The sequence below is a fragment of the Kitasatospora sp. NPDC058046 genome, assembly GCF_042885595.1.
Classification (GTDB): domain Bacteria; phylum Actinomycetota; class Actinomycetes; order Streptomycetales; family Streptomycetaceae; genus Kitasatospora.
The window spans coordinates 1-54,059 of sequence record NZ_JBHVRS010000018.1; the positions used below are offsets into that span (position 1 = coordinate 1).

Sequence of the window (54,059 nt, forward strand, 5' to 3'; positions counted from 1 at the left end):
AGCTACCTCGCAGGCCTCCACCTCCGCGCCTCAATGATCTGGATAGACGACCTCGTGCGACCACCCAACTGATCACAACATCACACAGGCCCTAGGTCTCCGGCCCGTTACGCCGTCCGTGGCGTCCCGCCTATGGTCCTTGCCGTGGATACGACGGACACGACGGATACGACCGGCATTCTGGACGAGGCGCTCCAACGACTGCACGCCTCCGGGCCCGAACGGCTCGGACGGCTCACCAACCACGCGCCGATGGCCGTCGAGGCCCTCGCCGCCCACGGACAGGCACGGTCCGTGCACCGCTGGCTCGACCTGTACGCGCGCAAGCTGGAGGACTTCCCGCGGCGCGTCGAGCCGGTCACGGACGCCAACTGGCCTGCGGCGCTCGGCGATCCGAGCCGCGCGGCCGACTGGATCGACCACTTCGAGCGCCAACTCGCCGACCACCCCTGGCGCGAGGTGCTCGCCCGCTGGTGGCCCCGGCTGCTGCCCGGCCTGTACGGCGGCTCCACGCACCCGGTGATCCGGGTGGGGCACGCCGTGCGCACCCTGCTGTCCGGCGGCGAGGCCACCGGGCCCCGGCTGGCCGAACTCGCCCACGGCCTCGGCTACTGGGCCGCCCGCCACCGGCCCGTCGCCGCCCTCGCCACGCTGCCCGGCGTGCTGTCCGGCGCGGCCGCCGCCCTCGACGCGGTGCCGCCCATCGCCCTCCAGGACGGCGGCTTCCCCGCCCGGCTCGACCGCGTCACCGCCCTGCCGGCGTGGGCGGCCGGGGTCACGCGGCCGCAGGAGGCGGCCGACCGCCTCGCGGAACTGGTACGGGCGGCCACCCACCGCTACGCCGCCTACGGGCACGGCGAGGAGACCATGCTCGTCCACGCCGCCACCGCCCCCAACGCCGTGCTGCGCGCCCTGCCCGCGCTCCCGCCGGACCTGTGGCCGGCCGGCCTGCGGGCGGCCTGGACGGCGTCGGCGGCCGTCACCGCGATGTACGCGCCGACCGAGCCGGCGGCCTGCACCCCGCCGGGCACCCTCACCCCCGAGGAGGTCTTCGAACAGGCCCTGGCGCACGGCGACGAGCACGTGATCAAGCTGGCGGACACCGCCCTCGACGTCGGCGACGCCCCCGCCCTGGCGGCGGCGCTGCGCGCCGTGGAGCTGAGCGCCCCGCTGGGGTGAGGCGGGCGCGGGGCCGGACGCGGAAAGGAAATCGGTACCGGGGCGCGTCGTCGGATCCGGCGGCTTGAACGTGTACACCGGGGCGGCAACTCCCCGATGGCGCATGCCCTCCGACCCTCTGGCCCCGTCGACCCCCTCCGACCCCGACGGCTCCGACGGCCCCGCCCCGGGGTGTCCGGCACCCCACCGCAGTCCCGCAGGACGGCATGCCCTCCGAAGAACGGCGCCGCCACCGGGTGCTCCGCAACCGCGCACCCCACCACCTTCACCGCGAAGGAGTCCTGACCATGCGGAAGCTCATCGTCGACCTGGTCGAGCGCACCGTCGCCACGTACGCCGTGGCGTTCCTCGGCCTGCTGCTGGCCGACAAGTTCGACCTCACATCGATCGGCTCGCTCAAGGCGGCGGCGGTCGCGGCGCTGCCCGCGGCCCTGACCGTGCTCAAGGGCGCGGTGGCCACCCGCATCGGCGACCCGGACTCGGCCGCCCTGCTGGGCCGCAGCAACCGCGAGTAGCCGGCCCGGCACAGCAGGGGGCGGGGCGCTATCGGGCGCCCCGCCCCCTGTCGTTGATGTCCGGTCAGCCCTCGGCCGGGAACTCGTCCCTCCGAATCGCGGTGATGAAGGAGTCCCAGGCGGCGGCCGGGAAGAGGAGGGCCGGGCCGTGGGGGTCCTTGGAGTCACGCACAGGGACGAGACCGGGAAATCCGGGGGCCACCTCGATGCACTCGCCCGCGTTGTCCCCGCTGTAGCTGCTCTTGCACCACTGCGCCCCGCTCAGCTCGGCGTTCCGCATACCGGTATTCCTCCGTTACTTCGGTCATGAAGGCATGGGAGTCGTCGACCGAGAGTACAGACCCGCGGACAAGGTCGAAGTCCCGGCGGGCCTCCTGCACGATCGAAGGGGCGTCGCTGAAGTGCCCTCGGTACAGGCTCTCCGAGTAGACCCACTCCTTCCCGTCGGGCAGCTCCAGCAGCACCACCGATGTGGTCGGCAGCTTCCGCGTCCTGCAGGAGAACGGCGCTACCTGGATCAGAATGTTGGACCGTTCCCCGACGGAGAGGAGGTGCTCCATCTGCCTTCTCATGGTGCCCGGTCCACCGATGACGCTCCGGATCGCGCTCTCATGGAGGACGACGATCATTGACGGCCCGTTGTCGACCAGGTAGCGGTCCTGCCGACTCAGCCGAGCCTCCACCCGCTCGGCCAGCCACTCCGGGTTGTTCCGGGCATCGCCGAGGCGAAACATCTCGTAGGCGTACTCCTCGCACTGAAGCAGCCCGTTGATCCGCATGTACTGGAGCACCCGGGCGGCCACGGCCTCCGCTTCCAGCTCGACGTACTTCTGGAACCAGTCGGGGTGCTCGATGTCCGCATGCCAGTCCACCCGCTCCCAGAGCCGCACCAGCAGGCCCCTCATGCCGAGCAGCTCGTCGGCTCGTTCGACGGTGTCCCTCGGCATCGAGCGCTTGCCGCTCTCGTACCGGGTGATCACTGTTCGGTGGCAGTGCAGGAGTTTGCCCAGTCCTTCCTGCGTGTAGCCCGCCAAATCGCGCGCGAAGCGGAGTGCTTCGCCGAACATCACCGCCGGGCTCGACGTGAGACCGTTCTCCAGACGCCGATGTGGCATCCCAAATCCCCTCAGGTACTGCGGGTTCCGCACTCCGGTGTGATCGTCACCGTAGTCCCGGCATCCTCCGGGTTGTTACCGGAATGCGGTCTTTTGCTTGCACAGCGTCATGGCGCGCGCCCCCGGCGTGCGCCCTTGCCGCCGACCGCTGTTCGGACGGGACAGGCCCGGTTCCCGACAGGCGTGTGCGGGAAGCCGGCCGGGCCGGCTTCCCGCACCGAGGGTGCTCGCGTTCCTCACCTGTGCCGTGGGGCGGTCACTGGTTCCAGTCGACCGTGGAGATGCCCCCGAGGTCCTGCGCGATCCTGGAGAGCGGCTGGATGTAGGTGTAGGGCCTCATCGAGTTGCCGGTTGAACCACCGGTCACCGTGCCGACAGCCTTGCTGCCGTAGAGGGCGGCCCCTCCGCTGTCACCGCCTTCGGACTGCATGCCGAGGACCTTGACCTGGTTGTACGAGGTGTACGTCTCCTCCCGCCCGTCCGGCAGCCTCCTCACCGTGGTGTAGGTGGAGATGCCGTCCAGGAACGTGCCGCACCGCCAGCCGCTTGTCACGCCCGAGGCGCAGATCTGCCCGCCGTCGGGTATCTCGTTGTCCGCGTTGCGGATGTAGCCGTCGTAGAGGTTGTAGCCGTCGGAAGTCTTGACTGCGCGCCCGCCGGGGGTCCAGCCCTTCGGGTTGTCCATCGCGATCAGCGCGTAGTCCGAGGCGGGGAACTGCCGGTCGGTGATGCGACCGATCCGGGTGTTGCGCGCGCTGTCCTGCGAGCTGTCGTCGCGCCGGATCGCCGGGTTCGACTGCTCCGGCCAGCAGTGGCCGGCGGTCACCAGGTAGGTCACACCGGCCTGCTTGATCATGATTCCGGCCGAGCAGGTGCCGGTGTTGTTCTCGTCCCGCAGGCCGTCGCCCCCGACCAGGCCGGTCCGAGCGTAGGCGGTCCCCTGGTGGGTGGTGACGCTGACCTTCGCACGGTCGGCGTCGGTGATGCCGGCCGTCCGCAGCATCGCCTCGGCGTCCGTGCCGGCCGGCACGTCCAGCACGACACGGTCGGTCCGGTTGTCCAGGGACCAGGAGCTGTCGCCCGGCGTCAGCTTCTTCTCCGCGGCCGCGTTGAGCCGCTCGTGCACCTCCCGGAGTTCGGCGGTGGTGTAGGCGGCGCGCTGCGGGATGACGCCGGCGGCCCGGGCCGCGCGCTCCCCCTCGTCGTCCAGCACGTTGGCGTGGACCTCGCCGTTCATCACGTCGAGCCACACGCCCGCGGCCTTGTCGCCCTGGCTGTCGCGGAACGCCCGGGCGGTCTTCGACAGCCCGCCCTCCGCGGCGAGGCGCTGCGCCACCTGCTGCTCGGGGAGCCCGAGTTGCTGCGCCAGCGCGTGGGCGGCGCCGCCCGGGGCGGCCGGGGGCGTCAAGGCGACGGTTCCGGTGGCCGAGGCCACGGCCGGGCTCTGGGCCGCGGCCGGTGCCAGGGTCACCCCGGCGAGCAGGAGCGCGGCTCCGGCCCTGGCGAGGGTCTTCCTGGAGACCTTCATGGTCATCTCCTTCGTGCGGATCGAACGTGTTGAGGTGAGAGGGGAGCGAGCGGGCGCCGGGCCACCGCTCAGGCGAGGATGTTCATCTGCGAGGACATCAGCCGGTACTGGCCGGAGGCGTAGTCGTAGGAGACGTAGCCGGTCCAGTACGCGCCGACCAGCGAGTCGGTGAGCTCCCGGGTGAAGGTGTACGAGGTGCCGTACGAGGCCCACTGCCAGGCGCCCGAGACGTAGGAGTTCACGCCGCACTTGTCCGGGTCGCAGTTGTACAGCCCGACCCAGTCGTACTTCCCGACCGGGTTGCCGTTGTAGTTCCAGCCGATCGTGACGACCTGGGTCTCCTTCACGTGGACGGCGGCGGCCCAGGTGCCCGGCGCGGACTGGGCCGCCGCGGCGCCCTGGGCGGGCAGCGCGCCCAGCAGGGCGAGGGCCAGCGCCGCCGCCTTCGTCGACAGGGCCACCGGCTCAGTCGATGTGGGAGCGGTGGGACTCGATGATGCGGTACTGGCTGGAGGCGTAGTCGTAGGAGATGTAGGCCGTCCAGTAGTCGCCGCTGACCGCCGGGACGCTGGTCAGGTACGAGGTGCCGTGGTTGTAGGCCCACTGCCAGGTCTCGTAGTTGTCGATGCCGATGGCGTTCGGGTCGCGCTTGTAGAGGCCGATCCAGTCGTACTTGCCGACGTTGTTCGGCGGGGTCCAGTTGATCTGGACGTAGCCGCCGTTCTTCTCGGCCCAGGTCGTGGGCGCGTCCGCCGCCAGCGTCGAGTTCGGCGCGCCCTGGACGCTCCGGACACCGGCGGGCACCGCCGCCGAGGCGGTGGCCGTACCCGCGAGGGGCAGCGCGACGGCCGTCACCAGGGCCGCGACGGCGGCGGCACGGGTGCGATGGGGAATGCGGGACATGCGAGTCCTCCTGGGTCGTCTGCCGGCGGTGCCACCTGGCGGCCGCCGAGTCCGTGACCGGACCAGGAACACGCTCGTGGACTCCCGCAGACAAGCGGTCAACGTCCTGTCGACACCCTGGTCACCACGGCCGCGGACACCCCGCCCGGCGCCCCGGGTAGACAACCGATGAACGGCGAAACGGTGAACTCCCGTACCACGCCCATGATTTCAGGAGGACAGGCCTCCGCAACGGGAAGGCCGCCGCAGGCGGCGGGGAATGCGGGGGATGCGGGGAGGGGCGGTGGCGGGGCCCGTCACAAGTGGAGCCCGCGCCACCGCCGGAGTGCAGAGAGACCGCCTCGGGCCACCGGGGCCGGGCGGTCTCTGCTGTTCGGGCGGGCCCATGCGCCAACACGGCCCGCTGCCGATGTTCCCGAGATGTTGGAGTGAACAGCGCCCCCCGGGTTCCGGACCCGCAGGTCCGGGTGACGCCGCTGTCAATCGTCACACCCGGCCAGGACGGCTTACAAGGGCGCGCTGCACAAAGGCGCATCAAAATCCGGTTTCGATTCGTTGAACTGCGGCTTTCTGGTACGACGTTCGCAAGATTTCAGGTAGGGGCCGGGACTGTCGCGCATCAATCCGCGCGATGTTCGCGGAACCGATTGGGATTCACCCATATGCCTGACAGAGTGTCATCCAACGGGCACCCCGTGCGACGCCAACCGCACAAGTGCCCACCCGTTGGAGTGGACAGTGATATAGGAGGGTTCCCTCGATGACGAGGAAGCGGAACAAGCGCGTCCCCATCCCCTGCGCGGACGGCGTCCCGAGGCCCGCGCGCCGCCCGGCCCTGCCCTGGCCGTTCGTGGCCGGACAGTCGTCCGTGACGGCCGTGACCGCCGGCCAGGTGGCCGTGGTGATCGTCGTGGTCGTCCTGACGGTCGCGCTCACCGCCGCCCTGGTGGCGACCGGCATGTCCGCCGGAGTGGCGCTCGAACTGACCACCGGGGGCTGGCTGTTGGCCTCCAGGCTGCAAAGGGGACGGGCCTAGGGGAGAGCGCCTGCCTGCGATGGGACGCCGAGAGAACCCGATCGAGACGACCGAGCCGGCGCTGAGCCGACTGGCCGCCTGGCTGCGGGAGCAGCGCGAGCAGGCCGGGTTGACGTACAGTCAGCTCGCCGTTCGGACCAACTACCACGCCACCACCCTGCAACGGGCCGCCAGCGGGCGCTCCCTGCCGAGCTGGAAGGTCGTCGAGGCCGTCACCGGCGAATGCGGCGGCGACCTCAAGACGGCCCGGCGCAAGTGGGTCCACGCCAACTACTGGGCCCACGTGCCCCGCCCCTCGGGGAGCCGGCGGCTGCGCGCACCGAGGCGGGTCGACCCCCAACAGGTCGACTCCTTCGCCGACTTGCGCCGGGCGATGCACGAGATGCGCCGCAAGGCCGACTGGCCCTCCCTGCGGGAACTGGACCGCCGGGCCCGCGACCGGGGAGGGCGCCTGCCCTCCAGCACGCTGGCCCTGGTCCTCAAGGGCGAGGCCCCGCTGCGCAAACCCGTCTTCCTCGCCTACATGGAGGTCTGCGGGGTCCGGGAGGCCCGCCGCGCGCTGTGGGCGGCGGCCTGGGACCGGACGAACAACGCCCGCACCCCGTTCCCGGTCAACTCGCGCACGTACCAGAGCGAGTTCACCCGGGCCATGCAGTCCTCCAGCGCCGGGACGTCGACGGACATCCTGTTCCGGCTCTGGATGACCCTGCGCACCAACCTGGCCGCCGACCGCGACGACGGCCCCGGCCACTCCGGCGCGGCGGGCCGCGGAGGCACCGACGACAACCCGCCGGTGCTCGTGTGACCCGGTCCGCGGCCGGGACGCGCCACCCGCGTCCCGGCCGCGGGCCCCAGCCGCCCACGGACGGGCACCCGCCCGCGTCCCCGTCGCGGGCCGGCATCCGCCCGCGGGCCGGCGCCCGCCCGCACCACCTGCGGGAAACCTCGGGACACCTCGGGAAACTCGGGACACCACCATGCCGACACCACCACGCCGCCCGGCCGCCCCCGGGCCCGCCCTGGGCCTGTGGGCGCTGCACGACCTCCACCTGCGCCACTACCTGGACTACGCCGCGCTGCTCCTGTCGCCCGCCGACGCGCCCCTGGCCGTCCGCGCCGCCTTCGAGGAGCTCGGCGGCCACTGGCTCGACGCCCTGGCCACCGCCAGCCCGGCCGCCTGCGCCTGGCAGGCGGTGCGCCGCCGCGTCTGCGCCCTGGCCGGCCCCCGGCCGCTCGGCCCGGTCGCCCACCTCACCGCCGCCCAGCAGGACGTCCTGCTGCTGCACCTGGTCCTCGACCTGTCCGCCGCCGAGATCGCCGCCCTCACCGGCACCGAGCCCGCCGCCGTCCACGTCCAGCTCCGCTCCCTGGCGGCCGCCCGCCGCTGAGCGGCCCCGCCCGGGGGTGCCCCCGCCGCGCGGCGCCCGGGGCCGGGCCGGCGGGCCGGCCCGTACGGCCGGCGGCGCACCCGGAGGTCACCGGTGCGCCGAAGAAGAGCGCCGCGAGAATTCCCGTTTCGGCCCGAGGCCTGTTACGGTCGTAGGAGTTGCAGTTTTGGTTCCCATGAACTCTGTGTGCGCCTGCTGATTCCCATCGCAGGCGTATTTTTTTTCTGAGATCCCGGCGGGTCATCAGTGCGGCGACGAGTAGCCCGCGCAGTGCGGTCTACAGCGCCTTAGAAGGAGAATTTCCCATGGCTTTCGGCACCGTGAAGTGGTTCAACGGGGAAAAGGGCTTCGGCTTCATCCAGCAGGAAGACGGCGGCCCGGACGTGTTCGCCCACTACTCGAACATCAACGCCTCGGGCTTCCGTGAGCTGCTCGAGGGCCAGAAGGTCGAGTACGACGTCACGCAGGGCCAGAAGGGCCTCCAGGCGGAGAACATCCGCCCCGTCGCTCTCTGACATTTCCCGCCGCACGATTCTCGAATCGTAGAGGGAACCGGGGCCCGTACCGCACAGGCGGTACGGGCCCCGGCCCATGTCCGCCCGCCGTCGCCGACCGTTTTCCTTATTCGCGGACTTCGCGAACCGGAATAAAACGGGCATGAGGGAATCCGCCCACCCGCCGGACCCGCCGGACCCGCCGGACCCGCCGGACCCGCCGGACCCGCCGGACCCGCCGTACGAGCCGGACCAGGCGACGCGAACCGGTCCACGCCCTCCCGCCCGCCGCCGACCGTCCCGTGCAGAAGCCGGCGGTCGCGCCCGCCCCGGGGTGAGCCCGACGGCGGACCGGGACCGTAGACGTGGACGGGGCGCCCGCTGCCGGAGCGGGCGCCGCGGCGCGAGGAGGCAGGCGTGCTCAGGTTCCACGGCGCATGGCGGATCACCGTGGTCGGCACGAGCGCCGACTTCGACCAGCGGGCGGTCGTGCGCGGTGCGTACGGACTGCGGGTGCTGCCGGGGCGGGTCGGCGCCACGATCGCGGTCGACGAGGAGAGCTGGACGCTGTCCCTGGAACACCACCCGTGGGGCCGCACTTGGCAGCCCAACCTGCGCACCACCCCCGGTCCGGTCACCGAACACGACGGCCTGCGCAGCCAGTTGCTCACCAGCAACGACCGCCACTGGCCGGGCAAGCCGCTCGGCTACGTCAACTTCGTGCTGCGCCTGGAGCAGAGCGTCGCCCCGACCGGCGTCCCCCCGCTGCCGTCGCCGTCGCCGGGGGAGTACGGGCGGGCCACCCGGTAGCCCGACGGCGGGTCCGGGGGCTACCCCCAGGCCGGAGCGGCCCGCTGGCCGGGTGTTGCGGCGGGCGGGCGCCGAGTTGACTGGTCGTATCCGCACCAGCCGACCGACCGAAAGGCCGTCACCCGTGTCGTTCCGCACGACCGTCCGCACCGCCCCCCGTACCACCGCCGCCCGTACGACCGCCGGCGAGCCCGCCTCCCGCCGCCGCGGTGCCCGGATCGCCGCCGTCGCCGCCCTGGCCGCCGCGCTGGGCGCCACCGCCATGAGCGGCAGCGCCTCCGCGATCGTCAACGGCCGTGACTCCACCGAGCGTTACCCCTTCATGGCCACCCTCCCGCTGAGCGCGAAGCAACTCGCCGACGGCGCCTGCGGCGGCACCCTGATCGACCGCCAGTGGGTGCTGACCGCCGCCCACTGCGTGGTGGGCACCGAGGACACCGGTGTCACCCTCAAGGGCACCGTGCGCATCGGCAGCGCCCACCGCGACAGCGGCGGCAGCGTACGGAACGTCGAGCGCGTCGTCGTCCACCCCGGCTTCGGCTTCGGCGACGGCGCCACCCGCCCCAACCACGACGACCTCGCCCTCGTCCGCCTGGACCGCCCCGCCGCCGGGCAGCCCATCCGCATCGCCGACCACCCCGGCACCCCCGGCACCCCCACCCGGCTGCTCGGCTTCGGCACCGTCGTCGACACCCAGGACTACCAGCAGATGGTCTTCCCCGACCGCCTCCAGGAACTGCCCAGCCGCATCGGCGCACCGGCCGACTGCGCCCCCGGCTACGCCGACCCCACCCGCCTGTGCACGCTCAGCCGCGTCCCGCAGGCCATGGCCTGCTTCGGCGACTCCGGCGGCCCCCAGATCCAGCGCGGCCGCGGCGGCCGCTGGGAACTGGTCGGCGCCACCTCCGGCCCCGGCGCCCCCGGCGTGCCCTGCGCGGGCGGCCCCGGCCTGTACACCGACGTGCCCGCCTACGCCCCCTGGATCCGCGCCACCATCGCCGCCGGCTGACGGCCCGGCACCACCACGCGGCTAAAGTCCCAGGTGAGAACCGTCGCGCCCGAGGAGAACCCGCCATGCCGACCGACCCCGCCGCCACCGCAACCCCCGCCCCCGCCGCGCGCCCGCACCCCGCGCGCCTCGGCCTGGGCACGGCGGCCGTCGGCCGGCCCGGCTACATCAACCTCGGGCGCGACACCGACCTGCCCGCCGACCGCACCGTCGACGCCCTGCGCGCCCGCACCCACACCCTGCTCGACGCCGCGTACGCCGCCGGCGTCCGCTACCTCGACACCGCCCGCTCCTACGGCCGCGCCGAGGAGTTCCTCGGCCAGTGGCTCGCCGAACACCCCCGGGCCGCCGCCGAGGTGACGGTCGGCAGCAAGTGGGGCTACACCTACACCGCCGACTGGCGGACCAGCGGAGTCGCCGCACACGAGGTCAAGGAGCACTCGACGGCCGTCTACGACCGCCAGATCCACGAGACCCGCGCCCTGCTCGGCGACCACCTGGACGTCTACCTCGTCCACTCCGTCACCCCCGACAGCCCCGCCCTCACCGACCCCGCCCTGCACCGGCGCCTCGCCGCCCTCGCCGCCGACGGCGTGCGGGTCGGCCTGTCCACCAGCGGCCCCGCCCAGGCCGACACCATCCGCCGGGCCCTCGCCGTCACCGCCGACGGCCGACCGCTGTTCACCGCCGTCCAGGCCACCTGGAACCTGCTGGAGACCTCCGCCGCCCCCGCCCTCGCCGAGGCCCACGCGGCCGGCTGGCTCGTCGTGGTCAAGGAGGCCATGGCCAACGGCCGCCTGGCCGGCCGCAACGCCACCGGCCCCGACACCGCCGCCCTGCGCACCCTCGCACAGCACACCGGCGCGACCGCCGACGCCCTCGCCCTGGCCGCGGCCGCCGCCCAGCCCTGGGCCGACACCGTCCTCTCCGGCGCCGCCACCCCCGAGCAGCTCACCTCCAACCTCGCCGCCACCCACCTGCGCCCCACCCCCGAGGGCCTCGCCGCCCTCGCGCCCATGGCCGAGCCCGCCGAGGCCTACTGGCGCACGCGGGCCGCACTGCCCTGGTCCTGACGGGGCGCCCGCCGCCGGGCGCTGTCGGTGCCCGCCCCTACGGTGGGCCGCATGATCGAGCACCCGGACCTCGCCGCCGCCCTCGCCGCCCTGCCCGTCGACCTGCCGCCCGGCCGGCTGGTCACCGAGGAGGACGGGCGGGAGCCGCTGCTGTGGATCAGCGACGACCCCGCGCCCGCCGGGCTGTGGCGGCAGCTGCACCGCGCCCACGCGCAGACCGGCCTGTGGCCGCTGCTGCTCAGCCCGCTGGACCGCACCGACGACGACTACCGGCCCTGGCTGTCCGGCGAGCTGTACCCGGCCGAGGCCTCCGAGCCCTCCCGCTACGACCCGCAGGCGCTGCTGCGCGGCTGGTGGAGGCAGGTCGACGAGGACGAGGACGGGGACGGGGACGTGAGCGAGGACGCCGGGATCCTGGACGAGGCCCTGGCCCCCTACGGCCGCGTCTGGCCCGGCCCCGCCCCCGCCGCCACCGTGCCCGACGGCGCCGCCGGCACCGAGGCCCGGGAACTGGCCGAGGTGCTGGGCTCCGTCAAGGACGTCCGCCTCGGCCTGGTGCGGGCCGGCAGCGGCGCCGAGGCGCTGACGGTCTGCGGCTGGGGCGGCCCGGCGAACCACGCCGGCACCGGCAGGATCGCCGCCGTGCTCGCCGACTGGGAACGCCGCTTCGGCACCCAGGTGGTCGAAGTCGGCTTCGCCACCCTGGAGTTGAGCGTCCCCGTGCCGCCCGCCACGCTCGCCGAGGCGCTCCCGCTGGCCGCCGAGCACACCGCCTTCTGCCCCGACCTCGTCTTCCAGGGCACCGGCACCCTCACCGCCTACGCCGAGCAGCTGGTGGACGCCCACCAGTGGTCCTTCTGGTGGGACTGACCTGACCCCGGGGGGGTACGGGGCCGGGGGCCCATGCCCCCCGGCCCCCCGGACCCGCCCGGCGGCCGAGCGCCGCCGGTGTGGCATGCTGCGCCGGGCCGCGAACCGAGCGCGAGCACCGACCGCACCACACCCCCCCCGAGGAGCACGCCCTGAACACCGCCTGCGCCGAAGCCCTGTCCGCAGGACTCCTGGTGCTCGTCCTGGTCTGCGCCGTCGCCCGCCCCTGGGGCTGGCCGGAGGCCGTCGTCGCCGTGCCGGCCGCCGCCCTGCTGGTGGCGACCGGCGCCGTCCCGCTGGAGCACGCCACCGCCGAAGCCGCCCGCCTCGGACCGGTGATCGGCTTCCTGGCCGCCGTCCTGGTCCTGGCCAAGCTCTGCGACGACGAGGGACTGTTCCGCGCCTGCGGGGCCTGGATGGCGCGCAGCGCCGCCGGACGCCCGCGCCGCCTGCTGGTCCAGGTGTTCACCGTCGCCTCGGTCGTCACCGCCGTGCTCAGCCTGGACGCCACCGTCGTCCTGCTCACCCCCGTCGTCCTCGCCACCGCCGCCCGCCTCGGCGCCCGGCCCGCACCGCACCTGTACGCCTGTGCCCACCTGTCGAACACGGCATCGCTGCTGCTGCCCGTCTCCAACCTGACCAACCTGCTCGCCTTCACCGCCAGCGGCCTGAGCTTCGGCCGCTTCGCCGCCCTCATGACGCTGCCGTGGCTGGCGGCGGTCGGCGTCGAGTACCTGGTGCTGCGCCGCTGCTTCGCCGCCGACCTGGACGCCGCCCCGGCCGAGACCCCCGAGACCGGACCGGCCCCCGCCATGCCGGTCTTCGCCCTGGCCACCGTCGGCTGCACGCTCGCCGGGTTCGTCCTCACCTCCGCGCTGGACGTCAACCCGGCCTGGGCGGCGGCCGCCGGCGCCACCGTCCTGGCCGCCCGCGCCCTGGCCCGCGGCCACGCCACCCCCGCGACGGTGGTGTGCTCGGCCGCCCTGCCGTTCCTGGCGTTCGTCCTCGCCCTGGGCATCGTGGTGCGCGCGGTCGTCGACAACGGCCTGGCCGCCGGCCTCGCCCACCTCGTCCCGTCCGGCACCGCGCTGCCCGCCCTGCTCGCCACCGCCGCCCTGGCCGCCGTCCTCGCCAACGTCATCAACAACCTGCCCGCCACCCTCGCCCTGGTGCCGCTGGCCGCCCCCGTCGGGCCCGGCGCCGTCCTCGCGGTCCTGCTCGGGGTGAACATCGGCCCCAACCTCAGCTACGCCGGCTCGCTGGCCACCCTGCTGTGGCGCGGCATCGTCCGCGACCGCGGCGTACCGGTGGACCTGCGCGAGTTCACCCGCCTCGGCCTGCTCGCCGTCCCCGCCACCCTCACCGCCGCGGTCCTGGCCCTGTGGGCCTCGCTGCGCCTGATCGGGGTCTGACCGGGGCCTCGACGGGCGCCGGGGTGCCGGGGCCGCGCCGGGCCTACGCGGGGCGCAGGACGGGATCGATCCCCGCCAGGACTTCGTGCAGCCGGCGAGCCCCCGAGGCACCATGGTCGTCGGTGCCCATGGCAAGCCTCGCGTCGCCGTGTCGTGGCGGAGCAGGAAGTCGGCGGGTCCGACGTCCCGCGTCGGGGAGTGGCCGGCGGGCCCGGGCCGGTCAGTACTCGGAGCTGGGGGCCGGTGTGACCGGGCCGAGGTCCGGTGCGTCGCGCAACTCCACAGCCGTGCCGTGGCGTTCGAGTTCCAGGACGACCAGTTCGTTGGCGCCGGCCTGCCACAGCGGGGCGGGGGCGTAGAGGGTGCGCTGGGGGCCGGCGGCGCAGTGGCGGCCGAGCAGGAAGCCGTTGAGCCAGAGCAGTCCGCGGCCCCAGTGGGGCAGGGCGATGAACGCGTCGGCGGGGGAGGGGAGTTCGGCGGTGAAGCGGTGGAAGGCCGGTTCCCCGTCGCGTACTCCGGTTTCGTCGGTGAAGCGCAGCGCGGACAGGTCGGTCAGCGGCAGGGGGCGGATCTGCCATTCGAAGAGCCGCTGGTGGCCGTGCGAGACGCCGCGGGTGATGCCCTTGCGGTCGTCCATCTGCGGGCCGTAGTTCACCCGGCCCAGTGCCTCGACCAGGATGTCCAGCACGACGCCGTCGGGCCCGGTGGCCAGCGGCAGGGTCGCGCCGGGGGAGTTGCGCTCCAGCGTCCCGAGCGGGCGGCCGTCCGCGAAGACCTGCGCCCGGTCGGCCAACCCGTCGATGCGCAGCGGCAGTTCGGGGCGCGGCCCGGGCACGCGGGTGCGGTAGTGGATCAGGCCGCGGTCCTGCCCGACCTGCTCCATCGGCAGCGGTGCGGCGTGCCGTCGCGGCCGCGACAGCGCGTCCAGGGCCTCGGCCAGGGGCGCCCGCCCGTGCGCGCGCTCCAGCCGCTGCGGCGCCACCCGGGGTACGGGGGCGGGCAGTTCGCCGTCCGGCAGGGGCAGGTAGCGGCCGATGACCTCGCGCAGGGCGTGGAACTTCTCGGTCAGCTCGCCGGCCTCGCCGATCGGCGCGTCGTAGTCGTAGCTGGTGACGGTCGGCTCGTAGCCGGCGTCCAGCGGGTGGGCGCCGGAGTGGTTGGCGCCGGACCACAGGCCGAAGCTGGTGCCGCCGTGCGCCATGTAGAGGCTCACGGAGGCGCCGGTGGCGAGGAGTTCGTCGAGCGAGGCGGCGGTCTCCTCGGGGTCGCGGACGTGGTGCGGCAGGCCCCACTGGTCGAACCAGCCGATCCAGAACTCCATGGCGGTCAGCGGGCCTTCGCCCTGGTGGCGGCGGAGCACCGCGAGGCGCTCGGGCGCGCGGGAGCCGAAGGTGGCGGTGGCGAGGTGACCGGGGATGGCGCCGCCCTGCTGCATGGTGTCGTGGGCGCCGTCGGCGGTGAACAGCAGGCAGTCCACGCCGCGCCGCACCAGGCCGTCGCGCAGGTGGGCGAGGTAGGCGGCGTCGTCGCCGTAGCTGCCGTACTCGTTCTCCACCTGCACCGCCACCACCGGCCCGCCCCGGCTCGCCAGCAGCGGCAGCAGCTCGGGCACCAGCGCGTCGAACCAGCCGTCCACCTCGGCCAGGTACGCCGGGTCCGCGCAGCGCAGCCGCAGCCCGTCCACCGCGAGCAGCCGGGCGGGCAGCCCGCCGAACTCCCACTCCGCGCAGATGTACGGGCCGGGGCGCAGGATCACGTCCAGGCCCAGGCCGCCGGCCAGCCGCACGAACCGGGCCACGTCCCGCCAGCCGGTGAAGTCCACCGTCCCGTCGGGCAGTTCGTGGAAGTTCCACGGGACGTAGGTGTCCACCGTGTTCACGCCCAGCGCCCGCACCCGCCGCAGCCGGTCCTCCCACAGCCGCGGGTGCACCCGGAAGTAGTGCACCGCCCCGGCCACCACCCGGTGCGGCACCCCGTCCCGCACGAACCCGTCCGCGTCGTACCCGAGCATGCGCACACCCCGCCTTCCCGCAGGACACCCCCGCGGGCCCCGGAGGCCCCGGAGACCCGGCACAGCCGAGCCTAGCGAGGAACGGGCCGTGGGGGCCGCTCGTGCTCAGGTGTCGTAGCAGCCGTTCCAGGGGGCGGAGAAGGCCAGGCCGTCCGGGTGGAGCTCCATCCAGACGCCGTCCTCCTCGTCCTCCTCTTCCTCGTCCACCTCCAGGACCAGGCCGAACAGGGCGCCCTCGAAGCGGACGTCGAAGGGCGCGATGGCGATGTCCTGGTAGTGCCGCCCCGGCAGGGCGTCCAGCCACTGCTCCAGCAGCCGCCGGGCCGCGGCGATCGCCTGCTGCTCGCCGTCTGCCGTCGTGCCGGTGAACTCGATGCGCGAGCCCAGGTGGCGGCCGGCCTCGTCGAAGCGGTGGAGGACGGCGTGCCAGCGCTTCTGCGGCTGCCAGTCGTCGCCGCTCCAGCCCTCGCGGTAGGCCGCGACGACGGTCGCGTAGAACTGGCCGCCCTCGCACCGCCCGATGGTGCGGGTGCGGTAGTCGGGCTGGTAGCCGATCGGGATGACCTTGGGAACGTTCACGGGCCGAACCCTAGCTCCCACCTGCGACAACGCGCGCCGACGGGGGCCGGGACGCCGGTGGCCTCGGGGTCAGCCGGTCGGCCGCACCACGGGAGGGAGCGTGATGACCGGGCCGATCGGCCGGCAGCCGTCGTATGTCATCGCCTGAAAGGGCGGGCAGTGGGCGTTCGTCGGCCCCGGCGCGGGTGGCGCGGGCAGCTCCGGCCTCGGCGGGACGGTCCAGTCGGGGGACGGCTTGGCGGCCGGTGCGGCCGGGGCCTTCGACCGGGCGGCCGGTGCGGCGGGCGGGGCCGGCGTGGTGGGCGCGGCCGGGGGCCGGGGGCGGGAGGTGGCCGGCTGGGCGGGCGGCTCCGTCCCGGCGTCCTGCGTCGCGGCGACCGGGACCACCGTCTCGGCGGGGTCGGGGTCGGTGCTCGCCGGGGCCGGAGCCTCCGCCGGAACCGGAGCAGAGCTCTCCGCCGGGGCGCCGGGCGAGGGAGCGGTCGAGGCGCTCGCCGAAGGACTGGCCGAGGCGGCAGGGCTCGCCTGGCCGCCCGGCCCGGCCGAGGCGCCGCCCGGGGACGCGGCCAGCAGTGCCACGCCGATCCCGGCCGCCCCGAGGACGCACACCCCCGCCGCGATGCCCAGTGACCGCCGCCGACGGCGCGTCACCTCGCCGTCCGCTGCCACTGTCGAGCCGTCCCGCATCTGGACCCCTCCCTGTTCTTCCTATGATCATGCCGCCGAACCGCGCGGATGCTAGCAGGCGCCGCGACGCGCAGCCGTAGCCGGGGGCGCGGGAGACCACGAGAGGGAACGACGGTGCACACAACCGACATCAGCGGGCTTCTGGAGCTCATGCCCCCGCCCGAGGGGGCCGGTGAATCCGGTGACTGGGCGGTGGTCGAGTCGGCGTGGGGTCTGCGGTTCCCGCGCGACTACGTCGAGTTCGTCGCGCAGTACGGGGCGGGGGAGATCGACCGGTCCCTCGCGGTGTTCGCCCCCGACGAGCTGATGCCGCCGGACGCCCCGCAGCCGGGCATGCGCGGCATGACGGAGGAGGCGCGCCTGCTCTTCGAGGAGGAGGGCGAGCCCACCGGCGAGGTGCGCTCCGCTGGACAGATCGTCGCCTGGGGAGCGTCCTGCACCGCCGACACGCTGGCCTGGCTGACGGTCGGCGACGACCCCGACGCGTGGCCGGTCCTGGTCCTGGACCGCGACGGGGGCGCGCCCCGGGTCTTCGGCCCGGGCATGGTCGGGTTCCTCCACGGGGTGGTCTCCGGGGCGGTCGGCCCGAGCCCCGTCGGCGCCGTCGTCGCCTGGGGCGAGGAGCCGCCCCGCTTCGTCCACTGGCGGGCGGGGTAGCGGCCGGCCCGGAGCGGAGCCGCGTGCGCCCGCTACCGGGGCGGCAGGCCGAGGGTGGGGAGGTGGTCGGCCATCAGGAGGGCGACGAGTTCGCGGCGGGAGCGGACGCCGGTCTTGTGGAGGATGGCGGTGACGTGCTGCTGGACGGTGGGCACGGTCAGGTGGAGCAGCGCGGCGATGTCCTTCGTGCTGGCGCCGCGCACCGCGTGCAGGGCGACCTGCTGTTCGCGCGGGGACAGGCCGTGGGCGAGGATCGCCAGCGGCAGGCGCTGGACGGGGGAGGCCGGGGAGGCGACGACGGCGACGCCGCCGCGCCGGCCGTCCAGCGGGGAGGCGTGCAGGGACAGCCACTGGCCGTCGGGGGTGCACACCCGCACCTCGGCGGGGCCGCCGCGGCGGGCGGCCTGGCGGGCGACGGTGAGGAAGCCGCTGGGCACGCCGCCGGTGTGGGCGGTGGGTTCGGCCATCCGTCCGATCAGTTCGCGGGCCGCCGCGTCCGCCGAGCGCAGCCGCCCGTACCGGTCCAGGATGGCGACGGCCGGGGCGGGGGCGGGCGGCAGGGGGCGGGCGCCGCGCAGGGCGGCGAGGTGGGTGTCGCGCAGGGCGGCGCCGATCGGGGCGGCGACGCGTTCGGCCAGGCGCAGGTCGGGCAGGTCGTAGCGGCCGCGGGCGCGTTCGCGCATGAACGCCGCGGAGCCCCAGCGGCCGCCGCCCACATCGAAGTTGATCCGCAGCTCGTCGCCGTATCCGCAGGGGTTGAGCAACTCCCGGTAGCGGACGCTGCGTTCGGGGCGGCCGTCGGTGGCCCGGTCGACGGTCTGCGCCCGGTGGCCGGCGGTGCGGATCGCGGTGAAGGTGGTGGAGTCCTCGCCCTGGAGCTCCAGGTGCACGGCCTGCTCGAACTGGGCGGGATCCAGGCCGTCGGCGACGGTGGAGGTGGGGAACCCGGTGACCGGGTCGTTGCCGTGCCAGCAGCCGCCGTCGTAGCCGAGCGGTTCCAGCAGCAGGGTGTGCAGCTCGCGGAACAGCGCGGCCGCGGGTAACCCGGAGGACGCCAACTCGCCTATGGAACCCAGGACTTCCCGCTCAACCTCACGTCGTTTGGCCACGGACGGAATCCTACGGACGCAGGGTCTCCGTGTCCGGTGAACGGACGAGGAAGGACGGGTACGGAGCGATGCGGGGGAGGCGCCCGCCCCCGCCGGTGACCGGCGTTCCCGTCCGTCACCGGCCGTCGCGCTCGCGCCACCAGGCGACCGTGGCCCGCAGCTGCTCCTCCAGCGGCGTGGCGCGCACCGTGAACGCGGCCTCGTACGCGGAGCAGTCCACCGTGAACGGCCGGTCGAACTGGTAGCGCGTCTCCCGCAGTTCGCGCAGCAGCGGGGAGAACAGCCCCGCCACGGCCAGCGCCGCCGCGGGCAGGCGGCGCACCGGGACCGGGCCGCCGCCGGCCTCGGCGGCCAGCCGCTCGACCATCGCGCGCACCGACAGGGGAGGGGCGGTGGGCACGTGCCAGGCCCGGCCCCAGGCCCGCTCCTCGCCCGCGAGTTCGGCCATCGCCCGGGCCACGTCCGGCAGGTAGGTCCAGCTGTGCGGGGCGTCCGGGTCGCCGAGCGTCGCGACCGGGCGGCCCCTGAGCAGGTTGGGCATCACCCGCGCGGCCAGGTGGCCGCCGTCGGTGACGCCGGGGCCGAAGAAGTCCGAGGCCCGTACCTCCACCGCCCGGATCCGCCCGGCCTCGTGCAGCGCCCGCGCCCGCTCCCAGGCCGCCGCCCGCACCCGCCCCTTGGGGCCGGTCGCGGCGAGCGGCAGGTCCTCGGTCAGCGGCCCCGCCACCGGCCCGTAGCCGTACAGGTTGCCGAGCATGACCAGCACCGCGCCGCTCTCCTCGGCCGCCGCGCACAGCGAGGCGCTCAGCGCCGGCCAGAGCCGCGCCCACTGCGGCAGCGGCGGCGCGGCGCAGCCGTGGACGGCGACGGCACCGCGGGCGGCCCGCGCCAGCGCCGCGGGGTCGCTCGCGTCCAGGGCGAGGTGCTCGACGCCGGCGGCGGCCGGCCCGGCGGGGCGTCCGGTACGGGTGGCGACCCGGACCTCGTGGCCCTGTTCGGTCAGCAGGCGGGCGGTGGCGGCCCCGGCGGGCCCGTGTCCGACGACCAGGTGGAAGCTCATCCGCCACACCCTAGTGGTGGCCCCGGACGGGCGGTGCGCGGTGCGATTTGTAGCCGGGTGGGGGGAATGGGAGATTCGGCAAATAATTGGTATGGCAGTCGTAAAAGTAGATCTATGCTGTTGGCGTTTCATGATCCTTCGTACAAAGCAGGTCTTGCTCAAGATGAAGCTGCCCCGGGTGTCCGCCGTCGTCGCGGCCGCCGTTCTGGCCCCCGCCGTCCTCTTCCCCACCACGGCCTCGGCCACCGACACCCCCAAGCCGACCGGCGTCTCCGGCCCCGACACCGGCTCCGACTCCGCCAAGGACACCGAGCCCCAGGCCGACGGCCAGGAGCAGCGCGACCGCGCCGAGGTCAAGCGCATCCTCGCCGACCCGAAGAGCGGCGTCGGCGTGCGCGAGGCGGCCGAGAAGGCCCTCAAGGGCGGCGCCGCCGAGCTGCGCCACTTCCTGACCGTCGAGTTCGACGAGCAGACCAGGATCGACAACCAGGTCCGGGTCTCCCAGATCTACGCCGTCGGTGGCCCGGCCGTGAAGGCTGCCGCCAAGGCCGCCCTCCGCGGCACCGACGAGGACATCACCGCGTTCCTGACCACCGGCCAGTACGCCGCCCGCGCCGAGGACGAGGACCGCGCCAAGGTCGCGGCCATCCTCGCCGACCCGCTCACCGGCCCCAAGGTCCGCGAGGCCGCCGAGAAGGCCCTCAAGGGCGGCGCCGCCGAGCTGCGCCACTTCCTCGAGGTCGAACTCGCCGAGAAGCAGCAGCCCGACAACCTGCTGCGCCTCACCCGGATCGCCGACGGCGCCGAAGGGGCCGGCCCCGCGCTGCGCCTCGCCGCCGCCGTGGCGCTGAACGGCAGCTACCAGGACGTCCTCGACTTCCTGGCGACCGGCCAGTACGCCGCCCGCGCCGAGGACGAGGACCGCGCCAAGGTCGAGGCCCTGGTGGCCGACCCCAAGACCGGACGCGGCGTGCGCGAGGGCGCCGAGCAGGCCCTCAAGGGCGGCGCGGCCGACCTGCGGACCTTCCTGACGACCAAGCTGCCCAGGCTGCGCAGCGACGACAACCGGGTCAAGCTCAGCCAGCTCATGGAGCAGGGCGGCCCGGGCGTGCGCGAGGCGGCCGGCAAGGCGCTGGACGCCGGCACCGACGCGGCCGTCGAGGCCTTCCTCAACGAGGGCTTCGCCAAGGCCCAGTTCGAGGACGACCGGGTCGAGGTGCTGCGCGTCATCGCCGACAAGGAGACCGGCCCGCACACCGCCGCGGCCGCCCAGAAGGCCATGGACGGCAACGCCGAGGACGTGCGGCGCTTCCTGACCGTCGAGCTGCCGAACCTGCGCTTCAGCGACAACCGGCTGAAGGTCTCCCAGATCATCGAGACCGGCGGCCCCGCGGTGAAGAAGGCCGCCATGGCCGCCTACGAGGGCAGCTACGCGGACCTCCTGGCCTTCCTCAAGGACGGCTGGGCCAAGGCCCAGGCCGAGGACCAGGCCGCGGCGGCCAAGCAGGGCAACGGCGCAGGCAGCGGTACGGGGACGGGCGCGGGCACCGGTGGCACCGGGCAGCAGCCGCAGACCGTGCAGCCGGCCGGCCTCACCACCGGCACCACCACCGGGACCGGCACCACCACCGGCACCCGTACGGGCGGCGGCACCACCGGCACCACCGGCACCACCGGTTCCGGCGTGCTCGCCGCCACCGGCACCGACGGGCTCGGCTGGGAGGCCGGCGGCGCCGCCGCGGCCCTCGCCGCGGGCGCGGCGCTGGTCGCGGCCGCCCGCCGCCGCTCCACCGAGAGCTGACACCCGGGAGCAGAACCCGGGGGCTGACACCCCCTCGCGTCCCCGTCCGCCGCCCACCCGGGCGGCGGACGGGGACACGCTCGCGCTCAGGGGCCCGGGCCGTCCGACCGCCCCGCGAAGGCGCGCCGTGTCGCCCTGTCAAACCCGCAGACACCCTGGCACCCCGCCCCCGGCCGGCGTGGCGGCCGGTGCCGCCTCGAAGACGGCCCGGCGCCGGTCCCGCCCGGAGGACGACGGCTCAGCTGCCGTCCCCGCCACCGTCCCCGCCGTTGTCCCCGCCGTTGAAGCCCACCTGGCGGCGCCGGCGGCGCTGTGCGCCGCGCAGCGCCTTCCCGGCGCCGAGGGTGAGGGCGGCGGCCGCCCGGGTCCAGCGCGGCCCGCCGCGGTCGGCCCACACCACGCAGCCGCACCCCGCGACCACCAGGACCAGAATCCCCACCAGAACCGCACCGACCATCACGGCCACCCGCCTTTCCCTCGACGCCCTACTGCCTGGTAGGACGTGCGGACCGTCCCACCCGGTTCGGCCACGAGGCCGGACGCTGTGCCAGGATGCGGGTGCCGAACGGCCCAGGTCACCGTACCGGTCGTACGGGAACCGTACCGACCAGCACCACCCGCCACCCACCCGCCAGCCGTACCCCGAGGAGTCACCGTGGCCACTGCCCGGTTCGCCACCCTGCACACCACGGCGGGCCCGATCCGCCTGGAGCTGTTCCCGTTCCACGCGCCGAAGACGGTCCGCAACTTCGCCGAACTCGCCGAGGGCACCCGGGAGTACGCCGACCCGCGCACCGGCGAGCCGGGCCAGGGCCCGTACTACGACGGCACGCTGTTCCACCGGGTGATCAAGGGCTTCATGATCCAGGGCGGCGACCCGACCGGCACCGGCACCGGCGGCCCGGGCTACGCCTTCGCGGACGAGTTCCACCCGGAGCTGTTCTTCACCAAGCCGTACCTGCTCGCGATGGCCAACGCCGGCCCGGGCACCAACGGCTCGCAGTTCTTCATCACGGTGGGCACCCCCGCCCACCTCAACCGCAAGCACACCATCTTCGGCCAGGTCGCCGACGCCGCCTCCAAGGCCGTGGTCGACGCGATCGCCGCCGCCCCGACCGAGGACGAGCGCCCGGTCGAGGACGTGGTGATCACCTCCGTGGAGATCGAGCAGTCCTGACCCGCCGCCCACCCGGCCCTCCCGTCCGGCCGGCGGAAACGCGAAGCCGCCGCCCGGCGCGGTGCGCGGGCGGCGGCCGTGGAGCGGGCGCGGTGTCAGGAGCAGCTGTTGAACGTCGCGCTGGTGTTGGCGATGTAGAGGGTGGCGCCGCCGTTGGGGTCGGAGGTGACCGGGATGGTGATGGTGTCGTCGGCGGTCCACGGGAAGCCCTGGGCGTCGAAGGTCCAGGTGCCGGTGACCTTGCGGGCGAGCTCGGCGAGCGTCACCCAGCCGTACTGCTGCTGCGGGACGGTGACGGTGACGGAGTTGTTGACGCTGCGCGAGCCGCTCCAGACGTTCTGGAAGCTGATGCCGGTCTTGACCGAGGCCTTGAACACTCCTTCGGCGCCGCCGCCGATGTCGCTGCCCAGCTCGGTGCCGATGGTGTTGGACCAGCCGCTGGTGTCGGTGACCGCGAAGGACTGCTGGACGGTGCTGCTGGTGTTGTTGAACCAGATCGCGGAGGCGCACACCCGCGGCAGCGGTGCGGCGGGGGCCTCGCTCTTCGTGGCCCAGGAGCAGGCGGAGATGTTCTTCTGGCACTGCTTGGCGGCGTGGTCGACGGCCAGGTTGCGGGCGGCCTGCGCGAAGCCGGTGGCCCACTGCTGGTTGGCGGTGCCGTTGCAGGCGTACTGGTCGGTCCAGGCGTCGTCGTAGTTGCCGCCGAGCAGCAGGTCCAGGCAGGTGTTGTCGCCGGCGTGGCGGATCATGAACGCGTCGCCGCCGCCGGGCGCGGGCTGGAGGAACCAGCGCTGGCTGGCCTGTCCGGCGCAGGTCTGCTGGCGCAGGGCCGGGGTGAGGAAGGCCAGGTCGATGCACTTGCCGGTGTCGTTGTTGACGATGGTGAAGGTGTAGTCCGAGGGGTCGACGTTCAGCCGCCAGGACTGGTGGTAGCCGGGGGCGGAGTTGGTGACGATGTAGGCGCCGTCGCCCATGTTGCCGTTCTGGACGTCGAGTTGGCGCCCGTTGCTGAGCGACTTGATGGTCAGGCACTGCTGCGGCGAGGCGCAGGCGGCGAGCGCGGCGGACGGCGCGGGCGCGGCGGCGCGGGCGGGGGCGGCGGCCAGGCCCAGGGCGGCGCAACAGGTCACCAGGAGGGCCGCGAGCAGGCGCAGCCAGGGCGCGGTGCGTCCGAGGGGCAGGGTGGGCAAGGGGTGTCCTTTCGTCGGGGGAGAGGGTGGGGAGAGGAGGCCAGAGGTCAGGAGGCGGCGGCGAAGGCCGCCTCCAGGCGCGGGACGTAGTCCACGAGGTCCTGCGCCCAGCAGCCCGCGGTGTGGCCGCCGTGGCAGTCGGCGCCCCAGCCGGTGCCGTCGCCGTAGTCGGTGAAGCGGTACGGCAGGCCGAGCGCGTCCAGGCGCTGCTTGAGGCGCTTGGCGGTGCCCTCGGCCCAGAACTCCATGTCGCCGGGGCTGTTGTTGCCGTTGCCGGTGTAGATGGCGATGCCGGTGTGGTCGAGCACGGCGGCGCGTGCGACGGGGTCGGCGGCGTTCCAGCGCCAGTCGGCGTTGAACACCGGGTACGGGCTGCCGAAGATCGCGTCGCTGGAGACGGTGGGGCCGAAGTCCAGGCCGCAGGGGTGGCCGTCGCTGGGGCCGCAGAGCACGGTGCCGGCGTTGACCAGGGTGGCGACCACGGCACCGCGGATGATCATCTCGTCGGTGGACAGGTCGTTGGCGCCGGACATGGTGAGGACCTGGCCGAACAGGTCGGGGCGGTCCTGGGCGTAGTGCAGGGCGCCGAAGCCGCCCATGGACAGCCCGCCGACGGCCCGGTGGGCGCGGTCGGTGCGGGTGCGCAGGTTGGCGTCGACGAACGGGAGGACCTGGGTGAGGTGGAAGGTCTCCCAGTTCTGCGCGCCGGCGGCGGTGCCCTGGTCGAGCCAGTCGGCGTACCAGCCGCGCAGGCCGCCGTCCGGGATGACGGTGATCATCGACTGGGCGGCGGTCAGCGCGGGGTAGGCCAGCGCCGGGTCGCTCGGGTTGTCCGAGGCGCCGTGCAGGAAGTACAGCACCGGGTAGCGCTTGTCCGGCCGGGACGCGTAGTCGGCGGGCAGCAGGATGCGGATGGTGTGCGGCCCGGCGACCTGCGGGGTGGTGACGGTGATGACGAAGTTGGTGGCGCTGCCGGTGGGGGTGCCGACCTGGGTGAGGCCGAAGCCGTCGGTCAGCGGTGGCGGCGCGTCGGCCCCTGCCCCGGCCCGTACGGAGGCGGTTGCCGAGGCGGACGCGGGTGCGGCGGGTGCGGCGAGCGGGAGCAGGCAGGCGGCCAGGGCGGCGAGAGCCGCGCGGGCGCGCCGGAGCCGGGCAGGGGGCATGGGCGTCCTCGGCCTTCCGTCGTGTCTTCCGTCGTATGACTGATCGCCGTCAACTCTTGCCAGGGGCCCCGCCCGGACGCCAGAGCCCCCGGTGGCGCACCTGGGCCACCGGCGCATGTGCGCCGCCGCTGCGGGTAGGCTCCCCCGGCTCCGCCCGGGGCGGGTACGGGGGGCGGAGCGCACCGTGACATTGGGGGGTGTCGTGCACGACGTACTGGAACCGGACTCCGAACGCGGCCGCGTCTACCACTGCCTGGTCGGCCGGCCGCGCGCCCGCGTACCCGAACTGGCACGGGAGGCGGGCCTGGACGAGGAGGCCGTCCTCGCCGTGCTCCGCGACCTCGCCGACGAGGGCGTCGCGGTGGCCTTCGACACCACCGACAGCGCCGACGACCGCGACCACGCCTGGGAGGCCCTGCCGCCCGCCCGGGTGGTCGAGGCCGTGCTGCAGCACGACGCGCTGCGCCAGGCCGCCGCCCGCCGGGCCGGCGCCGAACTGGAACGGCTCTACCGCTTCGCCCGCCGCGACACCGGCAGCTACGGCGCGCTGGAGGTCGTCGACGACCCGGCCGAGGTGCTGGCCGCCAGCCACCGCCTCCAACTCGCCGCCCGTCACCAGGTGCGGGTCATCGACGTGCCCCCGTACTCCGGCAGCCGCGCCCACTACCTCGACCAGGAGGTGCTGCAACGCCGCCGGATGGCCGCGGGCGTCGTCTACCGGGCCATCTACCAGGGGTGCGCGTTCCAGGACCCGGTGGCCGGGCCCAACATGGCCCGGATGATCGAGGCGGGCGAGCAGGCGCGGACACTGGACGAGCCGCCGCTCAAACTCGCCATCGGGGACGACGACCTGGCCATCGTCACGCTGCGCGCCGACGACGGGCCGGGCGTCGTCTCGCTGCTGATCCGGCCGTCCGGGCTGCTGAACGCGCTGAGCGCGGTCTTCGAGACGCTGTGGCGCCTGGCCGTGCCCGCCTCCATGGCCGGCGTCGACCCGCGCATCGACGAACGCGACCGGCGGATCCTGACGTTGATGGCCGGCGGCGCGACGGACGACGCGATCGCCCGCCGGCTGGGGCTGGGGCGGCGCACGGTGGTGCGGCGGGTCTCCACCCTGCTGGCGCACCTCGGGGCCACCACCCGTTTTCAGGCGGGGGTGCAGGCCGCGCGGAGGGGGTGGCTGTAGGCGGGGCGCCGGCCTGACGTCTGACGCGGTGCGTCGGCGCGGAGGGGCGCGAGAAGTCGGATCGGCCGACTTCTCGCGGCGGGCGGCGACGCGGCCGTCGTCGAAGTGGAGCGGGGAGTGGACGGGCCGGTGCTGAGGCGGCGGTCCGGGCTGGGGGCCGGCCGGGTCTCAGCGACGGATGTGGTCGATCACGTGGGCTGCTGGGCGGGGTTGGCCCAGCTGATGCGGATCTCGCGGTCGCCGGCGGGGATGACGAGGACGGGTTCGTCGGCGAGGTCGCGGATGAGGTCGCGCCGGGCGCAGGGGCCGGTGAGGCGGCGCTCCAGGGCGTAGTGCTGGAAGCGGGACATCGGGCGGTAGCGGACCGAGTCCCAGAGCTGGCGGAGGAGGTCGTCGCTGAGGGTGTGGACGGCGGGCGGCTGGTGGTCCGGGATCTCCACGAGGACGTCGTGATCGGCCCTCACGCGGCCACCTCCGACCAGACGATCTTGCCGGTGTGCTCGCGCGGGGAGCAACCCGTGCGGGTGGAGAGGGACTTGACGAGGTGAAGGCCGCGTCCGGCCTCGCCGTCGAGGGTGAGGGCGCGCAGGACCGGTTCGCGGTTCCGCCGGGCGTCGTGCACCTCGATGCGGAGGCGGGCGGGGTCGAGGTCGAGGGAGAGGTAGATGCGGTGGCCGGGCGGCGTGCCGTGGACGAGGGCGTTGGTGACGAGCTCCGAGACGATCAGGAGCCCGGAGTCGCGGAACGGCTCACCGGCGGGGGTGGAGGCGAGGAGCGAGGCGAGGAGGGAGCGCCCCTCGCTGGGGGAGCGGCGGCTGCGCGGCAGCCAGGTGGTGGAGGAGTGGCAGGACATGGCGAATCCACCTTCCAGGTGCGGAGTTTGAAGCCATGTGGAGGCATAGGGATGCCCGGCAGCAGGTCAGGATCAGTCACTCAAGAGACCCGAAGGACTACTCCCTGTAGCATGCTCTGCAATGGCTTCACTGTGCAAGCGCGCCATCACGCAATTGCGCGGAGTCGCAAGATTCTTGTGACCGCCAAGGGAGGTGGCAGACTGTGACCCGACGTCAACCAAGAGGGAGCGACGAGCGTGGACAGTCCAACCGTGCTGCGCCGTAGGCTCGGCTCTGAGCTGCGACGATTGCGCGAACGGACCGGGCGTCAGGCCAAGTCCGTTGCGGACGAACTCGGCTTCAGTGCAACCAAGGTGTCGCGGATCGAGTCGGGTCAGACGACCCTGAAGGAATCAGACATTCGCGCGATGCTCGAACTGTACGGCGTCAGCGACGAGGCCGAGTTGCGGCAGTTCATCTTGCTGACCCGCCGCAGCACGCAGCGCGGCTGGTGGCACGACTACGCGGACAGCCTGCCGGACTGGTTCCAGACCTACGTGGGCCTTGAGGCCGACGCCGCGCGGATTCGCTCCTATGAGTCCGAGTTGATTCCTGGGCTGTTTCAGACCGCCGACTACGCACGCGAGGTATTTCGGGCCTTCCGGTCGGAGCGGAACGGTGACCAAGCCATCGAACGGCGGGTGAAGCTCAGGCTGCAACGCCAAGAGCTCGTCCGGAGTCCAGAACCACTAGCCGTTCACGCTGTGCTCTCCGAGGCCGTCCTTCGACGCGTGGTCGGGGGCGCTCACGTCATGACGGAGCAGGTCGGCCACCTGGTTACGACTTCGCAATTGCCCAACATCACCATCCAGGTGCTTCCGTTCAGCGTGGGTGCTCACGCGGCGATGGGGACGAATTTCCGCATACTTTCCTTCTCGGACGTGCCGGGCGAGGTCGTCTACTGCGAGTCGGTCAGCAGCAGCCTCTACATCGAGAAGGAGGCCGACATCCTTCGGCATGAGACTGTCTTCAACCAGCTAACGTCGTTGGCGATGACTCCGGAGGACTCCGTCTCCTGGATGCAGAAGCTGATGACAGAAGGGTACAGAGTATGAACTGGCACAAGAGCAGCTACAGCAATCCCTCTGGCGGCGACTGCGTCGAGGTGGCCGATGGCGTCACCGGCGTGGTTCCGGTGCGGGACAGCAAGGATCCTCACGGGCCGGCTCTCGCTTTCACTGCTGAGGCGTGGCAGTCCTTCGTTGCGGGCGTTCAGGCGGGCGACTTTCCGGCCGGTTCCTGATGCGTTTCTTGCCGGGCGGCCCTGCGGAGCACGCAGGGCCGCCCGGTCTGCTTGATGCGCTGGGCCAGCGTGAGGGCCCTCGGAGCGCCTCGACCTCGCAGCGGGGGGCGGGCGGAAAACCTGAAGCCTCCACGCCTCCTCGTGACTATTGTGCTGCCGGGTAGGCCGCCCCGACCGCTGGAGGCTGATTCGTGCTGACCAATTCGCACCCGCCGTAGGTACCTCTGGAGAGCCCGGAGGGCCCTACGGAGGCCCCTGATGTCCCGAACCGTCCGCACGACTCCCCGACAACTCCGCGTCCAAGAAGGCGCATCGCACTCCATGTCCTTGTACGACCTGCGCTACACCCGCGCCGAACTGGCCCGGGCCGCCCGCGAAGGCCGCCGCCCCGCCCCCAAGAAGACGCGCCGCCGGATCACCTCCTGGCAGTGGCAGGTGCTCGACTGCAGGACGGGGTACTTCTCCACCGAGATCGCCACGGCCGAAGGCCGGGCCCGCCTCCGGGGTCGGCTCGACGCCCAGCGGATCCGTGGACTGCACCGCGCCGGCCACGACCTCGCCGGCGCGGACATCCCCCCGGTCCACCACCGCCACGACGCACTCTGGCACGCCTGGTAGACGCGCGAAGTCCCCCTGCCTCCTTGCAGGGTGGCCCTGCGGAGCGCGCAGGGCCACCCGACCGGCCTGATGTGCTGGGCTCCGTCCAGCTCGTTCAAGCTCCTTCTGGCCGGGGACGTACGGCACATGAGAGATCGAGTCCAGCGGGCCGTCTGGCGCAAGAGCACCCACAGCAACGGGCAAGGGAATTGCATAGAGGTGGCCGATGGCATCGTGGGCGTTGTTCCGGTCCGGGACAGCAAGGACCCCCACGGCCCGGCTCTCGTCTTCGCTCCCGAGGCGTGGCGGTCCTTCGTCGCCGGTGTCCGGGCGGGTGACTTCCCGACCAGCTCCTGAAGCGTTCTTTCCGGGCGGCCCTGCGGAGTGCGCAGGGCCGCCCGGTGTGCTGGGGTGTGCAGTCGTGGGCCGGCCGTCGCTCCCGTCACCGGGCGGTGTGCGGGGAGCGAGGTGTCATCGGTATCTCGGTTGGGGGTCAACTCGTCCGGGTTGACGCTGACTTGACGTTGCCGCGCCTACCATCGAGCCGTGCTGAAGCGATGGGGGAGCCAGGTGCGCCGGCGTCCGGTGCTGGGGGCGGTCGGGGTTGCGGTCGTCTGGCAGGCGGTGATCGTGGTGGTGGCGAAGGTGCTGCCGCCGTTGGAGCCTGGGTGGTTCCCGCAGTTGGGGCCGACCGTGGTCAATCTGGCGGGCGCGGCGGTGGTGCTGGTGCTGCTCCGGGCCTGGGGGCTGCTGGCGATCGGCGGGGTGACGGGCCTCGGGGTGATGGCGCGCTGGCCGGTGCTGCTGCCACTGGTGGTGGTGGCGGGGCTGGCGGCGCTGCCCGGGATCGAGGGCGGCACGGCGACCCTGGTGGGCGGGGTGGTGCTGATGCTCGCCATCGGGGTCAGCGAGGAACTGAGCAGCCGGGCACTGGTGTTGGAGGTCGCGCGGCCGCTCGGCCCGGTGCGCGCGGTGGTGCTGACGGCGGTGCTGTTCGGGGTCGGGCACCTCGGCAACTGGCTGTTCTTCGGCGCGCCCCTGGGCAACACGCTGTGGCAGGTCCTGGAGGCCGGCGCGTTCGGCTTCTGCCTGTGCGGGGCGCGCCTGTACATCGGGAGCGTCTGGCCGCTGGTGCTGGTGCACGCGCTGTCCGACTACCTGGAGATCTACTCGCCGGGGAAGACGGCCGACTGGCTGCAGGCACTGGGCCTGGCCGTCGACCTGGGGCTCGGGATCGGGCTGCTCCTGCTGCTCCGGGCCCGTACGGCTCCCGCTCCGGCCGCTTCCTGAAGCGCTCATCCGCCCCCGGGGACGCGAGCGATTCGTTCAAGACGCGGCCCCAACCGCCCGACCACACTGGCCGGATGACACCGACCGACGCCTTCACCCCCGCCGCCGGGCGCCTCGCCCTCGGGCTCTACGACCCGATCGTCTCGCTCACCCGCGAACGCCTGTGGCGCAGCCTGCTCGCCATGCACGCCGCCCCGCGCCCCGGTGACGTCATCGTCGACGTCGGCTGCGGCACCGGGTCCTTCGCCGTCCTGCTGGGCCGCGCCGAACCGCAGGCCACCGTCGTCGGCGTCGACCCCGACCCCGCCGTGCTGCGCCTGGCCCGCCGCAAGGCCGCCGCGGCCGGGATCGAACCCGACTTCCGCACCGGCATGGGCGACACGGTGGACGAGGTCGTCGGCGCCGGGACCGCCGACACCGTCGTCTCCAGCCTCGTCCTGCACCAGTGCCCCGTCCCGATGAAGCAGGCCGTCCTCGCCGCCATGCACCGCACGCTGCGCCCCGGCGGGAAGCTGGTGATCGCCGACTACGGGCGGCAGCGCACGGCGGCCATGCGGCTGGCCTTCCGGATCGTCCAGTTCGCCGACGGCAAGGAGGACACCCAGCCGAACGCCGACGGCATCCTGCCCCGGCTGATCGCGGAGGCCGGCTTCGAGGGGGTGCGCGAGGTGGACACCGTCGCGACGGTGACCGGCTCGATGTCCTTCTACACCGCGCGCCGTCCGGCCTGAACCGCCGTTCCGCGCAGGGCGGGCAGCACCTGCGAGGGTGTCAGACCCGTCAACTCCCGCATCCACCGGGTGAGATGGGCCTGGTCGGCGAACCCGCCCGCGAGCGCCGCCTGTGCCAGCGAGCACCCATCGCCGAGGGCCAGTGCCGCACGGGACAGCCGCTGCCAGCTGCGCCAGCGCGCCAGCGGCACCCCCAACTGCCGTCGGGCCAGGGCCCGCAGGCGCTGCGGGGACAGTCCGACGCGCGCGGCCAGGCCCTCCAGCGGCTCCCGGCCGTCGGCGGCCAGTGCCGCCATCGCCGCGCGCAGCCGAGGGTCCAGCCCGGTGGCGGGCAGCCCGCCACCGGGCCGGACGTCCCGCTCGGTCAGGCCCCGCCACTGCGGGGCGACGGCGACCCCCGGTGCGCAGCCCGCGCGCAGCCGGTCGGCGAAGGCGCAGTGCGGGTCGACGTAGAAGGTCAGCACCTCCCGGGTCGGGGCCATCCGGTGGCGCACCATCGGTGCCACCACGAGCGCGGGCCCGCGGTGGCGCCGCCCGGTGTCGTCGTCGATGGCCACCGTGCGGGCGGCGGCCGCGACGGCGACCTGGAAGGTGGCGTGCCGGTGGAAGGCGCTGTCCGCCAACGGCCCCTGGTAGAGGGCGTATCCGGGGCCGACGGCGAATCGCGGGGCCCCGGCCCCGGCGGCCCCGGCCGCCGGCCCGCCTCCCGCGCCGGGCCGGGCCGGGTCGGCGCGGGCCGGGTCAGGCTGATCGGACGGCGCCCCGCGGCCGTCCGGGTCCGATCCGTCGACCGGGTACTCCTCGCCGCACACCTGTCCGTCCACGGTCCAACGGTAGGCGCAGCCGTCCGCCCTCGGGCCCGGACCGCCGCCCGGTCCGGTCCGTGCGGCCACGGGGACGTCAGGAAGCGAGGTGCTCCAGGGTGAACACGGCCACCCGGTCGGAGTACTGGGCGATGGCCGAGCCGGCGCTGCCGGACGGGTCGCCGAGGGCCGCGTAGAAGCCGCTGTGCCCGAGTTTGAGGATCACCTTGCTGGTGTTGCCGGGGTCGGGGTACAGGAAGTGGAAGATCTGGTTGCCGTAGATCCAGCCCTGGCAGTCGAAGAGGTTGAGATTGGCGCCCTCGCCGCCGGTGGCGCCGTCGTTCGGGTTCTGCTTCCACACGCCGAGGCAGTCGCCCTCGTTCTGCCGGCTGCGGAAGATGAACGACTGGTTGTCGGAGTTGTAGTGGCAGAGCTTCCACTGCTGGTTGTAGGCGCCGGTGTCGGGGTTCTGGATGGCCTGTCCCCAGGCGCTGTACTGGTTGCGCTCGACGAGTTGGTTGAAGGGCGTCCTGATCCGGTAGTAGCCGTCGTCGCAGACGTAGCCGTGCCACTCGCTGGAGGCCAGGCCCTGGGTGGCGGCCGAGGCGGGGGCGGCGAGCAGGGTCAGGCCGGACAGCGAGGCGAGGGCGGTGGCGCCGAGGGCGCGCAGCGCGGCGCCCCGGCGGGTGGTGGTGCGGTGCGGGTTTGTCACGGGATCTCCAAGGGCTGTCGGGTCGGCGGGGCGGTCAGCAGCTGCTGATGAGGAGTTGGGCGGCGCGGCGTACGGTGCCGGCGGCCTCGGCGGGCGCGCAGCGGACCGAGCCGATCTCCGGGGACTCGTAGGTGGTGAAGGTCCCGGGGGACGGCGAGGTGGTGACCCAGATGCCGGTGTTGGGGCCGCCGGTCTGGGCGCAGATGCGGTTGACGTACTGGCCGGTGACGACCCGGGTGCCGCGGTAGAGGCCGTAGCGGCCGGGATCGACGAGGTCCCAGGTGTCGCTGACGGTGGTGCTGGTGGTGCTGGAGGTGGTCTTCTGTACCGAGAAGCCGACCTTCACCTCGACCTTGAGGAACAGCGCGCTCGCGGTGGCGGTGATCTCGGTCTTGTTGTCGACGGTGGTGGTCGCCGAGTTGACCCGGGTCAGGATGTCGCTGTGGTGCCCGGTGCTCCCCGGGGCGACGTTGTAGATCAGGAAGTCGGTGACGAGCGGGGTGACCTGTACGTTGACGGGCTCGGCCGTGGTGCGGTCCACGGCCGGGTTGCAGAGGGTCGGGAGGGTGTCGGCGTGGGCGGCCGGCGCCGCGCCGAGGCTCAGCAGCCCGACGGCGAGGGCGGTGGTGGCGGAGGCGGCGAGGGTGCGGCGCCGGCGGGTCCTGCGGGCGATGGTCATCCGTGCTCCTGGAGCGGTCGTGGAAGGTGAGGGGGGAGGGTGTGCACGCGGCGAAGCCCGGGCGCGCACCCCGTGGAGAGACGGTGGAGAGTCTCGCGGGCGCGCGCCGGTCGCCAGTAGTGGCTGATGCCATGAACCGGCCGGGCGGTGTCACGGTCGGTTTATGACAACTGTCATGATCTATTGGCTGGTTCGGCTACAGACAGGGCCCGGCGACGGCCTCTACGCTGGCCGGACATGAGCACCTCATTCGCGGTGGCCGGTGTGGTCGATCCGGGTCGGCTGGGCCTCCTCACCCGCCGGACGTTGCTCGCCCTGGGGCCCCTGTGGCTGCTGCTGGCCGCGAACGACGTCGTCTTCAACCTGGACCCGGTGCGTACGGCGCTGACGGCCCCGGTGATCGTCGCCGTCCTGGTCCAGCACACCCGGCTCGTCCGCCGGGCGGTGCCGCCTCGCGCCATGGGTCGGGAGCCCGGTGCCGGCCCGTCGGAGGGACAGGGGTACGGCCCCCGCCGCCCCTCCGCGGCCGAGTGGCGGTGGAGCCTCGCGCTGCTGGCCGTGGCGGTCGCCACCTGGGGCGAGATGGCGGACCGTCCGTACACCGCGCTCGACTGGGCGATGGTGCCAGGGGCCATGACGGCGGCCCTGGCCCTGTCCCTGTCGGCCCGGGCGCGGCGACGGCTGCTGACGGCGGTCGCGCTGGTCTGCGCGGTGCTGGGCGAGGCGGTGGCGCAGTGGCGCCACGAGACCCCCGGCCTCCTGCCCGGGGTGCCGGCGGCGACCGGCGCCGGGATGCTGCTGTTCGTCGCCGCGGTGGAGCTGGTCCTGCTCCGGCTGTGGCGGGCGGTGCTGGAGGCCGAGCAGGTCCGCGAAGCCACGGCCGGCCTGGCCGTGGCGGAGGAGCGGATGCGCTTCGCCGCGGACCTGCACGACCTCCAGGGCCACCGGCTCCAGGCCATCACGCTCAAGGGGGAGTTGGCCGAGCGGCTGGTCGGCCGCAGCGACCACGAGGCGCGCGCCCAGCTCCGGGAGATCACCGAACTGGCGCGCGCCGCCCTGGAGGAGTCCCGGGCCGTGGTCCACGGCTACCGGAGCGCCAGCCTGGGCACCGAACTGGCCAACGCCGTGGGGCTCCTGGAGGCCGCCGGGATCCGCACCGCCGTCGACGGCGACGCCGAACGCGTCCCGCACCAGCTCCAGCCGGCCTTCGCCGCCCTGGTCCGCGAGGGCGTCACCAACATCCTGCGCCACAGCCGCGCCCGGCACTGCCGGATCACCGTCACCGCGGACGCGGGCCGGGTCCGCGTCCTGCTGTGCAACGACGGCGCCCCGGCGCACCCCGCCACCGACCGCGGCGGCAGCGGCAGTGGTAACGGCAGCGGCCTGGCCGGGCTGCGGGAACGCTTCCACGCCATCGGCGGGCACGTCGGCACCACCACCCACCCCGACGGCCGCTTCGAACTGGCCGGCCACACCGACCGGAAGGCCCCCGCGTGATCCGCATCCTGCTCGCCGAGGACGAGGACCTCACCCGCGGCGCCCTCGCGGCGCTCCTCGACCTCGAACCCGACCTGACCGTCACCGCCCAGGCCTGCGACGGCCCCGCGGCCGTCCGGGCCGCCGCCGACCACCCGGTCGACATCGCCCTGCTGGACCTGGAGATGCCCCACCTGGACGGCGTCGGCGCCGCCCAGGCCATCCGCCGCCGCCACCCCGTCCCCGTCGTCCTCGTCACCCGCCACGCCCGGCCCGGCGTACTGCGCCGGGCACTGGCGGCGGGCATCCAGGGCTTCGTGCCCAAGACCACCCCCGCCACCCGGCTGGCCGACATCCTGCGCGACGTCCACGGCGGCGGCCGCTACATCGACCACCGGCTCGCCACCCACGCCCTCACCGAGACGCCCTGCCCGCTGACCCCGCGCGAACTGGACGTGCTGCGCGCCGTCCACCGGGGCCAGCCGATCAGCGCGCTGGCCGAGCAGCACCACCTCGCACCCGGCACCGTCCGCAACTACCTCTCGGGGGCCATCACCAAGCTCGCCGTGCGCACCCGCCACGAGGCGGCGCGGCGGGCCTGGGAGGAAGGGTGGATCTGACGGCACCGGTCCGGCCCCCTGAACCGGCGGGGCGGAAGTAGGCCGTGTTCGAATCGATGTGTCGACACAGCGTCATCACCGCAGGACAGCGCCCATTGCGGTTCGATCACGGTGTGTCCGATTCGTCGAACATTGGGGGAAAGTGTGGCGGTTGATTGTTTTGGCAGTGGTGTCGGCGGCCTTTCATAATTCCTGCCGACACGCGTGACGGAATGCCCGGAGAACCCGCTGGGGGAGTGGTTCCCGTGAGGAGCCCGCGCGTGGGATTCCGCATTCTTCACTGGGGGGATTTCCTTGCCTGAGCCCGAGAACGAGGGCGCCGCCGCCGGACCTCCGGCACCGGCCGAGCCGGCCGCCGCGCCCGGGGCCGCCGCTCCCGAGATCGCCGCGCCCGCCGCTGCCGCACCCGACGCCCAGGCCGAGGCCGCCGTACCGCCCGTACCGGAGCAGGCCCCGCGCCGGCTGCCGCGCGCCGTCGGCGTCGCGCTGGCCACCGCCGGACTGCTCGCCGTCACCGCGGCCAGCGCCGCCGTGACCGTCGCCGTCGGCAAGCCCGACACCCGCCCGGTCGCCGCGGCCGCCCCGGCCCCGTCGAAGGCGAGCGCGGGCGCGAGTGCCGCCGCGAGTGCGACGCCCTCGGCCGCGCCCGTCCCGGTGCCCACCGCCGTCCCGGCCGAGCCCGCCCCCGTCAGCACCGTCAAGGGCACCGTCAGCGGCGGCAAGCACGAGGGCGACCTGCGCTACTTCCTGCTCCCCATCCCGGCCGGCGGCGAGTCCTACGGGCCCGTGGACGGGATGGCCATGAGCGACGACGACGTCGCCGACCTCTTCGGCAAGCAGGACGGCATCATGGACATCCTCAAGTCCTACGGCTACAAGGGCGGCGCGAACCGGATGTACCGGACCGCCGACGGCAAGGCCGAAGTCACCGTCACCCTGCTGAAGTTCGGCTCCACCGCGATGGCGTCCGACTTCGCCAAGAACTACAAGATCAAGTCGCTGGACCCGTTCGACATCGACGGCGACTCCGGCGGCCGCGGCTACCTGAAGGCCCCCAAGCAGCAGGCCTACACCGGCTCGATGAGCGGCATCTCCAGCCAGGGCGACGTCCAGTACACGATCGACGTCGACGTGAAGGGGACGCCCGACAAGGCGCTGCTGAACGAGCTGATGAAGCGCCAGCGCGAGTGGCTCACCACCGGCGGCTGAGCCCGGCTCCGCCCTTTCCCCGTCCTTCTCCTCCTCCTCTGGAGCCACTTCCGTGACCACCGAACCCGCGGAGCCGGTGCCCGCCGCGCCCGCCGTTCCGCCGCCGCCCGCCGCACCGCCCGTCGCGCCCGAACCCGCCGTACCCGCCGCGCCGTTCGCACCCGAGGCCGGCGCCCCGAAGGCCCCGCGCGGCCCGCGCCGCCCCCGCCCCGTGCTGCTGACCGCCTGCGCCCTGGTGCTGGGCACCCTGGCCGGCGGCGGCGTCGGCTACGCCGTGCAGGCCCAGCGCCCGCCCACGCCGCTGCCGCCGCTCCAGGCCGCCCGCCCGGCCTACCCGGCCGAGCGGGTCGACCCGGCCGCCCTCGCCGCCGAGCAGCCCGCGCCGATCGGCATCGACGGCGACCTGACCAAGCTGCTGATCGGCGCCCCCGAGGGCAGCGCCCCCTGGGACGACCACCCGGACAAGCCGAGCTGGATCTCGATCGGCGAACTCGCCGAGGAGAAGGGCGGGGCGGCCGACACGTTCAAGGACCTCGCCTCGCGGGGCTTCCGGCGGGCGGCCGAGGTGAACTGGAAGAAGGACGGCGTCTTCTACCGCGTCCAGCTGGTCCAGTTCACCGAGGACCGCGCAGACGAGGCGAAGACCGGCTACTGGCCGCTGCCGTTCGCCGAGAGCGCCAACGGCGGCTACAAGGTGGACATCCTGCCCCGTTACTGGTCCGAGAGTACCGAGCAGTTCTACTACGGCGGGGCCCATGCCAAACGCGGCTCGGTGGAGATGACGATCGAGGTCTTCGACACCAAGCCGGTGAACCCCGACACCCTCAAGGACCTCGCCAAGCGGCAGTGGGAGCGGCTGGTATGAACGACGACACCGTGACCACCTCCGCTGCCGCTCCGGGCGCGCCCGAGTCGGCATCCGAGGGTTCGCCCATCGGCCCCGCCGCGCCCGCAGGCCCGAGCCCCGCCTCCCGCCGCCTGCTGCGCGCGGGGGCCGCGACCGCCGCGGCCGCGCTGGTCGGTGTGGCCGTCGGCGTGGGCATCATCAAGACCCAGTACGACGACCCCGCGCAGGCCACCGCCGCCGCCCCGTCCACCGGTCCCACCCCCACCGCGACCGCCACGCCGTACGGCGCCAAGTCCAACGGCAGCCACTTCGGTTCGATGCGCGACCTGCTGCTGCCCGTCCCGGCCGGCTACCGGCCCGGCCCGGACGACGGCGGCTACGGCCACGACAGCGAGCAGAACGGCGAGCAGCTGTCCGCCGAGATGGACGCCGACCTCCAGCAGCTCCCCAAGGACAAGCGCGACAAGATGCGCGCCTACTGGGAGGGCATGCACGTCAAGGCCTCCGGCGTGCGCACCTACCTCGCCGACGGGGACGACCTGGTGATCGGCCTGAAGCTGCGCCAGTTCAACCAGCAGGAAGTGCAGCGGATCAACGAGTACACCGCGGTCTTCACCGGCGACACCGGCCTGTTCCGGGTCGGCCCGGCCGTCCCCGGGCACCCCGAGGCGCACTGCTACCTGATGCCGGCGCCGCCGTCCGCGCCGATCGACTACCTGGAGTGCTCGGCCGCCGAGGGCGACCTCCTGGTGGTCATGAGCGCCGAGGGCGTGGCGCCGCTGCCCAAGGACAAGATCGTCGCCCTGTTCACCCTCCAGCTCGACCGCCTCGCCCGCCCCGGAGCCTCCGTATGACCGACCACGCCACCCCGCCGCCCGCGCCCGCGAACGCGCCCGTGCCCGGGAAGGGGGCCGATCCGGTCCTGGAGGCGCTCGCCGAGCCCGTCGCCGAGCCCTTCGCCGCCGCCGAGGATCCCGCGGCCCTCGCGGAGCAGGAGGCCCGCCGCACCCGGCGCCGCAAGGCGGCGGTGCGCTGGAGCGGCGCCGTCCTGGTGTTCGCCCTCGCCGGCACCGGCAGCGCGCTGGCCGTCACCGCCCCCGACCGGACCGACCTGCCGGGCCTGGCCACCGCGAGCGACGGCCGCTACACCTTCGCGCCGCTGACGCTGCCTCCGCTGCCCGCGGGCCAGGAGGCCCCGGACGACAAGGGCAAGTCCCCGCACCACGCGGACCTGCGCCACCTGCTGCTGCCCGCGCCCAAGGAGGCCGGCGGCTCGCTGACCCCGCCGGTCTTCCCGGCGCCCACCGCGGCCGCCCCCCCGGGCTCGCCGACCGCCTCCCCGTCGGCCCCGGCCACCCCGGCGCCCTCGGACTCCGCGTCCGCCGGCGCCTCCGCCTCCGCCGCCGGCTCCGCCCCCGGCTCCGCGTTCGGCCAGTGGGTGCCCTGCGACGCGATCGCCGACGAGCAGCAGGACCCGGTCAAGATGCGCTCCGTGCTGCTGGAGCACGCCTGCCGCGCGGCCACCGTCCGGGAGTGGACCGCCTCCGACGGCACCCGCACCCAGATCCGGCTGCTGCGCTTCGGCTCCGTCCGGGAGTCCTGGGGCGCCTTCGCCGACGTGCGCTCCAAGGGCGGCCCCAAGGCCGCACCCTCCACCAAGGGCACCCCCCACGACGACTGGGACGCCCTCGACGGCAGCAGCCTGACCCTCGTGGAGTCCACCACGGCCGGCACCAAGGGCGCCCCCACCGCCCGCGTCGCCTACCTCTCCGCCGCCGACGTCGTCGCCGTCATCACCATGACCAACCCCGCCGGCGTGCCCACCGCGCCCTTCCGGCAGGTCGTCACCCTCCAGGGCGAACTGCTCGGCTGACCCGCCCCGTTCCACCGGGCCGGCCCCCTTCCTGCGGGGGCCGGCCCGGCGGCGTTCCCCGCCCCCGTCGTCCAACACCCCTTCCGTACAGGCCTTCTGGCGCAGGCCTGCTGGGACGCCGGCGGCCCCCGCCGTCACCCCCGCAGCCGTGCCGCCACCGGGCGGTGGTCGCTGGGGGTGGCGGGCAGGGTCCAGGTGGCGGTGGCGGGGAGATCGCGGGTGAGGATGTGGTCGATCCGGGCCAGGGGGAGGGCGGACGGCCAGCTGAAGCCGAAGCCGCTGCGCGCGGGGGTGAGGCGGCTGGTGAGCGGGGCGAGGGCGCGGTCGTCGGCGGCGGTGTTGAGGTCGCCCAGCAGCAGGACCCGGCGCAGCGGTTCGGCTTCCAGGGCCTGGCCGAGGGCGGCGATGTCGCGGTCGCGGTGGGCGGTGGCGAAGCCGGTGGCGGTCATCCGCACCGAGGCGAGGTGGGCGACATAAACGGCCAACGGCCCGCCGGGGGCGCTGACTTCGGCCCGCAGGGAGCGGTTCCAGCCGGGGTCGATGACCAGCCGCCGGGACTCCGTCACCGGGTAGCGGCTCCACAGCGCGACGGTGCCGGTGCGGGCGTGGTGGGGCAGCGCCTTGTCCAGCACGCCCTGGTAGGCGGGCAGGGCGGCGTCGGTGACCTCCTCCAGCGCGACCAGGTCCGGGCTGGCGGCGAGCAGGGCGCGGGCGGTGCCGGCCGGGTCCGGGTTGGCGGCGTTCACGTTGTGGGTGACCACCGTCAGCCCCGGCCCGCCGCTCCCGCCCGTCGACGCCCCGTGCGCCGGAGCCCCGCCGCCCAGCAGCAGCGGCCCGAACGCCACCGCCCACACCACCGCCAGCACCCCGCCCGCGCAGGCCGCCGCCGGTGCCCGGCGCAGCGCCGCGCACAGCAGCGCCGCCACCGCCACCAGGGCGCTCCAGGGCAGGGCGCTCTCCCACAGGCTGCCCAGGCCCACGCCCAGTTCCGGCACCAGCCGGTGGCCGCCCAGGGCGAGCGCGGTGAGCAGCCCGAGCGCGGCGGGCACGCGCCCGCGCCGCCACCGGGGGACGGCGCGCCAGCGGGGCACGGCCCGTCGGCGGGGTGCGGCTTGTCGCCCCCGTGCGGCCCGTCGCCCTCGTGCGATCGGCCACCGGGGTGCGGCCAGCCACCGGCGTACGGCCCACCACCCGGGTGCGGCCCGTCGCCGGGACGGCCGGGCGGCCCCGTCGGGTGCCTCGGCGGGCGTGTCGGAACCGGCGGGAGCGGTCACGGCGCGCCCCCTCACCCTGCGGCGTCCGGCAGCGGCGCCGGGCAGGTCCCGCCCGGCGTCGTGAGCAGTTCGAAGTGCCAGATCTCGTTGGCGTACACCTGGCACAGCCCGTACCGGGCGCCGTTCTGGATCAGCCAGTAGTCGGCGCTGGTCGGGCCGACGTCCACCGCCTTGCCGCTGACGTGCGCGGACTTCTCCGGCGTGTTGACGAACTTCCGGGCCTGCTCCAGGCTCCCGTACGTGACCACCCCCCGGTCCAGCAGCCGCTGCTGGTAGGCCTTGCTGCGCCAGCCGGAGGTGACGGTCATCTCGATGCCCTTGGCCCGCGCGTCGACGGCCGCCTGCTGCAGGGCCTCGCGCAGCGGACCGTCCAGGTTGCCCACGGCGGGAGAGCCGGTGTCGGAGGGGGTCAGCGTCCGGCCGTCGGGTATCTCCCCGTCCGCCTCCGCCTCCGTCGTGACGGGCGGGGCGGTGACGGGCTGGGCGGTGACGGTGGCCGCCAGGGTGCGCAGGACGGCCTCGGTGCCCGGCGGGTCGGCGGCGCACGCCCCGGCCAGGGCCAGCACCGCCGTCGCGGCGGCGCCCGTGGCCAGCCGCCGCTGCCGTCCGCTCCGCGCGGTCGTCCCCGTGCCCGTCCCCGTCCCCGTCTCCGTGCCCGTGGCCGTGCTGGTCCCCGTCTCCGTCGGGGTGTCCGTCGTGTCCATTTCCTGCCTCCCGGTGGTGCTCGTCCGTTGCCGGACCATTGGAGGAAAGTCGGTGTTGCGAGGACGTCTGCGCAGGCCGATACGTTTTCGATAGGCCCCATCGGGTCCAATGGGTACGAACAGCGGAGCGAGGGAGAACGGCACGTGCGGGTCCTGGTGGTGGAGGACGAGATCTACCTCGCGGAGGCGGTCCAGGCCGGACTGCGGCTGGAGGCGATGGCCTGCGACATCGTCACCGACGGCGACGCGGCGCTGGAGCGCCTGGCCGTCCACAGCTACGACGTCGTCGTCCTCGACCGCGACATCCCCGGCACCCACGGCGACGACGTCTGCCGCAGCATCGTCGAGCAGGGCCTGGGCTGCCGGGTGCTGATGCTCACCGCCGCCGCCCGCCTGAACGAGAAGGTCGCCGGCTTCGAACTCGGCGCCGACGACTACCTCACCAAGCCCTTCGACCTCGCCGAACTCGTCGTCCGGCTGCGCTCCCTGGCCCGCCGCCCGGCCCAGGCCGCGCCGCCCGTCCTGGAGTACGCCGGGCTGCGCCTGGACCCCTTCCGCCGCGAGGTCTACCGCGACGGCCGCTACGTGGGCCTGTCCCGCAAGCAGTTCGCCGTCCTGGAGGTCCTGATGGCGGCGCACGGCGGCGTCATCAGTGCCGAGGACCTGCTGGAACGCGCCTGGGACGAGAACGCCGACCCCTTCACCAACGCGGTCCGCATCACCATCTCCGGCCTGCGCAAACGCCTCGGCGACCCGTGGGTGATCCAGACCGTGCCGGGCGTGGGCTACCGCCTCACCGACCCGCGCCAGGAAGGCACCCCGCAGTGAACCCCGACCCCGGTTCCGCCTCCGCCTCCGGGCGCCGTACGGGCGGACGCCGCACCGGAACCCGCCCCCGCCGGCTGACCGCCCGGATGCGCCTGACCCTCAGCTACACCCTCTTCGCCGTCACCGCCGGCGTCCTCTGCCTCGCCGTCGTCTACGTCGGCATGCGCTACGTGCCCAACTACCCCCTCACCTCCTCCAACCCGCGCTACCGCTCCGACGCCCCCTCCCGCCAGGAGATCCTGCGCTCCCTGCTCACCGCCAGCGGCTACGCCCTGGCCCTGCTGACCGCCGTCGGCCTGGTCGGCGGCTGGCTGATCGCCGGCCGGGTGCTGCGCCCGCTGCAGGACATCACCCGCGCCGCGCACCGCGCCGCGGGCGGGGCACTGGAACACCGCATCGCCCTCACCGGGCCGCGCGACGAGTTCACCGACCTCTCCGACGCCTTCGACGAGATGCTCGCCCGCCTCCAGCACTCCTTCGAGGCCCAGCAGCGCTTCGCCGCCAACGCCTCCCACGAACTGCGCACCCCGCTGGCGATCACCCGCACCATGCTCCAGGTCGCCGCCGCCGACCCGTCCGGCCAGGACTGGGGCCGGCTCGTCAGCCGCCTCCAGGACACCAACCAGCGCGGCATCGAGATCAGCGAGGCCCTGCTCCAGCTCGCCGACCTCGGCCACGCCCCGCCCGACCTCGCCCCCACCGACCTCGCCACCGCCACCGGCGAGGCACTGGCCGCCGTCCGCGACGAGGCCCGGACCCTCGGCGTCACCCTCACCGCCGACCTGCGCTCCGCCCCGACCACCGGCAACCCCGTCCTGCTGCGCCAGGCGGCCGTCAACCTGCTGCACAACGCGCTGCGGCACAACCTGCCGACCGGCGGGCGGGTCACCGTCGCCACCGGGGCCGACCCCGAACGGCCCGGGCGGGTACGCCTGACCGTCGCCAACACCGGCCCCCAGCTGACGGCGGAGGCCGTGGCCACCTTCACCGAACCGTTCCTGCGCGGGCGCGGACGCACCGCCGAGACCGACCCGGCCCGCCGCGGCCACGGCCTGGGCCTGGCCATCGTCGCCGCCGTCACCGACGCCCACCACGGGGCCCTCCACCTCGCCCCCGAACCCGCCGGCGGCCTCCGCGCCACCCTCGACCTGCCGGGCCTGCCCGGTCTGCCCGGTTCTCGTTGACGTCACGGTGGAAGAGCCGTGTGGGAAGGTGGCGGCCATGCCGCAGCTCGGTCGCCGCCTCCGTTCCCTCCGGTTCACGCTCGGGCTCGCTCCGACGGGCTTCGCCGCAAGCCGGGAGACGGGTGACCCGGCCCTGGAGCACGCCCTGGCCGGCCCGGCGACGCTCTGCGGCATCCCCCGGCGCCGGGTGACGGTCTACCGGCATCCGTTCGTCGCGAGGAAGCGGCGCGGAAGCTGCCCGCGGTGCAGGGCGAAGGCCGTCGACGCCCCGTCCGGGCCCTGAGCGGAGGCGTCCTCGGAGCCGACCTCGAACGCTTGAAGCCGCGCTCGAACCCGACCGGGACGGTCGCACCGCCTGCCGTCGCCGAGTACGACCGGTCGCCGAGCACGACCGCAGGCGTCCGCAGCCGATCGTCCTCAGCCGGTCACGGGGAAGCGGTCGATGTTGCGCTCCACCCAGGTGCGCAGGTGCGCCAGCGGGGCGCAGGCGTCCACGCCCAGCGGGGTGAGGCTGTACTCGACCCGCGGGGGGACCTCGGCGTGGATCTCGCGGTGGACCAGGCCGTGCTCCTCCAGCCTGCGCAGGGTCTGGGTGAGGACCTTCGGGCTGACGCCCTGCAGGCGGGTACGCAGCGCGCCGAAGCGCTGCGGGCCGTCCTCCAGGGCGCCCAGGGCGAGGGCGCTCCACTTGTTGGCCAGCAGGTCGAGCATGTCGCGGCAGGGGCAGGCCGCGGCGTAGACGGACTTGGGGTCGGTGCAGTCGGGGGCGTGGGTCTTCGCCGTACGGGTCGTCGTCACGCGCCGATGGTACCCATTGGTACCCGTCGGGTACTGCTTCGGTACCCAACGGGTACCAATGGTCCTTGCGGGTAACCACTACCTTCCGCATACCGTCTCCGACGTGCCCGGACACCCCGGGTGCCCCGAGGAGGAGAGCCCTGATGACCGCCATGCCCGCGACGCCCCCGACGCCCCCGACGCCCGAGACCGCCGGGATCCCGGCGACGATGCCCGCCGTCGCCTACCGCCGGAGCCTGCCGGTCGACGACCCGCGGAGCCTGCTCGACGTCGAGCTGCCGGTGCCCCGGCCGGGCCCGCGCGACCTGCTGGTGCGGGTCGAGGCGGTGGGCGTCAACCCGGTGGACCACAAGGTCCGGCAGAGCGCCGACCCGGGCGGCGAGCCGCGGGTGCTGGGCTGGGACGCGGCCGGCACCGTGGTCGCGGTCGGCCCGCAGACGGAGCTGTTCCGGGTCGGCGACGAGGTGTACTACGCCGGCGTCCTGGACCGGCCCGGCGCCGACTCCCGCTACCACGCGGTGGACGAGCGCCTGGTCGGCCGCAAGCCCGCCACCCTCTCCTTCGCCGGGGCCGCCGCGCTCCCGCTGACCGCGCTCACCGCCTGGGAGGGCCTCTTCGAGCGCCTTGGCCTGGGCACCGGCGGACCGGAGCAGGGCGGCACCCTGCTGGTGACCGCCGCCGCGGGCGGCGTCGGCTCCCTCGTCACCCAGCTCGCCCGCGCCCTCACCGGCCTGACCGTGATCGGCACCGCCTCCCGCCCGGAGTCGGCCGACTTCGCCCGCCGCATGGGCGCCGACCACGTGATCGACCACAGCCGCCCGCTCGGCCCGCAGCTGGCCGAGGTCGCCCCCGGCGGCCTCGACCATGTCTTCAGCACCGTCGCCACCGACCGCAACCTCACCGCCTACGCCGAGGCCCTGAAGCCCTTCGGCGGCATCGTCGCCGTCGACGACTTCGACTCCCTGGACATCGGCGTCCTCAAGGGCAAGAGCATCTCCTTCCACTGGGAGTTCATGTTCACCCGCTCCCTGCACGCCACCGCCGACCGGGCGGTGCAGCACCGCATCCTCGACCGGGTCGCCCGCCTGGTGGACGCGGGCGTCCTCACCACCACCGCCACCCGCGACCTCGGCCCCGTCAACGCCGCCAACCTCCGGGCGGCCCACCGCCTCCAGGAGTCCGGTACGGCGATCGGCAAGACGACCCTCACCGGGTTCTGAGCCGGTGCCCTCCCGCCGCACCGGCCAGATCGAGGCCCTCATCGCCACCGGCGCCGGGGCGGTGGCGGCCCTGGCCGCCCGGGCCCTGCTGTCCGGCGTCTACCAGCACCACGGGCAGGACCCGGCCGTGCCTACCTGGCTCGACGCCGCCGTCCTGGCCACCGGCGCCGCCACGGCCGCCCTGCTCTACCGGTGGCTGCGCCGCCGCCCGGGAGACTGACCCCCGCCCCCGCCCGCGCCCGCCGGATCCCCGTTCCGCCCGTGCCGGCGCGGGCGCCCTCGGCGGGCGCGGGGGAGCGGGGGAGCGGAAGTGGCGGTGGATCCGGTGCGGGTCTGCCAGGCTGTTCCGGTGTTCGAATTCCGCCTCTGGCTTGCCGCGTTCCCGGACCCCGTACCCGAAGCCGAAGCCCGCAGCTACTGGAACCTGAAGGACCACCCCACCCCGCACCTCGACGGAGCCCTGAGGCGCGCGGACTACGTCTACGTCGGCGCCTGGGGGGACAGCCACCTGTCGGACGAGCCGCAGTCCGGCCGCTGCCCCGCCGTCAGGATCTTTGACTGGCTGTTCTACCGCGGGACCATCGACAGCTACCAAGCGCCGCTTCTCGACGCCCGGTTGAGGGACGAACTCATCAGGATCCACCAGCCCCGCCCGGGTGACCTGCCTGCGGAGTCCACCGACGCGGAGACGATCGCCGCGTTCCTCACGGCGCACCTCGGCCGGTACCTGCTGCCCGAGGGGGAGCCACCGGCCACGGCGTGACACGTCGGACGGGCCGGCTTCCCGCTCCCGCAGGCCAGACGGGGCCTCCGGTCAGGGGACGGACCGTCCCGCCAACCGGCCGGTGCGGCGCGGGAAGTCGGACGGGCCGACTTCCCGCGCCGGGCGGCTGCCGAGGGCCCGGCGCAGGTGCCGGATCTCCGCGTGGGCCTCGGCGAGTTGGCGGCGGACGTCGGGCTGGGAGGACGGCGGGGGCGGCGCCCCGGTGGTGCGGCGCAGGGCCGCGACCCACTCGTCCTCCTCCGCCGGGCCCACCCCGCAGGCCCGGACGAACTCGACGAGGACCCGCTCGGTGCAGTCCCGCTCGCCCGCCAGCACCCCGTGCAGGGTGCTGCGCGGCAGGTGGCTCACCGCGCCCCGCACCGCGCGGGTCTCCAGCTCGCGCAGGGTCGGGCTCCCGGCGCGCAGCCGCAACCGCCGCATGGCGACGAGCAGTTCGGAACGCTCCGTGACGTACCGCAGGGCCCGGTGCGCGGCCGGTCCGCAGCCCGCGACCTTCCCCCTCCGGCCGGGCCGGCGGGCGTCGGCGCGCAGCCACAGCCGCTCGGCGGTGCGTACCGAGCCGCCGCAGGCCCGGACGTAGGCCTCGGTGACCGGCCAGGTCGGCACCGTACGGCCCTCGTCCGCGCGGGAGAGGGTGGCGAGGGAGACGGGCCGGGTGAATTCGACGGTCTTGCGCGCCATCTGGCTGTAGGTGAGGCCGGAACGCTCGCGCAGTCCGCGCAGCCACCGCGCGAGCGTCCGGACCTCCTTGTCCTGCTCAGCCAGGGCGCTGTTCAGGCGCCCCACCGGCCGCCTCCTAGCGGGCCCGGTGGACGGTGAGCGCCTCGGCCAGGCGGCGGACCAGCTCTATGCCGAGCAGTCCGGCGCCGGCCAGGGTGGCGACGGCGGTGCGGGCGGGGGTGCCGAGGGTGGTCAGGGCGGTGGTGAGGAGGAGGACGACGACCACGAGCACGGTGGCCGGGACCGGCACCGGGATGCCGGGGGCCGTCCGGACCTCGACGCACGCCGCGTTCGCGGCCGGGGTGTACTGCTGTTCCATGCGGTCTCCGCTTCGCTGGGTTGCGGTTGCTGCCACTCGACCGGGGTCCTCACGCGCCCGTCCGGCCTTCCAGAGCCGGGCGGGCTGGACACCCACGCACAGGGTCGCCGTGTACCACGGGGGCGGTCCAACGGTTTACGCCGCCGTTTCTCGCCTTGTCCCAGCCGAAATTGAAAAACCGTCAGAAGGAATTCGCAGCTCACGGCCGTCCGGCCGTCCGCACCCCCGGGTCCCGCTGCCCGCCGCGTCCGACCTCCCACGCGCTTTCGGGCTTGCCGCGAGGAAATCGAAACGCCATCCTCAGTGGATATCGGCGGGGTGAGCGCCCCGCACCAGCCCAGCCCCGGCCAGGAGCCGGAGGCGCCAGGGCCCGGCGCGGCATTGGCCTGTCGCGCCCCATGCACGCGGTCTCCCCGGCCGTTGCCACTCGACACCACCCAGGGGATCCGGCTTGCCCTGTTCCAGCAGGGCGGGCCAGTTGCGGCACCTTCTGCCGCGCCGAAGTCCGCACCACCGGGCCGGTCGGTCCGTCGGCCGGCTGCCGGTCAGTCGGTCGGCCGGCCCGCCTGCCGGTCCGTCGGCCGGTCCTCCCGCTGGTCGTCCTGCCGGTCCGCCGCGACCGGCAGCAGGCCGCGCTCGCCGAACACCTTCTTGGCGACGAAGGTGGCGTTCAGGGCCTTCGGGAAACCGCAGTAGCCGGCGGAGTGCAGCAGCGCCTCGACGATCTCCTGCGGCGTGAGCCCGACGTTCAGCGAGGCGTTGACGTGGACCTCCAGCTGCGGCTCGCACCCGCCGAGCGCGGTGAGCATGCCCAGGGTGACCAACTGCCGATCGCGCGGCGGCAGCCCCGGCCGGCTGTAGATCTCCCCGAACCCCCAGGCGACCACCTGGTGCCCGAGCTCCGGACTGACGTCGCCCAGCGCGTCCACCACCCGCCGCCCGACCTCGCCGTCGATCCGCTCCAGCACCTCCAACCCGTGCGCGAAACGCTCCCGGCGGACCTCGGCCTCGTGCGCGGACATGCTCATCGGCGCCGCTCCTCTCCTGTTCCCGCGCCGCCGACCACGTGCGGCGGCGACCACGGCAGAAACCGTAGAACTTGGAGTGCGCTCCAACTCAAATCCGACACGCAACCCGCCCCCGCAGGAAAATTTGCGGTCGAGACCCCCTGAAATGCCATCACTGCGCCCTGGCTGAGCCGAAAGATTTCCTGCGGCCGTACCATCCGAGGGAACGGCCGCAATCCCTGCGGCCGCACCCCGAGTCCCGAGTCCCGCGAGACGGAGTCGCCATGCCCCCGAACGTCTTCCGCAACGGCATCGGACGGCTGCTCCCCTCCCGGGGTCCTGACGGCCTGAGAGTCTGGAGCATCGACCAGGCACCGAGGAGCACGCTGTACGGCGCCCCCGTCGAGGCCACCATCCTGCTCGAAGACACCGACGACCTCGACCGGGCCGACCTCCCCCTGGTCGCCGAGGTCCTCGGCAGGATCGACCACTACCTCGAGACGGCGCTCCACTTCGTGCGCGAGGCAGTGGCGGCCGACCCGGCCCTCTTCGGCCTCACCGAAGCGGAGTCGCGGCCCTACCTCCGCCTGCCGGTCGCGGACTTCCCACTGGACTCCCCCCAGCTCAACTTCTACCTCGACGAGTGGCACCTCCACTTCGCCGAAGGCCGCCTGCCCATCTGCGACCCCTACGGCCTCGCGGTCGTCTTCGACGGCCAACAGCCACTGAGAGTGGAAGACCTGAGCGACGCCACCCCCATCGACCCCGACACCACCGAGATCCCGGGCCGGCAGAACGCCTGACCCACCCCTCGCCCACCCGCAGTTCCCCGGGCCCCGGCCCGCACAGAATGGAGGGTGGGCGCGCGGGCCGGAGCGGAAAGTCAGCGGGCCCGACTTCCCGCGCCGTGCCACCCGCTGTAGGACGTCGGCAGGTTCGAGTTCCTACGCTGCGCCGGTCCAGCCGCCCCTCGTCCACCGCAGATCGGCTGGCACTTCCTTATCCCGGGTGTTCGGGCCCGACCTGCACCGCTTCGGCGGGTGGGCACGGGGGTTGGAGCGAGAAGTCGGCGGGCCCGACTTCCTGTGCTTCGTTGCTCCGGACCCCTCGCCCCCGCTCCGCTGGGTGGGGATGTGGGCAAGGTGATTGAGAAGTCGGTGGGCTCGACTTCCTGTGTGCGGCACTCCCATCACCCCACACACACACCGCTCTGTCGGGTGGGGACGGGGGTTGGAATGGAGTGAGAAGTCGGAGGGGTCGACTTCTCGTACCGCATCGACGCTCGCTGGCCATACGTCGATCAGCCTCGCTCGCCCGCCGGCAGGCTGGGGCGGCAATCCCTCTTCGCGGGCCGCCCCGGCCTGCGCGGCGGGGCGGGTGGGTGCGGGGGTTGGAGTGGGAAGTCGGCGGGTCCGACTTCTCGCGCTGCGCCACTCCGCTCCCTTCCGGCTTCGTCGGGTGAGGGCGGGTGAATGGGAAGTCGGATGGCTCAACTTCCCATGCTGCGCTGGTCCGTTGATGGCTGCGGCGAGCGGATCGGAGTGAGAAGTCGATGGGGCTGACTTCCTGTGCTTCGCTGCTCTGTACCCTCGCCCCTGCTCCGTTGGGTGGGGATGGGTGGGCGGGTGAGTGGGAAGTCGGTAGGGCCAAGGTCTCGTGCGTGCGGGGCGGCTGGTGGGGAAGTTCCTGCGCGAGGTGGGGTGGGAAGTCGGTGGGCTCGACTTCCTGTGCTGCGTTGGGAAGTTGGTGGAGCGACTGCGGTGAGCGGGGCGGAGTGGGAAGTCGGCGGGTCCGACTTCTCGTGCCGGGTAGGGCAGTTGATGGGGAAGTGCACGTGCGAGGTGGAGTGGGCAGTCGACGGGGTCGACTGCCCACTGTGCTGCGCTGGGCGGTTGGTGGGGTGGGTGCGCGGGTGGGTGAGTGGGAAGTCGGCGGGGCCGACTTCCCAGGCTGCGCGGGCGGTTGGTGGGGAAGTGCCCGCGCGAGGTGGAGCGGGAAGTCGGTCGGGCCGACTTCCCGCGTTGCGCGGGGCGGGGCGGGGGGTCAGGAGCGGTGGTACTGGATGGGGGTGGTGACTTCGGCGCCGAGGGTGGTGGCGGCGTGGCGGGCCCAGTAGGGGTCGCGCAGCAGTTCGCGGCCGATCAGGACGGCGTCGGTGCGGCCTTCGGTGAGGAGGGCCTGGGCCTGGGCGGGGTCGGTGATCAGGCCGACGGCGGCCACCGGCAGGTCGGTCTCGCGGCGTACGGCCTCGGCGAAGGGCACCTGGAAGCCGGGCGCGGCCTCGATCCGGGCGTCGGGGACGAGGCCGCCGGTGGAGACGTCGAGCAGGTCGACGCCGTGGGCCCGGAGCTCCTTGGCGAGGCGGACGGTGTCCTGGGAGGTCCAGCCCTCGCGGCCGTCCTCCGGGTTCTCGGTGAGCCAGTCGGTCGCGGAGACGCGGAAGAAGACCGGCAGGTCCTCGGGCCACACCGAGCGGACGGCGTCGACGACCTCCAGCGCGAAGCGGATGCGGCCCTCGAAGGAGCCGCCGTAGCCGTCGGTGCGCCGGTTGGTGTGGGGGGAGAGGAACTGGTGCACGAGGTAGCCGTGGGCGCCGTGGACCTCGGCGACCTGGAAGCCGGCGTCGAGCGCGCGCCGGGCGGCGTCGGCGAACTGCCGCACGATCTCGCCGATCTGCTCCTCGGTGAGCTCGTCCGGCGTGGTGTGGGTGGGGGAGAAGGCCTCGGCGCCGGGGCCGACCGGGGTCCAGCCGTGCTCCTCGTCCGGGGCGACGGGGCGTCCGCGGTCGACCCAGGTGCGCTCGGTGGAGGCCTTGCGGCCGGCGTGGGCGAGCTGGATGGCCGGGACGGTGCCCTGGCTCTTCAGGAAGGCGGTGATCCGGCGGAAGGCGGCGGCCTGCTCGTCGTTCCAGATGCCGAGGTCGTACGGGCTGATGCGTCCCTCGGGGCTGACCGCGGTGGCTTCCGTGATGATCAGCCCGGTGCCGCCTGCGGCGCGGGCCGCGAGGTGGGTGAAGTGCCAGTCGGTCGGGACGCCGGCCGCGGCGCCGTCCGGGGCCGCGCTGTACTGGCACATCGCCGGCATCCAGATCCGGTTGGGGACGGTCAGGGACCGCAGGGTGAGCGGGGCGAAGAGAGAGGTGCTCATGTCGGACTCCCGGTGGGGTCGGCTGACGCCAGGATGCAGGGCGAGGCAAGGGCGAGCATGCAATTTTTGCAGCTGCATTTACACTCGTAAACAATAGTTGCGCGCGCACGGACTCGCAAGGGTTTCCCGTCGGCGTGCCCTCCCGACACCCTCCCGCCTGCGACAATCGCTTCCATGATCGAATCCGCAGCCACCAGCATCCCGGAAACGCCCCTCACCGTCGCCGCCGCCGCGATCATCCGGGACGGCCGGCTCCTGGTCGTCAGCAAGCAGGCCGCCCCCGAGGTCTTCTACCTCCCCGGCGGCAAGCCCGACCCCGGCGAGGACGCCCTCCAGGCGCTGGCCCGCGAGCTGGGCGAGGAGCTCGGCGCGGCCCCGGTCGACCCCCGCCACCTCACCGACATCCGCGCCACCGCCGCCCTCGAAGGCGTGCCCATGCTGATGACCGTCTTCACCGCCACCCTGGACCGCGAGCCCGTCCCCGCCGCCGAACTCGCCGACCTGCGCTGGACCGACGGCCGCGACGACACCCTGCGCCTGGCCCCCGCCGTCCGCGACCACCTCCTGCCCCTGCTGCGCGAACGCGGCGACCTGGCCTGACCCGCAGGCCCGGCCCGGAGACCGTTTCGGCCCCCGCCCGGGCGGGCGGGGGCCGAAACGGCACGGGCGGTCCTCCGTCAGCGCGCCGTCTGCGCCACCCGCTGCGCCGGAACGGCGCCCCGCGCGGTCCGCGCGCCGGCGGAGGCACCAGCAGGGGCAGCAGGGGCGGCGGGGGAGGCACCCAGCGCGGTGCCGCGGGTCTCCTCCGCCCACGCCACGCAGACCAGCAGCCCGAGAGCGGTGACCCCGGCGGCGATCAGCATGGTCGGGCCGGTGCCCAGCCCGGTCAGCGACAGCGGCAGCAGGTAGGTGCCGACGGCCGCGCCGATCCGGCTCACCGAGGTGGCGACGCCCACGGCGGTGGCCCGGATCTCGGTCGGGAACAGCTCGTTGGGGTACGTCCAGTCGAGCACGTTGGGCCCGCCGCACAGGAAGGCGTACGCGCACAGCGCCAGCAGCGCGACCGCGGCCGGGGCGGTGGGCCACACGCCCAGCAGCGCCAGCGGGACGGTCATCAGCGCGAAGGACCAGATGATGACGGGCCGCCGGCCGCGGGTGTCGATCAGGCGCAGCGCCGGGTAGCAGCCGAGCAGGAAGACGAGGCTGATCAGGCCGGTGCCGAGGGTCTCCATCACGGTGCCGCCCGGCATGCCGAAGGAGGAGAGGATCTGCGGGCCGAAGGTGAGCATCGCGAACAGCGGGCCGACCTGGCACATGAAGAACAGGCCGCAGAACAGGGTGCGGCGCCGGTAGGGCTGGGTCATCAGCAGGCGCAGTCCGGCGGGGCGGCCGCGCTCGGCCGGATCGGGCATCAGCTCCCGGCCGTCGACCCGGACCCCGAGGTGCTTCTCGACCACCCGCACCGCGTCGCCGACCCGCCCGTTGGCGGCCAGCCAGCGCGGCGACTCCGGCGAGCCGCGGCGGATCACCAGGAACACCACGCACAGCACCGTGGAACTCGCCAGCATCCACCGCCAGCTGCCCGGCCCGGCCAGCTCCAGGAACAGGTAGCCCACCACGTAGGCGAGCACCGAGCCGGCGTACCAGGCGACGATCTGCTGCCCGAGCAGGCGGCCGCGCTTCTTGGCGGGCAGCCACTCGGCGAGCAGCGAGGTGGCGATGGGGTAGTCGGCGGCCACGGCCATGCCGAGCACGAAGCGCAGCAGGGTGATCGCCCACACCGCGTCCACCCAGAAGGAGAGCACCGAGCAGGCGACCATCACGAGCAGGTCGGCGGTGTACATCACCTCCCGGCCGATCTTGTCGGTCAGCACGCCGAAGAGCGCGCCGCCGACGAACATGCCGACCAGGGCGGCGGCGCCGATCAGGCTGACCTCGGCGGTGGAGAGCCCGAGGTCTGGGCGCATCCCGATCAGGGCGACGCCGACGATGCTCAGGATGTAGCCGTCGAGCAGGGGTCCGCCCGAACAGGCGAGGGCCAGCCTGCGGTGGAACGCGGTATACGGGGCGTTGTCGATGGTCTGGGACATGTACTTGGGGTCCTCCGGAGCGTACGGCACGCACTGCGCACCGTGCGCCGGGTAGACGGCAGGGGAAGACGCCGCCCACCTCGGACGGCGCCACCGCCCGGTCACAACGGGCGACCGTCCACGGTTGCCCCGGTTCCGAGGGGGCGCCACCGGGGCGAAGGTCGAGGGGATTCGCGACCAAGGTCCCGAAGCGGACGGGCCCTTCGCCCGTGCCGCCACGGCGCCCGCCCAGTTCCGCCACGGGGCCGCGCCGCCGGGCGCCGCGAACGCGCGCCGGACGTGACCCTGGTCACTTCGGACCGTCAACGGCCCCTGGAATGTGGCCCATTCCACACCGGGGCGGTGCCCGTCCGTACGGGACCGACCCCGCCGCGTCACCGCCGGGGCGCCGTCACGAGCCCGCCGTGAGCGCGGCATCAGCCCGTTGTGAGCCCGTCGTCAGCTCCTCTCCGAGGGCCGCCGGTCCGCGCCCGCGCCCGCGCCCGCGACCGCCAGCGGCACGGCGACGTCCGCGACGTGCTCCCGCGGCCCGGCGGTCGCCCAGTTCGGGTGGTACACCTCCCGGTTCGGCCCGCCCCGCCCGTACCCGCGCGCGGCGACCCAGGCGGCGACCGCGTCGTGGGCGGCGGCCATCGCGGCGGTGCGCCGGCGGGTCAGGGCGGTGTACGCCTCGCGGTGCGCGGGCTCGATGCGCACCGCGAACGGGCCGTGCGGCCCGACCGCGTTCGGGGTGGGGGCGCAGACCTCGACCAGGGCCTCGCAGTCCTCGCCCACCAGGCCGTGGTAGACCGCGAACAGCGGCCCCGACAGGCACGCCCCCGCCTCCCGCAGCCGGCCGAGCAGCAGCCCGGAGGCCTCGGCGAGGAAGCCGGGCAGCGCGGCGGCGTCCACGTGCCGCCGGACGAACAGGACGTACTGCTCGGGCACGTCGCGCTCGGCGACCTCGAACACGGCCGTGCCCCGTCCGGCCAGGACCTCGCGGGCGTAGCCCACTGCCTCCCGGCGGGCCGCGTGCTCGGCCTCCCGCTCCCGCCAGTACGCCAGCAGCTCCCGCTCGCC

62 protein-coding genes (1 of these 62 running past the window's edge) are annotated in these 54,059 nt (G+C 74.1%); 35 read left to right on the forward strand and 27 right to left on the reverse strand.

Translation table 11 applies throughout. The annotated features are described in order from the left end of the window. Positions 1–132 precede the first annotated feature (132 nt). Positions 133–1,179, forward strand: a complete 1,047-nt coding sequence (locus ACFVU7_RS30135; protein WP_388048205.1) for a questin oxidase family protein — start codon at positions 133–135, stop codon at positions 1,177–1,179. A 287-nt stretch (positions 1,180–1,466) separates the two neighbouring features. Then, positions 1,467–1,694 (forward strand): holin, encoded by a 228-nt coding sequence (locus ACFVU7_RS30140; protein WP_049657972.1) that lies wholly within the window; start codon positions 1,467–1,469, stop codon positions 1,692–1,694. Positions 1,695–1,758: 64 nt separating this feature from the next. On the opposite strand, the gene ACFVU7_RS30145 is transcribed toward ACFVU7_RS30140, so the two are convergent. The 5 genes from ACFVU7_RS30145 to ACFVU7_RS30165 all read right to left on the reverse strand — a co-directional run bounded on the left by ACFVU7_RS30145 (position 1,759) and on the right by ACFVU7_RS30165 (position 5,240). Beyond that, complete coding sequence (locus ACFVU7_RS30145) at positions 1,759–1,896, reverse strand: DUF397 domain-containing protein (RefSeq protein ID WP_388048207.1); 138 nt, start codon at positions 1,894–1,896, stop codon at positions 1,759–1,761. Further along, complete coding sequence (locus ACFVU7_RS30150) at positions 1,859–2,842, reverse strand: helix-turn-helix transcriptional regulator (protein ID WP_082346111.1); 984 nt, start codon at positions 2,840–2,842, stop codon at positions 1,859–1,861. Before ACFVU7_RS30150 ends, ACFVU7_RS30145 begins: the two co-directional genes overlap by 38 nt. Before the next feature lie 223 nt (positions 2,843–3,065). Further along, positions 3,066–4,337: a S1 family peptidase gene (locus tag ACFVU7_RS30155; RefSeq protein WP_380782011.1), complete on the reverse strand. Its 1,272-nt coding sequence runs from the start codon at positions 4,335–4,337 to the stop codon at positions 3,066–3,068. Between the two features lie 68 nt (positions 4,338–4,405). Continuing rightward, positions 4,406–4,798: a hypothetical protein gene (locus tag ACFVU7_RS30160; protein ID WP_049657962.1), complete on the reverse strand. Its 393-nt coding sequence runs from the start codon at positions 4,796–4,798 to the stop codon at positions 4,406–4,408. A 4-nt stretch (positions 4,799–4,802) separates the two neighbouring features. Further along, entirely contained in the window at positions 4,803–5,240 is a 438-nt protein-coding gene (locus tag ACFVU7_RS30165) for a hypothetical protein (RefSeq protein ID WP_049657959.1), read from the reverse strand. A 760-nt stretch (positions 5,241–6,000) separates the two neighbouring features. Here ACFVU7_RS30165 and ACFVU7_RS30170 point away from each other — a divergent pair. The 9 genes from ACFVU7_RS30170 to ACFVU7_RS30210 all read left to right on the forward strand — a co-directional run bounded on the left by ACFVU7_RS30170 (position 6,001) and on the right by ACFVU7_RS30210 (position 13,332). After that, positions 6,001–6,276 carry a hypothetical protein gene (locus tag ACFVU7_RS30170; RefSeq protein WP_375874348.1) on the forward strand — a complete coding sequence of 92 codons (276 nt, stop codon included), beginning with the start codon at positions 6,001–6,003 and terminating at the stop codon, positions 6,274–6,276. A 19-nt stretch (positions 6,277–6,295) separates the two neighbouring features. Next, on the forward strand, positions 6,296–7,081 hold the full coding sequence (locus ACFVU7_RS30175; protein ID WP_049657953.1) for a helix-turn-helix transcriptional regulator: 786 nt from the start codon (positions 6,296–6,298) through the stop codon (positions 7,079–7,081). Between the two features lie 172 nt (positions 7,082–7,253). Next, entirely contained in the window at positions 7,254–7,664 is a 411-nt protein-coding gene (locus tag ACFVU7_RS30180) for a sigma factor-like helix-turn-helix DNA-binding protein (protein WP_074001055.1), read from the forward strand. Positions 7,665–7,969: 305 nt separating this feature from the next. Further along, complete coding sequence (locus ACFVU7_RS30185) at positions 7,970–8,179, forward strand: cold-shock protein (RefSeq protein WP_049660537.1); 210 nt, start codon at positions 7,970–7,972, stop codon at positions 8,177–8,179. A gap of 396 nt (positions 8,180–8,575) precedes the next feature. Beyond that, complete coding sequence (locus ACFVU7_RS30190; RefSeq protein ID WP_388048210.1) at positions 8,576–8,968, forward strand: hypothetical protein; 393 nt, start codon at positions 8,576–8,578, stop codon at positions 8,966–8,968. Positions 8,969–9,092: 124 nt separating this feature from the next. Further along, on the forward strand, positions 9,093–9,977 hold the full coding sequence (locus tag ACFVU7_RS30195) for a trypsin-like serine protease (RefSeq protein WP_234348714.1): 885 nt from the start codon (positions 9,093–9,095) through the stop codon (positions 9,975–9,977). A 65-nt stretch (positions 9,978–10,042) separates the two neighbouring features. Continuing rightward, positions 10,043–11,050: an aldo/keto reductase gene (locus ACFVU7_RS30200; RefSeq protein WP_388048212.1), complete on the forward strand. Its 1,008-nt coding sequence runs from the start codon at positions 10,043–10,045 to the stop codon at positions 11,048–11,050. Between the two features lie 51 nt (positions 11,051–11,101). Further along, complete coding sequence (locus ACFVU7_RS30205) at positions 11,102–11,920, forward strand: DUF4253 domain-containing protein (RefSeq protein WP_388048214.1); 819 nt, start codon at positions 11,102–11,104, stop codon at positions 11,918–11,920. A gap of 152 nt (positions 11,921–12,072) precedes the next feature. Beyond that, positions 12,073–13,332 carry an SLC13 family permease gene (locus tag ACFVU7_RS30210; protein WP_388048422.1) on the forward strand — a complete coding sequence of 420 codons (1,260 nt, stop codon included), beginning with the start codon at positions 12,073–12,075 and terminating at the stop codon, positions 13,330–13,332. Between the two features lie 220 nt (positions 13,333–13,552). On the opposite strand, the gene ACFVU7_RS30215 is transcribed toward ACFVU7_RS30210, so the two are convergent. The 3 genes from ACFVU7_RS30215 to ACFVU7_RS30225 all read right to left on the reverse strand — a co-directional run bounded on the left by ACFVU7_RS30215 (position 13,553) and on the right by ACFVU7_RS30225 (position 16,609). Next, the gene (locus ACFVU7_RS30215; protein WP_388048215.1) at positions 13,553–15,343 is read right to left on the reverse strand and encodes a beta-galactosidase family protein; all 1,791 of its coding nucleotides are present in this window, start codon (positions 15,341–15,343) and stop codon (positions 13,553–13,555) included. Positions 15,344–15,448: 105 nt separating this feature from the next. Continuing rightward, on the reverse strand, positions 15,449–15,922 hold the full coding sequence (locus tag ACFVU7_RS30220) for a hypothetical protein (protein ID WP_375874355.1): 474 nt from the start codon (positions 15,920–15,922) through the stop codon (positions 15,449–15,451). A gap of 69 nt (positions 15,923–15,991) precedes the next feature. After that, on the reverse strand, positions 15,992–16,609 hold the full coding sequence (locus ACFVU7_RS30225) for a hypothetical protein (protein WP_074001050.1): 618 nt from the start codon (positions 16,607–16,609) through the stop codon (positions 15,992–15,994). A 114-nt stretch (positions 16,610–16,723) separates the two neighbouring features. Here ACFVU7_RS30225 and ACFVU7_RS30230 point away from each other — a divergent pair, with 114 nt between their 5' ends. Then, complete coding sequence (locus tag ACFVU7_RS30230) at positions 16,724–17,266, forward strand: hypothetical protein (RefSeq protein WP_388048218.1); 543 nt, start codon at positions 16,724–16,726, stop codon at positions 17,264–17,266. A gap of 32 nt (positions 17,267–17,298) precedes the next feature. Here ACFVU7_RS30230 and ACFVU7_RS30235 read toward each other — a convergent pair whose 3' ends face one another. Both ACFVU7_RS30235 and ACFVU7_RS30240 read right to left on the reverse strand, forming a co-directional pair. Next, positions 17,299–18,375, reverse strand: a complete 1,077-nt coding sequence (locus tag ACFVU7_RS30235) for a LuxR C-terminal-related transcriptional regulator (RefSeq protein WP_380779566.1) — start codon at positions 18,373–18,375, stop codon at positions 17,299–17,301. 115 nt (positions 18,376–18,490) lie between these two features. After that, complete coding sequence (locus ACFVU7_RS30240; RefSeq protein ID WP_388048219.1) at positions 18,491–19,435, reverse strand: NAD-dependent epimerase/dehydratase family protein; 945 nt, start codon at positions 19,433–19,435, stop codon at positions 18,491–18,493. Between the two features lie 163 nt (positions 19,436–19,598). On the opposite strand from ACFVU7_RS30240, the gene ACFVU7_RS30245 reads away from it, so the two are divergent. Continuing rightward, positions 19,599–21,236, forward strand: coding sequence for an ALF repeat-containing protein (locus tag ACFVU7_RS30245; RefSeq protein ID WP_388048423.1), 1,638 nt, complete (start codon positions 19,599–19,601; stop codon positions 21,234–21,236). Between the two features lie 238 nt (positions 21,237–21,474). On the opposite strand, the gene ACFVU7_RS30250 is transcribed toward ACFVU7_RS30245, so the two are convergent. Then, positions 21,475–21,693 carry a hypothetical protein gene (locus ACFVU7_RS30250; protein WP_388048424.1) on the reverse strand — a complete coding sequence of 73 codons (219 nt, stop codon included), beginning with the start codon at positions 21,691–21,693 and terminating at the stop codon, positions 21,475–21,477. A gap of 198 nt (positions 21,694–21,891) precedes the next feature. On the opposite strand from ACFVU7_RS30250, the gene ACFVU7_RS30255 reads away from it, so the two are divergent. Then, positions 21,892–22,413, forward strand: coding sequence for a peptidylprolyl isomerase (locus tag ACFVU7_RS30255; RefSeq protein ID WP_388048221.1), 522 nt, complete (start codon positions 21,892–21,894; stop codon positions 22,411–22,413). A gap of 95 nt (positions 22,414–22,508) precedes the next feature. Here the strand turns inward: ACFVU7_RS30255 and ACFVU7_RS30260 are convergent, their stop codons facing one another. Together ACFVU7_RS30260 and ACFVU7_RS30265 are read right to left on the reverse strand one after the other, a co-directional pair. Continuing rightward, positions 22,509–23,603 carry an RICIN domain-containing protein gene (locus tag ACFVU7_RS30260; RefSeq protein WP_380781289.1) on the reverse strand — a complete coding sequence of 365 codons (1,095 nt, stop codon included), beginning with the start codon at positions 23,601–23,603 and terminating at the stop codon, positions 22,509–22,511. 47 nt (positions 23,604–23,650) lie between these two features. Then, complete coding sequence (locus ACFVU7_RS30265) at positions 23,651–24,766, reverse strand: alpha/beta hydrolase (RefSeq protein ID WP_388048223.1); 1,116 nt, start codon at positions 24,764–24,766, stop codon at positions 23,651–23,653. Positions 24,767–24,968: 202 nt separating this feature from the next. Here ACFVU7_RS30265 and ACFVU7_RS30270 point away from each other — a divergent pair, with 202 nt between their 5' ends. Beyond that, positions 24,969–25,952, forward strand: coding sequence for a helix-turn-helix transcriptional regulator (locus tag ACFVU7_RS30270; RefSeq protein WP_049655487.1), 984 nt, complete (start codon positions 24,969–24,971; stop codon positions 25,950–25,952). Between the two features lie 188 nt (positions 25,953–26,140). On the opposite strand, the gene ACFVU7_RS30275 is transcribed toward ACFVU7_RS30270, so the two are convergent. Both ACFVU7_RS30275 and ACFVU7_RS30280 read right to left on the reverse strand, forming a co-directional pair. Then, entirely contained in the window at positions 26,141–26,416 is a 276-nt protein-coding gene (locus ACFVU7_RS30275; RefSeq protein ID WP_388048225.1) for a hypothetical protein, read from the reverse strand. After that, a complete protein-coding gene (locus ACFVU7_RS30280; protein WP_388048227.1) occupies positions 26,413–26,805 on the reverse strand; it encodes an ATP-binding protein in 393 nt (130 codons plus the stop codon). Before ACFVU7_RS30280 ends, ACFVU7_RS30275 begins: the two co-directional genes overlap by 4 nt. A 237-nt stretch (positions 26,806–27,042) precedes the next feature. Between ACFVU7_RS30280 and ACFVU7_RS30285 the strand changes: the two genes are divergently transcribed. From ACFVU7_RS30285 to ACFVU7_RS30310, 6 genes are all read left to right on the forward strand, one after another. Continuing rightward, the gene (locus ACFVU7_RS30285) at positions 27,043–27,900 is read left to right on the forward strand and encodes a helix-turn-helix domain-containing protein (RefSeq protein WP_388048229.1); all 858 of its coding nucleotides are present in this window, start codon (positions 27,043–27,045) and stop codon (positions 27,898–27,900) included. Continuing rightward, positions 27,897–28,088, forward strand: a complete 192-nt coding sequence (locus ACFVU7_RS30290; protein WP_074001038.1) for a DUF397 domain-containing protein — start codon at positions 27,897–27,899, stop codon at positions 28,086–28,088. Before ACFVU7_RS30285 ends, ACFVU7_RS30290 begins: the two co-directional genes overlap by 4 nt. Positions 28,089–28,409: 321 nt before the next feature. After that, complete coding sequence (locus ACFVU7_RS30295) at positions 28,410–28,706, forward strand: hypothetical protein (protein ID WP_388048231.1); 297 nt, start codon at positions 28,410–28,412, stop codon at positions 28,704–28,706. Between the two features lie 126 nt (positions 28,707–28,832). Further along, a complete protein-coding gene (locus ACFVU7_RS30300; RefSeq protein ID WP_388048232.1) occupies positions 28,833–29,042 on the forward strand; it encodes a DUF397 domain-containing protein in 210 nt (69 codons plus the stop codon). A gap of 189 nt (positions 29,043–29,231) precedes the next feature. After that, on the forward strand, positions 29,232–29,975 hold the full coding sequence (locus ACFVU7_RS30305; RefSeq protein WP_380740514.1) for a CPBP family intramembrane glutamic endopeptidase: 744 nt from the start codon (positions 29,232–29,234) through the stop codon (positions 29,973–29,975). A gap of 74 nt (positions 29,976–30,049) precedes the next feature. Further along, positions 30,050–30,706: a class I SAM-dependent methyltransferase gene (locus ACFVU7_RS30310; RefSeq protein ID WP_380740512.1), complete on the forward strand. Its 657-nt coding sequence runs from the start codon at positions 30,050–30,052 to the stop codon at positions 30,704–30,706. Here ACFVU7_RS30310 and ACFVU7_RS30315 read toward each other — a convergent pair. The 3 genes from ACFVU7_RS30315 to ACFVU7_RS30325 all read right to left on the reverse strand — a co-directional run bounded on the left by ACFVU7_RS30315 (position 30,682) and on the right by ACFVU7_RS30325 (position 32,900). Then, positions 30,682–31,530, reverse strand: coding sequence for a helix-turn-helix domain-containing protein (locus ACFVU7_RS30315; protein WP_388048233.1), 849 nt, complete (start codon positions 31,528–31,530; stop codon positions 30,682–30,684). The genes ACFVU7_RS30310 and ACFVU7_RS30315 overlap by 25 nt on opposite strands. A gap of 76 nt (positions 31,531–31,606) precedes the next feature. Beyond that, positions 31,607–32,221: an RICIN domain-containing protein gene (locus ACFVU7_RS30320; protein ID WP_074005294.1), complete on the reverse strand. Its 615-nt coding sequence runs from the start codon at positions 32,219–32,221 to the stop codon at positions 31,607–31,609. Between the two features lie 34 nt (positions 32,222–32,255). After that, the gene (locus ACFVU7_RS30325) at positions 32,256–32,900 is read right to left on the reverse strand and encodes a hypothetical protein (protein WP_074005295.1); all 645 of its coding nucleotides are present in this window, start codon (positions 32,898–32,900) and stop codon (positions 32,256–32,258) included. A 237-nt stretch (positions 32,901–33,137) separates the two neighbouring features. On the opposite strand from ACFVU7_RS30325, the gene ACFVU7_RS30330 reads away from it, so the two are divergent. The 6 genes from ACFVU7_RS30330 to ACFVU7_RS30355 all read left to right on the forward strand — a co-directional run bounded on the left by ACFVU7_RS30330 (position 33,138) and on the right by ACFVU7_RS30355 (position 38,925). Continuing rightward, positions 33,138–34,397: a sensor histidine kinase gene (locus ACFVU7_RS30330; RefSeq protein WP_388048235.1), complete on the forward strand. Its 1,260-nt coding sequence runs from the start codon at positions 33,138–33,140 to the stop codon at positions 34,395–34,397. Beyond that, positions 34,394–34,996, forward strand: coding sequence for a DNA-binding response regulator (locus tag ACFVU7_RS30335; protein ID WP_074005297.1), 603 nt, complete (start codon positions 34,394–34,396; stop codon positions 34,994–34,996). Before ACFVU7_RS30330 ends, ACFVU7_RS30335 begins: the two co-directional genes overlap by 4 nt. Positions 34,997–35,290: 294 nt before the next feature. Beyond that, complete coding sequence (locus tag ACFVU7_RS30340; RefSeq protein WP_388048236.1) at positions 35,291–36,205, forward strand: hypothetical protein; 915 nt, start codon at positions 35,291–35,293, stop codon at positions 36,203–36,205. A gap of 52 nt (positions 36,206–36,257) precedes the next feature. Next, positions 36,258–37,070, forward strand: coding sequence for a hypothetical protein (locus ACFVU7_RS30345; protein ID WP_388048238.1), 813 nt, complete (start codon positions 36,258–36,260; stop codon positions 37,068–37,070). After that, positions 37,067–37,906 carry a hypothetical protein gene (locus ACFVU7_RS30350; protein WP_388048240.1) on the forward strand — a complete coding sequence of 280 codons (840 nt, stop codon included), beginning with the start codon at positions 37,067–37,069 and terminating at the stop codon, positions 37,904–37,906. The genes ACFVU7_RS30345 and ACFVU7_RS30350 overlap by 4 nt, the downstream gene beginning before the upstream one ends. Then, on the forward strand, positions 37,903–38,925 hold the full coding sequence (locus ACFVU7_RS30355; protein ID WP_388048242.1) for a hypothetical protein: 1,023 nt from the start codon (positions 37,903–37,905) through the stop codon (positions 38,923–38,925). Before ACFVU7_RS30350 ends, ACFVU7_RS30355 begins: the two co-directional genes overlap by 4 nt. Positions 38,926–39,059: 134 nt before the next feature. Here ACFVU7_RS30355 and ACFVU7_RS30360 read toward each other — a convergent pair whose 3' ends face one another. Both ACFVU7_RS30360 and ACFVU7_RS30365 read right to left on the reverse strand, forming a co-directional pair. After that, positions 39,060–39,974, reverse strand: a complete 915-nt coding sequence (locus tag ACFVU7_RS30360) for an endonuclease/exonuclease/phosphatase family protein (protein ID WP_388048244.1) — start codon at positions 39,972–39,974, stop codon at positions 39,060–39,062. Between the two features lie 236 nt (positions 39,975–40,210). After that, positions 40,211–40,903: a M15 family metallopeptidase gene (locus ACFVU7_RS30365; protein WP_388048246.1), complete on the reverse strand. Its 693-nt coding sequence runs from the start codon at positions 40,901–40,903 to the stop codon at positions 40,211–40,213. Between the two features lie 144 nt (positions 40,904–41,047). Between ACFVU7_RS30365 and ACFVU7_RS30370 the strand changes: the two genes are divergently transcribed. Genes ACFVU7_RS30370 through ACFVU7_RS30380 form a run of 3 tightly spaced genes read left to right on the forward strand, consistent with a single transcriptional unit; the run spans position 41,048 to position 43,198 of the window. Then, positions 41,048–41,731, forward strand: a complete 684-nt coding sequence (locus ACFVU7_RS30370; RefSeq protein ID WP_074005305.1) for a response regulator transcription factor — start codon at positions 41,048–41,050, stop codon at positions 41,729–41,731. After that, entirely contained in the window at positions 41,728–42,915 is a 1,188-nt protein-coding gene (locus tag ACFVU7_RS30375) for a sensor histidine kinase (protein WP_388048248.1), read from the forward strand. Before ACFVU7_RS30370 ends, ACFVU7_RS30375 begins: the two co-directional genes overlap by 4 nt. Before the next feature lie 37 nt (positions 42,916–42,952). Beyond that, a complete protein-coding gene (locus ACFVU7_RS30380) occupies positions 42,953–43,198 on the forward strand; it encodes a hypothetical protein (RefSeq protein ID WP_388048250.1) in 246 nt (81 codons plus the stop codon). 134 nt (positions 43,199–43,332) lie between these two features. On the opposite strand, the gene ACFVU7_RS30385 is transcribed toward ACFVU7_RS30380, so the two are convergent. Next, the gene (locus ACFVU7_RS30385) at positions 43,333–43,713 is read right to left on the reverse strand and encodes a helix-turn-helix domain-containing protein (RefSeq protein ID WP_074005307.1); all 381 of its coding nucleotides are present in this window, start codon (positions 43,711–43,713) and stop codon (positions 43,333–43,335) included. Between the two features lie 209 nt (positions 43,714–43,922). Between ACFVU7_RS30385 and ACFVU7_RS30390 the strand changes: the two genes are divergently transcribed. The 3 genes from ACFVU7_RS30390 (at position 43,923) to ACFVU7_RS30400 (ending at position 45,696) form a co-directional block, all read left to right on the forward strand. Beyond that, the gene (locus tag ACFVU7_RS30390) at positions 43,923–44,933 is read left to right on the forward strand and encodes a zinc-binding alcohol dehydrogenase family protein (protein ID WP_388048426.1); all 1,011 of its coding nucleotides are present in this window, start codon (positions 43,923–43,925) and stop codon (positions 44,931–44,933) included. Between the two features lie 4 nt (positions 44,934–44,937). Further along, positions 44,938–45,153 carry a hypothetical protein gene (locus ACFVU7_RS30395; protein ID WP_074005309.1) on the forward strand — a complete coding sequence of 72 codons (216 nt, stop codon included), beginning with the start codon at positions 44,938–44,940 and terminating at the stop codon, positions 45,151–45,153. 129 nt (positions 45,154–45,282) lie between these two features. Next, positions 45,283–45,696 carry a hypothetical protein gene (locus ACFVU7_RS30400; protein ID WP_388048252.1) on the forward strand — a complete coding sequence of 138 codons (414 nt, stop codon included), beginning with the start codon at positions 45,283–45,285 and terminating at the stop codon, positions 45,694–45,696. A 51-nt stretch (positions 45,697–45,747) separates the two neighbouring features. Here ACFVU7_RS30400 and ACFVU7_RS30405 read toward each other — a convergent pair whose 3' ends face one another. From ACFVU7_RS30405 to ACFVU7_RS30415, 3 genes are all read right to left on the reverse strand, one after another. Further along, positions 45,748–46,503: a helix-turn-helix domain-containing protein gene (locus ACFVU7_RS30405; protein WP_388048254.1), complete on the reverse strand. Its 756-nt coding sequence runs from the start codon at positions 46,501–46,503 to the stop codon at positions 45,748–45,750. 10 nt (positions 46,504–46,513) lie between these two features. Beyond that, positions 46,514–46,756: a hypothetical protein gene (locus ACFVU7_RS30410; RefSeq protein WP_049649932.1), complete on the reverse strand. Its 243-nt coding sequence runs from the start codon at positions 46,754–46,756 to the stop codon at positions 46,514–46,516. Positions 46,757–47,301: 545 nt separating this feature from the next. After that, complete coding sequence (locus tag ACFVU7_RS30415; RefSeq protein ID WP_388048427.1) at positions 47,302–47,778, reverse strand: carboxymuconolactone decarboxylase family protein; 477 nt, start codon at positions 47,776–47,778, stop codon at positions 47,302–47,304. A 269-nt stretch (positions 47,779–48,047) separates the two neighbouring features. On the opposite strand from ACFVU7_RS30415, the gene ACFVU7_RS30420 reads away from it, so the two are divergent. Then, a complete protein-coding gene (locus tag ACFVU7_RS30420) occupies positions 48,048–48,566 on the forward strand; it encodes a hypothetical protein (RefSeq protein WP_388048256.1) in 519 nt (172 codons plus the stop codon). 1,240 nt (positions 48,567–49,806) lie between these two features. Here the strand turns inward: ACFVU7_RS30420 and ACFVU7_RS30425 are convergent. Further along, positions 49,807–50,910 carry an NADH:flavin oxidoreductase/NADH oxidase gene (locus tag ACFVU7_RS30425; protein WP_388048258.1) on the reverse strand — a complete coding sequence of 368 codons (1,104 nt, stop codon included), beginning with the start codon at positions 50,908–50,910 and terminating at the stop codon, positions 49,807–49,809. A gap of 174 nt (positions 50,911–51,084) precedes the next feature. Between ACFVU7_RS30425 and ACFVU7_RS30430 the strand changes: the two genes are divergently transcribed. Next, positions 51,085–51,510 (forward strand): NUDIX domain-containing protein, encoded by a 426-nt coding sequence (locus ACFVU7_RS30430; protein WP_388048259.1) that lies wholly within the window; start codon positions 51,085–51,087, stop codon positions 51,508–51,510. A 77-nt stretch (positions 51,511–51,587) separates the two neighbouring features. Here ACFVU7_RS30430 and ACFVU7_RS30435 read toward each other — a convergent pair whose 3' ends face one another. Beyond that, positions 51,588–53,000 carry an MFS transporter gene (locus tag ACFVU7_RS30435; RefSeq protein ID WP_388048261.1) on the reverse strand — a complete coding sequence of 471 codons (1,413 nt, stop codon included), beginning with the start codon at positions 52,998–53,000 and terminating at the stop codon, positions 51,588–51,590. 438 nt (positions 53,001–53,438) lie between these two features. Next, positions 53,439–54,059, reverse strand: the 3' portion of a protein-coding gene (locus ACFVU7_RS30440) for a MerR family transcriptional regulator (RefSeq protein WP_387821215.1). 246 nt of this gene lie beyond the right edge of the window; 621 of the gene's 867 nt are visible here — the last part of the coding sequence; the start codon falls outside the window, past its right edge; its stop codon occupies positions 53,439–53,441.

Bases quoted from the DNA above. Each gene is read 5' to 3' on its own strand.
- ACFVU7_RS30135 (WP_388048205.1), top strand. From the start codon at position 133: ATGGTCCTTGCCGTGGATACGACGGACACGACGGATACGACCGGCATT.
- ACFVU7_RS30140 (WP_049657972.1), top strand. From the start codon at position 1,467: ATGCGGAAGCTCATCGTCGACCTGGTCGAGCGCACCGTCGCCACGTAC.
- ACFVU7_RS30155 (WP_380782011.1), bottom strand. From the start codon at position 4,337: ATGAAGGTCTCCAGGAAGACCCTCGCCAGGGCCGGAGCCGCGCTCCTG.
- ACFVU7_RS30165 (WP_049657959.1), bottom strand. From the start codon at position 5,240: ATGTCCCGCATTCCCCATCGCACCCGTGCCGCCGCCGTCGCGGCCCTG.
- ACFVU7_RS30170 (WP_375874348.1), top strand. From the start codon at position 6,001: ATGACGAGGAAGCGGAACAAGCGCGTCCCCATCCCCTGCGCGGACGGC.
- ACFVU7_RS30175 (WP_049657953.1), top strand. From the start codon at position 6,296: ATGGGACGCCGAGAGAACCCGATCGAGACGACCGAGCCGGCGCTGAGC.
- ACFVU7_RS30180 (WP_074001055.1), top strand. From the start codon at position 7,254: ATGCCGACACCACCACGCCGCCCGGCCGCCCCCGGGCCCGCCCTGGGC.
- ACFVU7_RS30185 (WP_049660537.1), top strand. From the start codon at position 7,970: ATGGCTTTCGGCACCGTGAAGTGGTTCAACGGGGAAAAGGGCTTCGGC.
- ACFVU7_RS30200 (WP_388048212.1), top strand. From the start codon at position 10,043: ATGCCGACCGACCCCGCCGCCACCGCAACCCCCGCCCCCGCCGCGCGC.
- ACFVU7_RS30205 (WP_388048214.1), top strand. From the start codon at position 11,102: ATGATCGAGCACCCGGACCTCGCCGCCGCCCTCGCCGCCCTGCCCGTC.
- ACFVU7_RS30215 (WP_388048215.1), bottom strand. From the start codon at position 15,343: ATGCTCGGGTACGACGCGGACGGGTTCGTGCGGGACGGGGTGCCGCAC.
- ACFVU7_RS30225 (WP_074001050.1), bottom strand. From the start codon at position 16,609: ATGCGGGACGGCTCGACAGTGGCAGCGGACGGCGAGGTGACGCGCCGT.
- ACFVU7_RS30240 (WP_388048219.1), bottom strand. From the start codon at position 19,435: ATGAGCTTCCACCTGGTCGTCGGACACGGGCCCGCCGGGGCCGCCACC.
- ACFVU7_RS30245 (WP_388048423.1), top strand. From the start codon at position 19,599: ATGAAGCTGCCCCGGGTGTCCGCCGTCGTCGCGGCCGCCGTTCTGGCC.
- ACFVU7_RS30250 (WP_388048424.1), bottom strand. From the start codon at position 21,693: ATGGTCGGTGCGGTTCTGGTGGGGATTCTGGTCCTGGTGGTCGCGGGG.
- ACFVU7_RS30265 (WP_388048223.1), bottom strand. From the start codon at position 24,766: ATGCCCCCTGCCCGGCTCCGGCGCGCCCGCGCGGCTCTCGCCGCCCTG.
- ACFVU7_RS30280 (WP_388048227.1), bottom strand. From the start codon at position 26,805: ATGTCCTGCCACTCCTCCACCACCTGGCTGCCGCGCAGCCGCCGCTCC.
- ACFVU7_RS30290 (WP_074001038.1), top strand. From the start codon at position 27,897: ATGAACTGGCACAAGAGCAGCTACAGCAATCCCTCTGGCGGCGACTGC.
- ACFVU7_RS30295 (WP_388048231.1), top strand. From the start codon at position 28,410: ATGTCCTTGTACGACCTGCGCTACACCCGCGCCGAACTGGCCCGGGCC.
- ACFVU7_RS30300 (WP_388048232.1), top strand. From the start codon at position 28,833: ATGAGAGATCGAGTCCAGCGGGCCGTCTGGCGCAAGAGCACCCACAGC.
- ACFVU7_RS30310 (WP_380740512.1), top strand. From the start codon at position 30,050: ATGACACCGACCGACGCCTTCACCCCCGCCGCCGGGCGCCTCGCCCTC.
- ACFVU7_RS30325 (WP_074005295.1), bottom strand. From the start codon at position 32,900: ATGACCATCGCCCGCAGGACCCGCCGGCGCCGCACCCTCGCCGCCTCC.
- ACFVU7_RS30330 (WP_388048235.1), top strand. From the start codon at position 33,138: ATGAGCACCTCATTCGCGGTGGCCGGTGTGGTCGATCCGGGTCGGCTG.
- ACFVU7_RS30350 (WP_388048240.1), top strand. From the start codon at position 37,067: ATGAACGACGACACCGTGACCACCTCCGCTGCCGCTCCGGGCGCGCCC.
- ACFVU7_RS30355 (WP_388048242.1), top strand. From the start codon at position 37,903: ATGACCGACCACGCCACCCCGCCGCCCGCGCCCGCGAACGCGCCCGTG.
- ACFVU7_RS30365 (WP_388048246.1), bottom strand. From the start codon at position 40,903: ATGGACACGACGGACACCCCGACGGAGACGGGGACCAGCACGGCCACG.
- ACFVU7_RS30380 (WP_388048250.1), top strand. From the start codon at position 42,953: ATGCCGCAGCTCGGTCGCCGCCTCCGTTCCCTCCGGTTCACGCTCGGG.
- ACFVU7_RS30390 (WP_388048426.1), top strand. From the start codon at position 43,923: ATGCCCGCCGTCGCCTACCGCCGGAGCCTGCCGGTCGACGACCCGCGG.
- ACFVU7_RS30410 (WP_049649932.1), bottom strand. From the start codon at position 46,756: ATGGAACAGCAGTACACCCCGGCCGCGAACGCGGCGTGCGTCGAGGTC.
- ACFVU7_RS30415 (WP_388048427.1), bottom strand. From the start codon at position 47,778: ATGTCCGCGCACGAGGCCGAGGTCCGCCGGGAGCGTTTCGCGCACGGG.
- ACFVU7_RS30420 (WP_388048256.1), top strand. From the start codon at position 48,048: ATGCCCCCGAACGTCTTCCGCAACGGCATCGGACGGCTGCTCCCCTCC.
- ACFVU7_RS30425 (WP_388048258.1), bottom strand. From the start codon at position 50,910: ATGAGCACCTCTCTCTTCGCCCCGCTCACCCTGCGGTCCCTGACCGTC.
- ACFVU7_RS30430 (WP_388048259.1), top strand. From the start codon at position 51,085: ATGATCGAATCCGCAGCCACCAGCATCCCGGAAACGCCCCTCACCGTC.
- ACFVU7_RS30435 (WP_388048261.1), bottom strand. From the start codon at position 53,000: ATGTCCCAGACCATCGACAACGCCCCGTATACCGCGTTCCACCGCAGG.